Origin of the sequence: Sphingopyxis sp. JAI128 (genome assembly GCF_014207235.1) — a bacterium.
In the GTDB taxonomy this organism is placed as follows: domain Bacteria; phylum Pseudomonadota; class Alphaproteobacteria; order Sphingomonadales; family Sphingomonadaceae; genus Sphingopyxis.
This window is the reverse complement of sequence record NZ_JACHDA010000003.1, coordinates 1-57,544: the sequence shown is the minus strand read 5'-3', so window position 1 is coordinate 57,544 and position 57,544 is coordinate 1. Positions and strand designations below refer to the sequence as shown.

At 64.1% G+C, this 57,544-nt stretch carries 53 protein-coding genes (1 of these 53 cut by a window edge); 29 read left to right on the top strand and 24 right to left on the bottom strand.

Going from position 1 to position 57,544, the window contains the following annotated elements:
• Positions 1-553, bottom strand: partial view of a TlpA disulfide reductase family protein gene (locus HDC35_RS07665; RefSeq protein ID WP_184645376.1) — the 5' portion only. Its footprint begins 71 nt before the window's first position; 553 of the gene's 624 nt are visible here — the first part of the coding sequence; the start codon lies at positions 551-553; its stop codon lies off the left edge, out of view.
• Here HDC35_RS07665 and argH point away from each other — a divergent pair.
• From argH to HDC35_RS07615, 10 genes are all read left to right on the top strand, one after another.
• Positions 552-1,928, top strand: coding sequence for an argininosuccinate lyase (argH, locus tag HDC35_RS07660; protein WP_184646461.1), 1,377 nt, complete (start codon positions 552-554; stop codon positions 1,926-1,928). The two genes, HDC35_RS07665 and argH, sit on opposite strands and share 2 nt — an antisense overlap.
• Complete coding sequence (locus HDC35_RS07655) at positions 1,928-2,179, top strand: hypothetical protein (protein ID WP_184645374.1); 252 nt, start codon at positions 1,928-1,930, stop codon at positions 2,177-2,179. Before argH ends, HDC35_RS07655 begins: the two co-directional genes overlap by 1 nt.
• 127 nt (positions 2,180-2,306) lie before the next feature.
• Positions 2,307-3,566, top strand: coding sequence for a diaminopimelate decarboxylase (gene lysA, locus HDC35_RS07650; RefSeq protein ID WP_184645372.1), 1,260 nt, complete (start codon positions 2,307-2,309; stop codon positions 3,564-3,566).
• Between the two features lie 2 nt (positions 3,567-3,568).
• Entirely contained in the window at positions 3,569-4,348 is a 780-nt protein-coding gene (locus tag HDC35_RS07645; RefSeq protein WP_184645370.1) for a siroheme synthase, read from the top strand.
• A gap of 258 nt (positions 4,349-4,606) precedes the next feature.
• Entirely contained in the window at positions 4,607-4,753 is a 147-nt protein-coding gene (locus HDC35_RS07640) for a hypothetical protein (RefSeq protein ID WP_184645368.1), read from the top strand.
• Between the two features lie 65 nt (positions 4,754-4,818).
• A complete protein-coding gene (locus HDC35_RS07635) occupies positions 4,819-5,892 on the top strand; it encodes a hypothetical protein (protein WP_184645366.1) in 1,074 nt (357 codons plus the stop codon).
• Positions 5,880-6,779, top strand: coding sequence for a transposase (locus tag HDC35_RS07630; protein ID WP_184645364.1), 900 nt, complete (start codon positions 5,880-5,882; stop codon positions 6,777-6,779). The genes HDC35_RS07635 and HDC35_RS07630 overlap by 13 nt, the downstream gene beginning before the upstream one ends.
• Before the next feature lie 175 nt (positions 6,780-6,954).
• Entirely contained in the window at positions 6,955-9,804 is a 2,850-nt protein-coding gene (locus HDC35_RS07625) for a DNA methyltransferase (RefSeq protein ID WP_260397620.1), read from the top strand.
• A 517-nt stretch (positions 9,805-10,321) separates the two neighbouring features.
• Complete coding sequence (gene lepA, locus HDC35_RS07620) at positions 10,322-12,145, top strand: translation elongation factor 4 (RefSeq protein ID WP_184645362.1); 1,824 nt, start codon at positions 10,322-10,324, stop codon at positions 12,143-12,145.
• 83 nt (positions 12,146-12,228) lie between these two features.
• Positions 12,229-12,885 carry a GNAT family N-acetyltransferase gene (locus HDC35_RS07615; protein ID WP_184645360.1) on the top strand — a complete coding sequence of 219 codons (657 nt, stop codon included), beginning with the start codon at positions 12,229-12,231 and terminating at the stop codon, positions 12,883-12,885.
• Between the two features lie 208 nt (positions 12,886-13,093).
• Here the strand turns inward: HDC35_RS07615 and HDC35_RS07610 are convergent, their stop codons facing one another.
• From HDC35_RS07610 to HDC35_RS07600, 3 genes are all read right to left on the bottom strand, one after another.
• The gene (locus tag HDC35_RS07610) at positions 13,094-13,369 is read right to left on the bottom strand and encodes a hypothetical protein (RefSeq protein WP_184645359.1); all 276 of its coding nucleotides are present in this window, start codon (positions 13,367-13,369) and stop codon (positions 13,094-13,096) included.
• Between the two features lie 183 nt (positions 13,370-13,552).
• Complete coding sequence (locus HDC35_RS07605) at positions 13,553-13,852, bottom strand: DUF1153 domain-containing protein (protein WP_184645357.1); 300 nt, start codon at positions 13,850-13,852, stop codon at positions 13,553-13,555.
• Between the two features lie 2 nt (positions 13,853-13,854).
• On the bottom strand, positions 13,855-14,235 hold the full coding sequence (locus tag HDC35_RS07600; protein ID WP_184645355.1) for a hypothetical protein: 381 nt from the start codon (positions 14,233-14,235) through the stop codon (positions 13,855-13,857).
• Positions 14,236-14,367: 132 nt separating this feature from the next.
• Here HDC35_RS07600 and mnmA point away from each other — a divergent pair, with 132 nt between their 5' ends.
• From mnmA to HDC35_RS07575, 5 genes are all read left to right on the top strand, one after another.
• Positions 14,368-15,522, top strand: coding sequence for a tRNA 2-thiouridine(34) synthase MnmA (mnmA, locus tag HDC35_RS07595; RefSeq protein WP_184645352.1), 1,155 nt, complete (start codon positions 14,368-14,370; stop codon positions 15,520-15,522).
• Positions 15,523-15,581: 59 nt separating this feature from the next.
• Entirely contained in the window at positions 15,582-16,010 is a 429-nt protein-coding gene (locus HDC35_RS07590; protein WP_260397619.1) for a hypothetical protein, read from the top strand.
• Between the two features lie 342 nt (positions 16,011-16,352).
• Positions 16,353-17,045: a DsbA family oxidoreductase gene (locus HDC35_RS07585; RefSeq protein WP_184645350.1), complete on the top strand. Its 693-nt coding sequence runs from the start codon at positions 16,353-16,355 to the stop codon at positions 17,043-17,045.
• Between the two features lie 55 nt (positions 17,046-17,100).
• A complete protein-coding gene (locus HDC35_RS07580; protein WP_184645348.1) occupies positions 17,101-17,415 on the top strand; it encodes a hypothetical protein in 315 nt (104 codons plus the stop codon).
• Between the two features lie 221 nt (positions 17,416-17,636).
• Positions 17,637-18,131 carry a thermonuclease family protein gene (locus HDC35_RS07575; RefSeq protein WP_184645346.1) on the top strand — a complete coding sequence of 165 codons (495 nt, stop codon included), beginning with the start codon at positions 17,637-17,639 and terminating at the stop codon, positions 18,129-18,131.
• Here the strand turns inward: HDC35_RS07575 and HDC35_RS07570 are convergent.
• A complete protein-coding gene (locus tag HDC35_RS07570) occupies positions 18,128-18,922 on the bottom strand; it encodes a hypothetical protein (protein WP_184645344.1) in 795 nt (264 codons plus the stop codon). The genes HDC35_RS07575 and HDC35_RS07570 overlap by 4 nt on opposite strands.
• Before the next feature lie 139 nt (positions 18,923-19,061).
• Between HDC35_RS07570 and HDC35_RS07565 the strand changes: the two genes are divergently transcribed.
• On the top strand, positions 19,062-19,301 hold the full coding sequence (locus HDC35_RS07565) for a DUF2171 domain-containing protein (RefSeq protein WP_184645342.1): 240 nt from the start codon (positions 19,062-19,064) through the stop codon (positions 19,299-19,301).
• Positions 19,302-19,519: 218 nt separating this feature from the next.
• On the opposite strand, the gene HDC35_RS07560 is transcribed toward HDC35_RS07565, so the two are convergent.
• From HDC35_RS07560 to HDC35_RS07545, 4 genes are all read right to left on the bottom strand, one after another.
• Positions 19,520-19,882, bottom strand: a complete 363-nt coding sequence (locus HDC35_RS07560; protein ID WP_184645340.1) for a hypothetical protein — start codon at positions 19,880-19,882, stop codon at positions 19,520-19,522.
• A 131-nt stretch (positions 19,883-20,013) separates the two neighbouring features.
• Positions 20,014-20,169: a hypothetical protein gene (locus tag HDC35_RS07555; RefSeq protein WP_184645338.1), complete on the bottom strand. Its 156-nt coding sequence runs from the start codon at positions 20,167-20,169 to the stop codon at positions 20,014-20,016.
• Positions 20,170-20,244: 75 nt separating this feature from the next.
• A complete protein-coding gene (locus HDC35_RS07550; protein WP_184645336.1) occupies positions 20,245-20,847 on the bottom strand; it encodes a hypothetical protein in 603 nt (200 codons plus the stop codon).
• 34 nt (positions 20,848-20,881) lie between these two features.
• A complete protein-coding gene (locus tag HDC35_RS07545) occupies positions 20,882-21,667 on the bottom strand; it encodes a hypothetical protein (protein WP_184645334.1) in 786 nt (261 codons plus the stop codon).
• A 140-nt stretch (positions 21,668-21,807) separates the two neighbouring features.
• Here HDC35_RS07545 and HDC35_RS07540 point away from each other — a divergent pair, with 140 nt between their 5' ends.
• Positions 21,808-22,314, top strand: coding sequence for a hypothetical protein (locus HDC35_RS07540; protein ID WP_221438175.1), 507 nt, complete (start codon positions 21,808-21,810; stop codon positions 22,312-22,314).
• A 118-nt stretch (positions 22,315-22,432) separates the two neighbouring features.
• Here the strand turns inward: HDC35_RS07540 and HDC35_RS07535 are convergent, their stop codons facing one another.
• The 8 genes from HDC35_RS07535 to HDC35_RS07500 form a co-directional block, all read right to left on the bottom strand.
• Positions 22,433-23,176, bottom strand: coding sequence for a hypothetical protein (locus tag HDC35_RS07535; RefSeq protein WP_184645332.1), 744 nt, complete (start codon positions 23,174-23,176; stop codon positions 22,433-22,435).
• A 139-nt stretch (positions 23,177-23,315) separates the two neighbouring features.
• Positions 23,316-24,191, bottom strand: a complete 876-nt coding sequence (locus HDC35_RS07530) for an HNH endonuclease (RefSeq protein WP_184645330.1) — start codon at positions 24,189-24,191, stop codon at positions 23,316-23,318.
• A 50-nt stretch (positions 24,192-24,241) separates the two neighbouring features.
• Positions 24,242-25,708: a hypothetical protein gene (locus tag HDC35_RS07525; protein ID WP_184645328.1), complete on the bottom strand. Its 1,467-nt coding sequence runs from the start codon at positions 25,706-25,708 to the stop codon at positions 24,242-24,244.
• Positions 25,709-25,778: 70 nt separating this feature from the next.
• Positions 25,779-26,009, bottom strand: a complete 231-nt coding sequence (locus HDC35_RS07520) for a hypothetical protein (RefSeq protein WP_184645326.1) — start codon at positions 26,007-26,009, stop codon at positions 25,779-25,781.
• A 144-nt stretch (positions 26,010-26,153) separates the two neighbouring features.
• Positions 26,154-27,218: a ribonucleotide-diphosphate reductase subunit beta gene (locus HDC35_RS07515; protein WP_184645324.1), complete on the bottom strand. Its 1,065-nt coding sequence runs from the start codon at positions 27,216-27,218 to the stop codon at positions 26,154-26,156.
• Positions 27,219-27,581: a hypothetical protein gene (locus tag HDC35_RS07510; protein WP_184645322.1), complete on the bottom strand. Its 363-nt coding sequence runs from the start codon at positions 27,579-27,581 to the stop codon at positions 27,219-27,221.
• Positions 27,572-29,524, bottom strand: coding sequence for a ribonucleoside-diphosphate reductase subunit alpha (locus tag HDC35_RS07505; protein ID WP_184645319.1), 1,953 nt, complete (start codon positions 29,522-29,524; stop codon positions 27,572-27,574). The genes HDC35_RS07510 and HDC35_RS07505 overlap by 10 nt, the downstream gene beginning before the upstream one ends.
• A gap of 719 nt (positions 29,525-30,243) precedes the next feature.
• The gene (locus HDC35_RS07500) at positions 30,244-32,418 is read right to left on the bottom strand and encodes an EAL domain-containing protein (protein WP_260397618.1); all 2,175 of its coding nucleotides are present in this window, start codon (positions 32,416-32,418) and stop codon (positions 30,244-30,246) included.
• On the opposite strand from HDC35_RS07500, the gene HDC35_RS19510 reads away from it, so the two are divergent.
• Complete coding sequence (locus HDC35_RS19510; protein ID WP_221438226.1) at positions 32,402-32,569, top strand: hypothetical protein; 168 nt, start codon at positions 32,402-32,404, stop codon at positions 32,567-32,569. The genes HDC35_RS07500 and HDC35_RS19510 overlap by 17 nt on opposite strands.
• Before the next feature lie 82 nt (positions 32,570-32,651).
• On the opposite strand, the gene HDC35_RS07495 is transcribed toward HDC35_RS19510, so the two are convergent.
• Entirely contained in the window at positions 32,652-34,394 is a 1,743-nt protein-coding gene (locus tag HDC35_RS07495; RefSeq protein WP_184645315.1) for an acyl-CoA dehydrogenase, read from the bottom strand.
• A 51-nt stretch (positions 34,395-34,445) separates the two neighbouring features.
• Here HDC35_RS07495 and HDC35_RS07490 point away from each other — a divergent pair, with 51 nt between their 5' ends.
• Entirely contained in the window at positions 34,446-35,393 is a 948-nt protein-coding gene (locus HDC35_RS07490; RefSeq protein WP_184645313.1) for an L-threonylcarbamoyladenylate synthase, read from the top strand.
• Here the strand turns inward: HDC35_RS07490 and HDC35_RS07485 are convergent.
• From HDC35_RS07485 to HDC35_RS07475, 3 genes are read right to left on the bottom strand one after another with little or no spacing between them, the layout of a single operon-like run.
• Positions 35,390-36,292 carry a DMT family transporter gene (locus HDC35_RS07485; RefSeq protein ID WP_184645311.1) on the bottom strand — a complete coding sequence of 301 codons (903 nt, stop codon included), beginning with the start codon at positions 36,290-36,292 and terminating at the stop codon, positions 35,390-35,392. The genes HDC35_RS07490 and HDC35_RS07485 overlap by 4 nt on opposite strands.
• 9 nt (positions 36,293-36,301) lie before the next feature.
• Complete coding sequence (locus tag HDC35_RS07480; RefSeq protein WP_184645309.1) at positions 36,302-37,081, bottom strand: SDR family NAD(P)-dependent oxidoreductase; 780 nt, start codon at positions 37,079-37,081, stop codon at positions 36,302-36,304.
• A 10-nt stretch (positions 37,082-37,091) separates the two neighbouring features.
• Positions 37,092-37,586 carry a thioredoxin family protein gene (locus tag HDC35_RS07475; protein ID WP_184645307.1) on the bottom strand — a complete coding sequence of 165 codons (495 nt, stop codon included), beginning with the start codon at positions 37,584-37,586 and terminating at the stop codon, positions 37,092-37,094.
• 56 nt (positions 37,587-37,642) lie between these two features.
• On the opposite strand from HDC35_RS07475, the gene HDC35_RS07470 reads away from it, so the two are divergent.
• The 4 genes from HDC35_RS07470 (at position 37,643) to HDC35_RS07455 (ending at position 41,832) form a co-directional block, all read left to right on the top strand.
• Entirely contained in the window at positions 37,643-39,160 is a 1,518-nt protein-coding gene (locus HDC35_RS07470; protein ID WP_184645305.1) for an acyl-CoA carboxylase subunit beta, read from the top strand.
• Between the two features lie 116 nt (positions 39,161-39,276).
• Positions 39,277-40,446, top strand: coding sequence for an acyltransferase (locus HDC35_RS07465; RefSeq protein ID WP_184645303.1), 1,170 nt, complete (start codon positions 39,277-39,279; stop codon positions 40,444-40,446).
• The gene (locus tag HDC35_RS07460; RefSeq protein ID WP_058801694.1) at positions 40,434-40,631 is read left to right on the top strand and encodes a hypothetical protein; all 198 of its coding nucleotides are present in this window, start codon (positions 40,434-40,436) and stop codon (positions 40,629-40,631) included. The genes HDC35_RS07465 and HDC35_RS07460 overlap by 13 nt, the downstream gene beginning before the upstream one ends.
• 79 nt (positions 40,632-40,710) lie before the next feature.
• A complete protein-coding gene (locus HDC35_RS07455; protein ID WP_184645301.1) occupies positions 40,711-41,832 on the top strand; it encodes a S41 family peptidase in 1,122 nt (373 codons plus the stop codon).
• On the opposite strand, the gene HDC35_RS07450 is transcribed toward HDC35_RS07455, so the two are convergent.
• The 3 genes from HDC35_RS07450 to HDC35_RS07440 all read right to left on the bottom strand — a co-directional run bounded on the left by HDC35_RS07450 (position 41,821) and on the right by HDC35_RS07440 (position 44,691).
• Positions 41,821-42,306: a GNAT family N-acetyltransferase gene (locus HDC35_RS07450; RefSeq protein WP_184645299.1), complete on the bottom strand. Its 486-nt coding sequence runs from the start codon at positions 42,304-42,306 to the stop codon at positions 41,821-41,823. The two genes, HDC35_RS07455 and HDC35_RS07450, sit on opposite strands and share 12 nt — an antisense overlap.
• A gap of 458 nt (positions 42,307-42,764) precedes the next feature.
• Positions 42,765-43,907: a PAS domain-containing sensor histidine kinase gene (locus HDC35_RS07445; RefSeq protein WP_311770735.1), complete on the bottom strand. Its 1,143-nt coding sequence runs from the start codon at positions 43,905-43,907 to the stop codon at positions 42,765-42,767.
• Positions 43,882-44,691: an alpha/beta fold hydrolase gene (locus tag HDC35_RS07440; RefSeq protein ID WP_184645297.1), complete on the bottom strand. Its 810-nt coding sequence runs from the start codon at positions 44,689-44,691 to the stop codon at positions 43,882-43,884. Before HDC35_RS07440 ends, HDC35_RS07445 begins: the two co-directional genes overlap by 26 nt.
• A gap of 495 nt (positions 44,692-45,186) precedes the next feature.
• Here HDC35_RS07440 and HDC35_RS07435 point away from each other — a divergent pair, with 495 nt between their 5' ends.
• The 6 genes from HDC35_RS07435 to HDC35_RS07410 all read left to right on the top strand — a co-directional run.
• A complete protein-coding gene (locus HDC35_RS07435; protein WP_184645295.1) occupies positions 45,187-47,409 on the top strand; it encodes a TonB-dependent receptor in 2,223 nt (740 codons plus the stop codon).
• A gap of 10 nt (positions 47,410-47,419) precedes the next feature.
• Entirely contained in the window at positions 47,420-48,769 is a 1,350-nt protein-coding gene (locus tag HDC35_RS07430) for an MFS transporter (protein WP_184645293.1), read from the top strand.
• Positions 48,766-49,479, top strand: coding sequence for an SDR family oxidoreductase (locus HDC35_RS07425; protein ID WP_184645291.1), 714 nt, complete (start codon positions 48,766-48,768; stop codon positions 49,477-49,479). The genes HDC35_RS07430 and HDC35_RS07425 overlap by 4 nt, the downstream gene beginning before the upstream one ends.
• A 30-nt stretch (positions 49,480-49,509) precedes the next feature.
• Complete coding sequence (locus tag HDC35_RS07420) at positions 49,510-50,271, top strand: SDR family oxidoreductase (protein ID WP_184645289.1); 762 nt, start codon at positions 49,510-49,512, stop codon at positions 50,269-50,271.
• A gap of 177 nt (positions 50,272-50,448) precedes the next feature.
• Positions 50,449-50,793, top strand: coding sequence for a hypothetical protein (locus tag HDC35_RS07415; RefSeq protein ID WP_184645287.1), 345 nt, complete (start codon positions 50,449-50,451; stop codon positions 50,791-50,793).
• Positions 50,794-50,822: 29 nt separating this feature from the next.
• Positions 50,823-57,544 (top strand): autotransporter-associated beta strand repeat-containing protein (locus HDC35_RS07410; protein WP_184645285.1); only part of this gene is annotated, 6,722 nt, incomplete at its 3' end.

Sequence of the window (57,544 nt, the reverse complement as noted above, 5' to 3'; positions counted from 1 at the left end):
AGATCTCGCGCCCCTCGGCGTCGTAATAGATGCTCGTCGGCAGCGCGCTGTTCGCGGCGTCGAGCAGGCCGTTCTCGGGGTCGAGATAGGGTTGCAGCGCGGTCAGCCCGGCCTTCTGGAACCAGGGGTCGACGACTTCGGCGCCCTGCAAATCCTGTGCGACCGCGATCACCGTCATCCGGTCCTTGCTGCTCGCCGCGAGCGCATCGAGCGTCGGCATTTCAGCGACGCACGGCGCGCACCAGGTCGCCCACAGATTGACGAGCAGCGGCTTGCCGCGGAAGGCGGCGAGCGACACCGCTGCGTCGTCGGGACCGCTGAAGGCGGCCTGGGGCGCGGCTTCGCCCTTGTGGCTGCGGTCGATCATATATTCGAACGCGCCGACGCCCTTCGCTTGGCCCGCCGAAACATTTGCTTGGCCTTGCGCGGCTTGCTCGCTGCCTGCCTTTTGCCTATCGCAGCCCGCGACCGATCCGGCCAGAGCTAGGGCGAGGATCAACAGCGACGGATTTGGAACGCGGCGAATGGCGAATACTCCGAACAGCAACAGCATGTGGGGCGGCCGCTTCGGTGGCGGACCCGCCGCGATCATGCAAGAGATTAACGCGTCGATCCCCGTCGACAAGCGCCTGTGGGAAGAAGATGTCGCCGCCAGCCGCGCGCACGCCGCGATGCTCGGCGCGACCGGAATCATCGACGCCGGAGACGCCGTGGTCATCGACCGCGGCCTCGCGCAGATCGCGGAGGAATTCGCGCGCGATGGCGTGCCGGTCGACCTCAGCCTCGAAGACATCCACATGACCGTCGAATCGCGGCTGAAGGAACTCGTCGGCGAAGCCGCCGGGCGGCTCCACACCGCGCGCTCGCGCAACGATCAGGTCGCGACCGACTTCCGCCTGTGGACGCGCACCGCCTGCGAACGGATCGACGCGGGGCTTGCGGCGATCCAGGCGGCGCTGCTGACGCGCGCCGAAGACCATGCGGGCAGCATCATGCCCGGTTTCACCCATTTGCAGGTCGCGCAGCCGGTCACGCTCGGCCATCACCTCCTCGCCTATGTCGAAATGTTCGGCCGCGACCGCTCGCGCTTTGCCGACGCGCGCCGCCGCCTCAACGAATCGCCGCTCGGCGCGGCGGCGCTTGCCGGCACCAGCTTCCCGCTCGACCGCGCCGCGACCGCGTCGGCGCTCGGTTTCGACCGCCCCATGGCCAACAGCATCGATGCGGTGTCCGACCGCGACTTCGCGCTCGAATTTTGCGCGTCGGCGTCGATCGCCGCGATTCACCTGTCGCGCCTCGCCGAGGAAATCGTGATCTGGGCGAGCCAACCCTTCGGGTTTATCAGCCTGCCCGATGCCTGGTCGACGGGCAGTTCGATCATGCCGCAGAAGCGCAATCCCGACGCCGCCGAACTGGTGCGCGGGCGCGCGGGGATGCTGCTTGGCGCGTTCCAGCGGCTCGCGGTGATCGTGAAGGGGCTGCCGCTCACTTATTCGAAGGATTTGCAGGACGACAAGGAAACGGTCTTCGGCGCCTTCGACGCGCTCGCGCTGTCGCTCGCCGCGATGACCGGCATGGTCGAAACGCTGGCTTTCCGCACCGACCGGATGCGCGCGCTCGCCGCGTCGGGTTATTCGACTGCGACCGATCTTGCCGACTGGCTGGTACGCGAAAACGGCCTGCCGTTCCGCGAGGCGCATCATGTCGTCGGCGCCTGCGTCAAGCGCGCCGAGGAACTGGGCGTCGAACTGTCGGCGCTGCCGGCGGAGGATGCCGCCGCGATCCATGCTGCGGTCACGCCCGATGTCCTCGCCGCGCTGACCGTCGAGGCATCGGTCGCCAGCCGCACCAGCTATGGCGGAACCGCGCCCGAACGGGTAAGACAGGCGATCGCCGCGGCGCGCGCCGCGCTGGAAGGACAGGATTGATGTCGACCAAGCGCCTCGTCATACCCGGCCTTGCCGTCGTCGCCCTGCTCGGGGCGTGCGGCAGCAAGGTAGATTTGAAGCCCGTTGCAGGCCAGCCTGCGGCTGCCATTCCCGTCGGCGCGACCCGCGCCCCGACCACGGAGGAGCTCACGACGCCTGACGCGCAGGCCCGGCCCGCGCGCAGCGACGAACTTCTCAAACGGTCCGAACGCCGCGAAGCCGACGATTTTGACTTGCCGCCTCCGGGCTGAGTCAACCGAATTTATCTGATCCGTTCGTGTCGAGCGAAGTCGAGACACCCATCGCTGTAGCTCCGTTCACAGGGGCATCTCGACTTCGCTCGATGCGAACGGGACCATAGGACTAGGATTTCCTTGAATGGACCATTTTGACTATCGTGACGGCGTTCTCCACGCCGAAGACATCCCCTTGCCGCGCATTGCCGAAGAAATCGGCACCCCCGTCTATGTCTATTCGCGCGCAACGCTCGAACGCCATGCGCAGGTGTTCCGCGACGCACTGAAGGACATTCCCAGAAAGCACATCGCTTTCGCGATCAAGTGCAACCCCAACCTTGGCGTGCTGCGCGTGCTGGCACGGCAGGGCTATGGCGCAGATGTCGTCTCGGGCGGCGAGCTCGAACGCGCGCTTGCGGCGGGCATGGCGCCCGAAGACATCGTCTTTTCGGGCGTCGGCAAGACGCGCGCCGAACTGGCGCTGGGGCTCGACCGCGGGATCGGCCAGTTCAACATCGAGCATGAGCCCGAGGGCGTGGCGCTTGCCGAAATCGCTGCGCGCAAGGAAATGACGGCGCGCGCGGTGCTGCGCGTCAATCCCGACGTCGATGCGGGCACCCACGCCAAGATCTCGACCGGCAAGGCCGAAAACAAGTTCGGCGTCGGCATCGACGTCGCGCCCGAAATCTTCGGCCGGCTCGCGGGGCTGCCGGGGCTCCAGATGCGCGGCATCGCGCTGCACATCGGCAGCCAGCTGACCAGTCTCGATCCGCTTGAGGCCGCATTCGAACGCGTCGGCCGCCTCGTCGCCGACCTCCGCGCCGCGGGGCACAGCATCACCCATGTCGACCTCGGCGGCGGTCTCGGCGTCCCGTACAAGCCCGACGACAATCCGCCGAGCCCGGCCGAATATGGCGCGATGGTCGCGCGCGTGACCAAGGATTGGGACGTCACCTTGATGTTCGAACCGGGCCGCGTGATCGCGGGCAATACCGGCGTGCTGCTGACCGAGGTCCTGTGGGTCAAGCCCGGCGCGACCAACCCCTTCGTCATCGTCGATGCGGCGATGAACGACCTCGCGCGCCCGGCGCTCTACGATGCATATCACGACTTCGTCGCGGTCCGGCCCACGGGCGAAAAAATGACCGCCTCGATCGTCGGCCCGGTGTGCGAAACCGGCGACACCTTCGCGCGCGACCGCACGACCGACAAGGTCGAGGCGGGCGACCTTGCAGTGTTCCGCACCGCGGGCGCCTATGGCGCGACGATGGCGTCGACCTACAACAGCCGCAGCCTGGTGCCCGAGGTGCTCGTCGATGGCGAGCGCTATATCGTCGTCGCCGACCGCATCGCCGCGGGAACGATCATGGCCGCCGAGCGCGTCCCCGACTGGATCGACTGAGCATGGAACAGCTCCCCGTCTTCCTGAACCTCCGCGGCCGCACGGTCGTGCTGGTCGGGGAGGGGGAGGCTGCCGATGCGAAGGCGCGGCTCATTGCGCGCGCCGGCGGGCGGATCGTGTCGGCATGGGAAAAGGGCGCGACGCTGGCCTTCGTTGCGCTCGACGAAGACGCCGCGGCGCGCGCCGCCGCCGCCGATCTTCGTGCGCGCGGCCTGCTCGTCAACGTCGTCGACCGCCCCGACCTCTGCGATTTCACCACCCCCGCGATCGTCGACCGCGCGCCCGTCACCATCGCCATCGGCACCGGCGGCGCGTCGGCGGGGCTTGCGAAAGCCGTCCGCCAGCGTATCGAGGCGCTGCTTCCTGCGACGCTCGGCGATCTTGCCAGCGCACTTTACGCTGCGCGCGCCGCGATGAAGGCGCGCTGGCCCGCCGCCGCCGACCGCCGCCGCGCGATCGACGCCGCGCTGGCAAAGGGCGGCGCGCTCGATCCGCTGGCCGATGCCGCGGCGGACCGCGTGGAGGAATGGCTCGCCGCTTCCGCGCCGCCGTCGCCCTCGCGCCTCGAAACCATCTCTTTGACCAGCGCCGACCCCGACGAACTCACCCTCCGCGCCGCGCGCCTTCTGGGCGAAGCCGACCATATCTTTCACACGCCGGCCATCCCCGCCGCGATCCTCGGCCGCGCCCGCGCCGACGCGGTGCGGCACGTCGCCGACGAGCCGCCCGCAGACACGCCCGCCGGCCTCTCGCTCTGGCTCGACATAGAGCGCGGCGGCTAGCGACCGGAAGCGGGCGCTATTCCTCCCCATGCCTCCGGCACAGGGAGGACCTTTCTTTTCTCGTCACCCCGGACTTGATCCGGGGTCCATGACTTCGGCGCTGCGATGGATCCCGGATCAGGTCCGCGATGACGAGGTCGCCGGCCCACAACTCGCAGTCGCCCGGCGCGATTACGATAAGTTAATTCGGCGATCGCGGCGCGCCCTCTTACGCCCGGGCTGCGGCCCCGTTGCCGTGGACTGACAGAGGAGGGTAATATGGATCTGCCGTCGATCGATATCGACAGCGTGCCGCTGCTGGAAACCGCAGTCGGCCTGTTCGGGTCGCTGCTCGGCGAGAGCGCGTCGTCCGGACCCTCGGTGTTCGAGATCGCGGTCACCATCGCGCTCATCGTCAACGACTGACCCGTTGCGGCGGCGGGGTGGCGGCGTCCGACCGGCGCCGGCCCGTCTTCCGTCCGGCTTGCATCATGCCTCGCGCGCCATCCCGCCACGACCATTTCCCGCGCTTCGATGCAGAGCGCCGCGCCGGTCTGCGCCGCGCGGCCGCCGATGCGGCGGCGGTCTGGCGCGCCGCCGACAGCGCGCCGGGCGGGCTGGTCGCCGCGATGGATGCGCTTGCGGACGCCCCAGCCGATGTCGCGGTCGAACGCCTGCTGCCCTGGCTGGATGATATCGGCTGGCTTCGCGCGCGCCTCGACGCCGCACTCGCCTTGCTCGCCGCCGATCCCTTTGCGCGGCCGCCGCTGCGCCCTGTCGGCCAGGGCGGCGGGGCGGGCGGGCTGATCCTCGCCGAACGCGGCGCGATCCGCCTGACGCTCCAGCTGACGCCTTTCGCGCCCGCCAAGTCTCCGCCCGCGCCCGCCGCCTCGCTCGTCTTCGTCCCCGGCCGCGCCACATACCGCGTCCTCGCCGCCGGCGGCGCGCTTCTTTGCCCCTATCGCGTCGCGGTCGGCGCGGGCGAAGCGGCGGGGGGCTTTACCGCCGCCGCCGCCGCAACTTGCCGCGCCGGGCCGCCGCGACCGCTGGTGGAGGGCGCGATCCTGCACCTCGACACCGCGCGGCAGGGCTTCACCCTCGCCGCTGCGCGCGGCGACGTGCTGCTGCTCGAACTCGCGGTCCAGCCGCCGTCCCCGCTGCCGGTCCGCAGCTATGACGTCGCGAGCGGCCGCCTCGTCCATGTCAGCGCGTCGCGCCGCGGCGCCAGCTTTCGCGGCGTCGCGCTGACGCTGCTCCGCCAGCTTGGCCGCACCGACGCCGCGCCGCTGTTCGCGGCCGAGACGCAGGCCGGCGATTTCGCCGCGCGCTGGCACGCGATGCGCGAGTTGGTCGCGCTCAATCCCGCCGCGGCGCATCCCCTGCTCGCGGCGATGGCCGCGCGCGACCCGCATGCCGAGGTGCGCCGCGCGGCGGCGGCGACGCTGGCGCTCTTTCCGCCTTCCGGTGAGACGGGGCGGAAGGGGGGCGGAGGGCCGGGGCCTTGCACAAGCCCGGCGCCCTCCGCCCCTTATCGCCGCGACGACGCGCCGCCGTGCCGCGCCTGATCGATCCGCCAGGCACCCCCGCGCTCGACCTTGCCGAAGTCGCCGCGCGCCTCGATGAAAGCGGCGTCGACCTCGCGGGCGAAGACAGCATCGCGCAATGCGCCGCGCTCCTCGCCGGGCTTCAGCGCAACCGCCATTTTCTTGCCGACCGCGTCATCGCGGCGCTCAAGGCGAGCTATGCCGAGCAACTCGAAATCAACCGTTATTCGGCGCAGGTCTTCCTCCTGCACCGCAGCCCGCGCGGCTATTACCTCCGCGCCAACCTCTGGCCCGCCGCGCGCGACGCGGTCTATGCCGCCAGCGGCCCCGCCGCCTTCTCCTACGGCGTGCCGCACGACCATAATTTCCATTTCCTCACCGCCGGCTATTTCGGCCCCGGCTATGTCAGCGACTATTATGAGTATGATGCGGAGCAGGTCGACGGCCGCCTCGACGAGCCGCTGAACCTGCAATTCGTCGAACGCAGCCAGCTCAGCGAAGGCCGGATGCTCCTCTACCGCGCCCACCGCGACATCCACAGCCAGCTCCCGCCGGCAAGCCTCTCGGTCAGCCTCAACATCATGGACGAGGGCGAACATATCCCCTGGCGCGACCAATATATCGTCGATCTGGGCCAAGAAGCGGACAAAGGCGGCACGATCGCGAAGCGCCCGACGCTGACCAGCGGCGAAATGCTGCTTCGCTGCGCGGTCCACCTGACCGACAATGCCAGCGACATCGCCGACCATTTCGCACGGGCGCACCCCGTCCCCCGCGTCCGCGCAAACGCCATCGCCGCGCTCGCGGCGGTGGAGGCGGGCGCGGGCCGGGCGACGGTGCTGGAACGCGGGATGCGCGATGTGCACGCGCGGGTCAGGGACGATTGCCGACGGTGGCTGGCAGAATGATCCTCCCTGTGGCAAAGCCATGGGGAGGTGGCAGCGCGAAGCGCTGACGGAGGGGCTTTGGAGCACCGTCGCCGCCCCGCCGCCATGCGTTTCAGGGTCCCCTCCCCATGCTTGCGGCGCAGGGAGGATTTCTGGTTCACACCAGCTTTCGTTCAATTGTTGAAACGCTTGCCCCTTGGCGCTCGAATCCGCTTCGTCTAGCGTTGCTGCCGAAAGGACGGGGGCGGCCATGCGACTGAGTTGGGACGAGATCAAACGCCGCGCCAAGGCGTTTAGCGAAGAATGGCACGACGCCCATTATGAAAAGGGCGAGACGCAAAGCTTCTACAACGACTTTTTCGACATTTTCGGCATCAAGCGCCGCACCGTCGCCGTCTATGAACAGCGCGTCAAACTGCTCGACAACAAACATGGCTTCATGGACCTGTTCTGGCCGCGCACGCTGCTCATCGAACAGAAATCGAGTCGCCTCGACCTCGGCAGGGCGCAGGGACAGGCGCTGACCTATATCGACGGCATCCACCCGACCGAACAGCCGCGCTGGGTGCTGGCCTGCGATTTTCAGAACTGGAACCTGCTCGACCTCGAAAGCGGAACCGAGCTGAAATTCCATCTCAAAGACCTGCACAAGCATATCACCGCCTTCGACTTCATGCTCGGGCGGCGCGTCAGTTTCGAAAATCAGGCGGGGGTGACGATCAAGGCGGCGGAGCTGATGGGCAAGCTCCACGACGCGCTGGAGGATGCGGGCTATACCGGCCACGACCTCGAACAATTTCTTGTCCGAATCCTCTTCTGTCTCTTCGCCGACGACACCGGCATTTTTCAGCCGAAGGATATTTTCCTTCAGCTGATCGACAACGACACGCGCCCCGACGGCAGCGACACCGGGCTGGTGCTCAGCCAGCTGTTCGACGTGCTCGACACGCCAGAGGGTCAGCGACAAAAGGGGCTGTCGGGCGAACTCGACGCCTTTCCCTATGTGAACGGTCAGCTCTTTGCCGGTCGCCTGCGGATTCCACAATTCGACCAAAAGATGCGCGATCATCTGCTCGATGCGGCGCGCCACGACTGGTCGGGGGTTTCGCCCGCCATTTTCGGTTCGCTCTTTCAATCGGTGATGGACGCAAAGGAGCGCCGGGCAAAAGGCGCGCACTACACCACCGAAGCGAACATATTGAAGGTCATCGGCCCGCTCTTCCTCGACGATCTGAAGGACGAGCTGGAAAAGCTGAAGGCGCGGCGTACCGGCAAGGAAAAGGCGCTGATCGAATTTCAGCACAAGCTGACGCGCCTGACCTTCCTCGACCCGGCCTGCGGTTGCGGCAATTTTCTCGTCATCGCCTATCGCGAGTTGCGCCGTCTCGAACTCGACTGCCTGAAATCCCTCTACGGCGATCAGAATATCGACGCCGCGCTTTTAAGCCGCGTCACCGTCGATCAATTTTACGGCATCGAATATGAAGAATTTCCCGCGCGTATCGCCGAAGTTGCGATGTGGATGATGGATCATATCGCCAACAACGAACTCAACGAGGCGTTCCGTACCAACTATGCCCGCATCCCCCTGACCGGCGGCGCGACAATCCTCCACGGCGACGCGCTCGAGGTTGATTGGGCCGACCTGCTGCCGCCCGAAAGATGCAGCTACATCATGGGCAACCCGCCTTTTGTCGGGCAGAGCTACCAGACGCCATTCCAACGCGGGCAGATGGCGCGGATAATCAATGCGCCATCGGGACGCGCTGGCTCACTCGATTATGTCACGGCTTGGTTTATCAAGGCCGGGCAGTATATTCAGTCGAACAAGCGCATCCGGTTTGCGTTCGTTTCGACCAATTCGATCACCCAAGGTGAACAGGTCGCACAGTTATGGCCGATCCTCTTCGACCGATACGGTCTAGAAATCACATTTGCTCATCGCACCTTTAACTGGGGGAGCGAAGCGCGGGGCAAGGCACATGTCCATGTCGTCATCATTGGGCTGGTGCACCGCGACCATGAACCTGTCGAAAAGCGGCTGTTCAGCTATCCCAACATCAACGGTGATCCCCTTGAGAGTCGGCATGGCGCTCTCACGGCATATCTATTCGACGGCAAAGGCGTCGCTAACACGCACTTGGTCGTACGCGATCAGAGAAAGCCTCTGTGCGATGTTACGCCGATGCGTATGGGCAGTAAGATAGTTGACAATGGAATATACCTGTTCAGCCCGAGCGAACGTGATCGTTTCCTAGAAGCGGAGCCGGGGGCGGCTCATCTTATGATTCCGATAGTAGGGTCTCAGGAATACATAAGGGGAGAAAGCCGGTGGATATTGATGCCTAGCTATGCTTCTCCGGCCGACCTTAAGCGGCTGCCTATGGTTTTGGAGCGTGTGAAGGCGGTTCGAGAATACCGCGCAGCTAGCAGAAAGGAGGCCACGAGGAAATTGGCGGCGTTTCCGATGGAATTTGAAGTTACGACTATCCCGAACAGTCCATATCTCGCTATCCCAAAAGTAAGCGGCGAACGAAGAGATTATATTCCAATCGGTTGGCTTGAACCTCCTACGCTGCCAAGTCAGTTGCTACAGGTGGTGTTGGATGCCGATCAGTGGACATTTGGAGTCTTAACTTCCAAGATGCACATGGCCTGGATGGCTCACGTTGGTGGGCGGCTTAAGAGTGACTATCAATATAGCATCGGCGTAGTTTACAACACCTTCCCTTGGCCCGACCCCACCCCCGCGCAGCGCACCAAGATTAAAGCGCTCGCGCAGGCAGTGCTCGACGCGCGCGCCGCGCATCCAACGTCCAGCCTCGCCGACCTTTACGATCCCGACACCATGCCGGGCAATTTGCGTAAAGCCCATGCCGCGCTCGATCTGGCGGTCGATAAACTCTATCGGTCCGCGCCCTTCGCCTCCGACCGCGACCGCGTCGAACATCTGTTCGGCCGCTACGAAGCGCTGGTAAACCCGCTCGAACGCGAGGCGGCGAAACAGAATAAGCGCGTGGCGCGCAAGGCCGCGAAACAGGGCTGACGCCGCGCTGTGCACGCCCGCCTACCTTCCTCGTCATGCTGAACTTGTTTCAGCAGCCATGGTCGGCCCGGTCCTTCAGCGGGTCGTTTGACGAGAGCGCGACCCATGGACCCTGAAACAATTTCGGGGTGACGTTAGAGCAGGGCGACCGGCGCCGCGCGGCCCACCGGCGCTTCTCCGCGCGCGCCCGCACCTCCACGAAAAACCGCTTTCCTACATTATCCCGCCATGCCAGCGTCGCGGCCTTCGCTCTTTGACTCGTCCGATTCCGCTCCCGCCGCGACGCCTGCGCGCGCCGCCGCACCGGACGGGCGCGGCGATGCGATGCGCACAGGGCTGACTTTCCCTGACCTTTGGATCGACGCCGCGCCGCCTTTCGTGGCCGACCTCGCGCCGCTCTTGCCTATCCCTCGCCGCTTAAAGCCACAAAGGACACAATCCCGGCCCGCGCATGCGGGGCTTTTGTGGCTTTAAGACCCTGCTGACAGCGCCGCAAACCCCTGCTAGTGCGCCGCGCATGACCACGCCCTTGTCCCATATCCGCAATTTTTCGATCATCGCGCACATCGACCATGGCAAGTCGACGCTCGCCGACCGGCTGATCCAGTTCACCGGGGGGCTCACCGCGCGCGAAATGTCGGCGCAAGTCCTTGATAATATGGATATCGAGAAGGAGCGCGGCATCACGATCAAGGCGCAGACGGTGCGCCTGAAGTACACCGCGAAGGACGGCGAAACCTACGAGCTCAACCTGATGGACACGCCGGGGCACGTCGACTTCGCTTATGAAGTGTCGCGCTCGCTCGCGGCGTGCGAGGGCGCGCTGCTCGTCGTCGACGCGGCGCAGGGGGTGGAGGCGCAGACGCTCGCCAACGTCTATCAGTCGATCGAGCATGATCATGAAATCGTGCCGGTCATCAACAAGATCGACCTGCCCGCCGCCGACGTCGACAAGGTGAAGGCCGAGATCGAGGATATCATCGGGCTGCCCGCCGACGACGCGGTGCTCGCCAGCGCGAAGTCGGGGATCGGCATCGAGGAATGCCTCGAAGCGATCGTGACGAAGATCCCGCCGCCGAAGGGCGACGCCGCGGCGCCGCTCGTCGCGATGCTCGTCGACAGCTGGTACGATCCCTATCTCGGTGTCGTCATCCTCGTCCGCGTGATCGACGGGGTGCTCAAAAAAGGCCAGCAGATCAAGTTCATGCAGGCGGGCACCACCCATTTGATCGACCGGGTCGGCTGTTTCACGCCGAAGCGCGAGGAACTGACCGAGATCGGTCCGGGCGAGATCGGCTTTATCACCGCGCAGATCAAGGACGTCGCGCAGGCGCGCGTCGGCGACACGGTGACCGACGCGAAAAAGCCCGCCGCGGCGCCGCTGCCGGGGTTCAAGGAAGTCCAGCCGGTCGTCTTTTGCGGCCTCTTCCCGACCGACGCCAACGACTTTGAAAAGCTGCGCGAAAGCATCCAGAAGCTCCGCCTCAACGACGCGAGCTTCTCGTTCGAAATGGAAAGCTCGGCCGCGCTCGGTTTCGGCTTCCGCTGCGGCTTCCTGGGGCTCCTCCACCTCGAAATCATCCAGGAGCGGCTGACGCGCGAGTACGACCTCGACCTGATCACCACCGCGCCGTCGGTGGTCTACAAGCTGAAGCTCGGCCACACCAAGAACGAGGCGGCGAAGGAGATCGAGCTCCACAACCCCGCCGACATGCCCGACCCGAACCGCATCGACGAGATCGAGGAGCCGTGGATCGAGGCGGTGATCTACGTTCCCGACGATTATCTCGGCCCGATCCTGAAGCTGTGCCAGGACCGCCGCGGGGTGCAGAAGAACCTGACCTATGTCGGCGGCCGCGCGCAGATCACCTATGAACTGCCGCTCAACGAAGTGGTGTTCGACTTCTACGACCGGCTGAAGAGCATTTCGCGCGGCTATGCCTCGTTCGACTATCACCAGATCGGCCACCGCCCCGGCGACCTCGTCAAGATGAGCATCCTCGTCAACAACGAGCCGGTCGATGCGCTGAGCATGATCGTCCATCGCGGCAGCGCCGAAAGCCGCGGCCGCGGCATGTGCGAGCGGCTGAAGGACCTGATCCCGCGCCACATGTTCAAGATCCCGATCCAGGCGGCCATCGGCGGCAAGGTGATCGCCCGCGAGACCATCGCCGCGCTGCGCAAGGATGTGACCGCGAAATGCTATGGCGGCGACGCCACCCGCAAGAAAAAGCTCCTCGAAAAGCAGAAAGAGGGCAAGAAGCGGATGCGCGAATATGGCAATGTGAACATTCCGCAGGAAGCCTTCATCGCTGCGCTCCGCATGGGCGACGACGCCTGACCGGCTTGATGCTCTAGGCCGGCGGCGGCGCGAATTGCCAGCGTCGCCGGTCTTGCCTATCCTGCGTGCCGCAGGAGGCCGCGATGACCGGGACGACGGACAGGCAAGCGGGAGCGCCCGCGCAGGCAGCGGCCGGGCGGCTGGGCGATATCGCGGTGCACAGCGTGCTGAATGACGGGACGCAGGTGTGTCTGCGCACGATCACCCCCGACGACGAGGCGCTGCTGCGCGAAGGGGTCGCAAAGCTGTCCTCCGAGTCGCGCTACCTGCGCTTTTTCTCGCCGGCGCCGATGTTGCCCGACGCGGTGATCGAACGGCTGGTCGATGTCGACGGGCACGATCATATCGCCTGGGGCGCGATCTGCAGCGAATGTCCGGGCTGGCCCGCGATCGGCGCGGTGCATGCGGTGCGCCATCGCGGCGGCCCGAACGGCGAGAGCCGCGTAGGGGAATATTCGGTCGCGGTGCTGGACGCCTTCCACGGCAAGGGACTGGCGCGGATGATGACCGCAGCGCTGTTCGTCCAGTGCCTCGCCGAGGGACTGACCGAACTCGACGTTCACACCCTGTCCGAAAATCGCGCCGCGATCGCGCTCGTCCACGCGCTCGGTGCCAAATGGACGGGCGAGAGCGCGGGCGTGGCCGAATATACGGTCGACGTTGCCGGGGCGCTCGAGGCATTGCGCGCCGATCGCGCCCAGCGCGGTATCCAGGACGTACTGGCGCAGCTCGGCGCCTGACGAATGGCTGGTCCTCCCCGCCGCCGCGGGTCGCAGACGGCGGCAGGGAGGTGAGGGGGCAAGGGTGACCTCGCCGCCCCGAAATTGGGATTAGCGCGCGCGGCGCGGCGCAGCGGTGACGCGGGTCACAGCGTGGCGACCGTTCCGGGCATGCAAAAAGGGCGCCGGAGCTTGGCTCCGGCGCCCTTTGGCGATCCCGGAAGAGGGATTATTTGGTTTGCGTGTCGCCGACGCCGGTTTCGGACGGGGCGATCTCGCCATTGTCGTCCATCGCGTTGGCCTTTTCCTCGCCCATTTCCTCGACCTTGTCGGCCTTCTCTTCCATTGCTTCCTTGGCGGGGCCTTCGGGCATGGTGTCAGCCTGATCGTCGATCGCGTCGGCTTGGGCTTCGGCCTGGTCCTCGACCTTGTCGGCGGCCGGGCTCTGGCAGGCGCCGAGCGAGAGGGCCGAGGCGGCGGTGAGGGCGATAATCATCTTGCGCATGTCGAGTTCTCTCCAAAAATTGACTCAGCCGCTTAACGCGGGATGAACGGGAGAGTTGCAAAGAAAACGTCATCCTATTGAAAACAGCAGCGCTTTCTTCGGGTTTCGGACGCTGTCCGCTGTTCGAAGACAAAAAAGAGGGCGCCCGAAGCGCCCTCTCTCGTCCTGGTCCGGTCCCGCGGCTCAGAAGCGCTGTTGGCGCTCGTAGAGGTCGCGATAATGCTGGATGCGCGTTACACGCAGTCCGGGCATGCCGCTGCGGTCGATCGACCGCTGCCAGCTGGCAAATTCCTCGAGGGTCAGCCCGTAGCGTTCGCACGCCTCGTCGACGGACAGCAGTCCGCCGTTGACGGCCGCAACAACCTCCGCTTTGCGGCGAACGACCCAGCGGGTCGTCGATGCGGGCGGCAAGGTGTCCAGCGTCAGCGGTTCGCCCAAGGGGCCGATGACCTGTGCGGGCCGGATTTTCTGATTCTCGATCATAGTCATTCCATATTTGCATCGTCGGAGGGGGGTGGTTCCGACGATTTTTGATCTAGGCCAGAGGGATTCAACATCGACTGAAGCCCTCTGGTAAACAGGTCATTCATAGTTTCCGGCAGGGCGTTCACCTCGTCCGACAGATCGAGGAAGCGAACGACGCGTGGCGCCGTTTGTTCCGTCGTCCGGCGCGCGCCGCCCAGAATTCGACGCAGGGCGTTAAGCGTTGCAGCGTGCGATTCGCGCACCGCCTGCGCTCGCACCAGCCGCGCCGTCGGCAGCATCGCCTGACGCGCCCCGGACACGGCCATGATGATGTCGAAGGCGGGCTTCGACATTCTCGTGGCACCGGGCAGGCGCGGAAATTCTGACGGGGCGACGTTCATGATGCCGGTTTAGCGCAGAGGACCTAAAGTCCCGTAAATGCCCGTTTCAGTCCCTGTTAGCGAAGCTTAACCCCCGTCAATATCTTGACGTGCATGGCGGAAAAGCTGGTATTTCGAGGCCCGAATCCCTAGATGGCGCCGATCATGATCGATATGATTTCCTCCCCCGCCGGACTTGCCCGGGCCGATTTTCAGCTGCCCATGCCGCTGAAAGACAGGCGAATCGTCGTCGCGATGTCGGGCGGAGTCGACTCGAGCGTCGTTGCCGCGCTCGCGGCGCGGTCGGGCGCCGAGGTCATTGGCGTGACGCTGCAACTCTACGATCATGGAGCGAAGGCGAAGCGCATCGGCGCCTGCTGTGCCGGTCAAGATATTCGCGACGCGCGCGCGGTCGCCGACCGGCTGGGCTTCGCGCACCATGTCTATGACCATGAAAGCCGTTTCCGCGACACGGTGATCGACCAGTTCGCCGACGAATATCTGAGCGGACGGACACCGATCCCCTGCGTGCGCTGTAATATGGGGGTGAAATTCACCGACCTGTTCCGCCTTGCGAAAGAGCTTGGCGCCGATTGCCTTGCGACCGGCCATTATGTCCGGCGCGTGATGGGGCCCGCGGGCTCCGAACTGCACCGCGCGATCGACCCGGCGCGGGACCAGAGCTATTTCCTGTTCGCGACGACGCAGGACCAGCTCGATTTTCTGCGCTTTCCATTGGGAGGCCTCGAAAAGAGCGTGGTGCGCGAGATCGCGCGCGACCTGGGGCTTGGCGTCGCGAGCAAGCCCGACAGCCAGGACATTTGTTTCGTTCCCGACGGCGATTATGCCACGCTGGTCAGGAAGCTGCGCCCCGAAGCCGACGACCGGGGCGCGATCGTCCATGTCGACGGCAGCGTGCTCGGGGCGCACAAGGGGCTAATCCATTATACGGTCGGCCAGCGCCGCGGGATCGAGATCGGCGGTCGGGCCGAACCGCTTTACGTGGTGCGGCTCGATGCGGAAAAGAAGGAAGTGATCGTCGGGCCGCGGCGCGCGCTTGCCGTGTCAGGGGCGCGGCTGGGCGAGGCAAACTGGCTAGCGGCGGTCGAGGGGCGCGACGTGCTGGCGAAGGTGCGCAGCATGGCGAAGCCGGTACCGGCGACGATCGCGGGCGACCGGCTGATCTTTGCCGAAGCCGAATATGGCGTCGCGCCGGGACAGGCGGCGGTGCTCTACGATACCGCCGACAATTCACGCGTGCTCGGCGGCGGCTGGATCGAAGAGACGTTCGCTTCCTCCGGTCTTTGAAGCGGAAGAGATTGAACTTTCTCCCCCGATGGCGCAGCTTGCGGCAAACCGGGAGAAAAATGATGGTCGATATGGTCTTGCGCGGCGCCGTCCTGCTGTGGGCGGCATTTTTTGGCATCGTGGGCGCGCGCGGGTTGATCGATCCAGCGAGCTATACCGAGACTTTCGGCTTTACGATCAGCGGGGTCGCGATCAACACCCTGCGCGCCGATCTGTCGTCCTTCTTTCTTGTATCGGCGGGCGCGGCGGCGCTCGGCGCATTGGTCCCGGCGTGGGTACGCGCGTTGCTGGTGCCCGCGGCGCTTTACGGCACCGCGCTGGCCGGGCGGCTGTTCGGAGCCGCGAGCGGTGATCCGGTCAATTCGGGGATCGTGCAGGGCATGATCGTCGAGGCCTTGTCGGTGCTGCTGATGATCGGCGGTTGGTGGGTGCTGTCGCGGCCGGCGCCGGTGGCTCCGGTCGATGGAACGGCCAATGCAGGTCATTAACTCGGCAGATCGTCGATTTTCGGCCGGACGTGGCCGATAGAGATATGAACCCCGGCGAAAGCCGGGGCCAACAAGCGGCGGATCCGGACCGTTGCTTGTCTTTTTTAGCATTATATGAGTTACTGAGTGCCGGGTCGCTTCCATTTTCCTTTGGGCGGGGAGGAAGCCTGTGGCAGACGGTGACGATAAGAGGGTGCGTTCGGACCGGCGTGCGGGCGACCGACGCAAGGCCGAAGATCCCGGTTACAATGGGCCGGATCGCCGCAAGGGCGACCGGCGAACGGGCAAGGATCGCCGTGCAGCCGATTGAGCACGGCGCGCCGCGCCGGCAGGAGATCGGCTTTGACTGAACCGCGGGTTCCGCGCCTGAGCGTCGATATCGTATCCGACGTGATGTGCCCGTGGTGCATCATCGGCTGGCTGAAATTCCGTCAGGTCATGGATTATTTCGCCGGACGACTGGATTTTCGCATTCAGTGGCATCCCTTCGAGCTCAATCCCGACATGCCGCCGGAGGGCGAGGATGCGGGCAGCCATGTCATGCGCAAATATGGCATTGGCCCCGAGCAGAGCCGCGCCAATACGGGGCGGCTCGCCAGTCTCGCCGGCGAGCTGGGCTTTGCCTTCAACCGCGGTCCCGATTTCCGCATGCGCAACAGTTTCGACGCGCACCGCCTGCTGACGTGGGCCGGCGCGATAGAGGAGCCCGAGCAGGAGGGGCCTACCGGGGTGCAGACGGCATTGAAGCTGGCGCTATTCGCCGCGCATTTTACCGACAATCGCGATGTCAGCGACCATGGCGTATTGGCGGATGTCGCAGCATCGGTCGGGCTCGACCGCGACCGCGCGGTGGGGATCCTTGCGTCGGGCGAGTTCGGCGACATGGTGCGCACCGAGGAAGCCTATTGGGCCGACCAGAATATCACCGGCGTGCCCGCCTTCATTCTGGGCGGTCGGATGCTGATTCCTGGCGCGCAAGATCCGGAGGCGTTCATCCGCGTAATCGAGAATAAGGTGCTCGCCGCGACCGTCTGAGGAACGGCACGACGAAGCTGTGCGTTTTCCGGCCATCCCCTGAAAGGAGCTGGCCATGATCGACGATCCCCGCATACCCCCCGCAGCAGATGCCCCAGAAGCCCGCAACCGCGAGCAGGATGACGAGAGCGCGCAGGCACAAAGCGTCGCCGAGGCGGCGCGGCGCGAGACGCGCCTGGAGGATAGTGCCAAGAAGCCGAGCGGCGACGCGAGCGACGATGTGCAGGATCTGGTCGATCATATGCGCCAGATGGAACGATCGGGCCGGATCGACATGGACGCTTATCGCGGCGAGCGCAGCGACGATGACGAGGATGACGAATTGGGGCCAGGCGGAGTGGACGACGACGAGCCGCGCGGCGCGCCCTGATCGATCGACATAGGGTCTGAAACGGTGCCGGAGCGAATGCGATTGCCGAGCCTTGGCTGCCATTGCGGAGATGCCTCGTTGGGATTTTGCTAAGCCCTAAACGCTAGGGTCGGGATATGTCCGGCCCCGATTTCCACCATAAGCCGCGGCGTGCAGCGCGCCGCCGCAAGCCCATCCAGCGTCGCCGGCCCGTGCGATCCAACCTGTGGCTGGCGCCGGCCATGATGGTCGCGTTCGTCGCTGCGCTTTCGACTTTCCTGCGGTTTCCGGAGGAGACCGACGCCGTCGTTGCTCCCGTCGCGGCGCTCTTCGCGTCAGAGGATGGCGCGGCGCCCCATGGGCCGATTCGCGATGGATTGTCGGCCCATTTCACCTTTTGCCACAGCGGCGGCGGCAGCAATTGCGTCGTCGATGGCGACACCTTCTGGTTCGCGGACGAAAAATACCGGATCGCGGACATCGACACCCCCGAAACCCATCCCGCGCGCTGCGCCGAAGAGGCGGCGCTGGGCGGCGCGGCAACCGAGCGCCTGCAGCAATGGCTGAACGCCGGTGCCTTCAGCCTCGAAAGCGCCGGGCGCGACAGCGACCGTTACGGGCGCAAATTGCGGATCGTCACGCGCGGCGGCGACAGCGTCGGATCGCTGCTCATCGGCGAAGGGCTGGCGCGGCCGTGGGAGGGCCGACGGCGCCCTTGGTGCACTGGCGCTTCCTAGTCGCGCGGTTCGCCGTCCTCGCGTTCGATATCCGTCTCTTCGCGTTCGCTTTCGGTGTCCGTTCCATCGGCGACCGCGGCGGCGGCGTCGGCGGCTTCGATCATCTCTTCGGCGCTCTCGGCGTCCGCCGGGTCGGGCGCGGGGGGCAGTTCGCCGCGCAGCGGCGGGTTCGGCCCCGCAAGCTGGCGGTCGATGTCCGCGGCGACCAGCTGTGCGACGGGATCGTCGCCCAGCGCGGCGAGTTCGTCGCGGCGCTCGACCAGCGCGTCGGCGCGTTCCGCTTCGGGCAGTTTGGCGATGTCGATGTAAAAGCGTACGAGCTGCAACCAGGGCGCGTCGTCGGTCAGCACGTCTTCGGCCCAGCGGCTGAATGCGCCGCCCGCCGCGCGCCAGCCGCCATCCTGCCGGTCGAGGAAGAAGAGGACGCGCGACCCGCGCGGGAAGACATAGCGGATGCACGCCCCGGCGAAGCTCTGCGGATGCGCTTCGCCGAGTTCATAGGGATTGCTGAGTGGCGTTCCGGTCCCCGTCGCGATCATCCCGGGCAATGCCACCGGCCCCGTCGGCATCGCGCCCTTGAGCGTCTCGGCCGGTTCGACCGTGACCATCTGCTCTTCGCTGCTGCCGGGCGCGAAATCGCCGTCGGTCACGGTGCCGAGCAGGATCAGGCCCGCGCTCTCGACGAGTGCGAGGTTCGTCGGCACCCGATAGTCCGGCGCGACCGAGCAGGCGAAAGCCGGAAAGGGCGCAGCGACAAGCAGGGGCGCGGCGAGCAGGGCAAAATAACGCATTGGCGAAGTCTATCGCCGCGTCGCACGCTTGGAAAGCGGGCGCAGCTTTGGGGCGGCCCGTCTCGACCTATGGAGCCGACTCGCTTTCGATGCGTATGATGGCGAGGCTCCCCTTTTCCGGAGCGCAAGGAGACTTACGATGGCAGGGCATGACCATAGCGCGATCAAGGAACACATGAATGTCATCGGCGCCGACGGCGTCCATATCGGCACCGTCGACCATCTCGACGGCGAGCGCATCAAGCTGACCAAGGCCGACAGCGTCGATGGCAAGCATCACTATCTACCCGCCGGCCTTGTAGCAGCGGTCGAGGGCGACACCGTCCGCCTTTCGGCCAATGCGGCCAATGCGATCGACCTGTTCGAAGAGGCTGAATAGCGAACAATAGAGGACCGGCGACGTCATCCGGCGCGCCGGCACCGAAACTGGTCCGCTCCCCCTCCGGGGCGGGCCATTTTCTTGGCCTCGGCACCCTCGGCAGAACGGCGAAAGGGAGCCGGCATCCCGGCTCCCTCCCCGATCGCTGGTGCGATGCGGTCTGCTGAGCGGAGACCTCCCTTGCTGCAAGGGGCGGTCACCGCTGTTCATACCCGGCGCTATTCGGCCGCCGCCGTCGTCCGCGCCTCGATCTCCGCGCGCGACAATTTGGTGACGAGGCCATGCGACGACCCGACCGCCCCATGATAGATGGCGGCGAGCGGGATATTATAGAGCGCGCCGTCGCGCACGACGATGGCGGTATCGCCATCGATGCCCTGAACGGTGCCGATGCTCTGACCGTCGGTCGAATGGATTTGGACGCCAGGGCGGACCTGTTCGCGGGTGGCGAGGGTGAGGTTGGCGGCATCGGCCGCTTTGCCGTCGACGGTGTCCGCAGGCGGCGCGGGACCGGCGGCGGGTTGCGCCAGCGCGGGCGCTGCGACTAGGGCGAGCGCGATAAGGGCGGGTACTTTGCGCATGTCGGTCTCCATCGTCGGGCATCAATCCGATGCATCGAGGGAGAAACCGGCGGCGCGCCCGCGCGTTTCCGGTCTCCCGCGTGATTGCGGCGGACGGCGGCGTGCGCGCGACGAGTGGCCGGTCCTTGACCCTAGTGCGGGTCTTGACGCGACGACGTGGCGATCAGCTTGTTGAGCGTCGCGAGGCGCTGGCGCGCCGCGGTCCAGTCGCGTTCGGGATGCGCCTGGATCTGTTCGAGGAGGTGGCGCACCTCCTTGCGGCGGTCGCCTTCGGTTACGGCCTGCATGGGCTTTCTCCTTTCGCGTGCACTATAGCAAGGATGAAGCAGGTGCGGCACCGGCTTGCCGCGCGTACGGCCCGGTTAGTCCTTTCGGGGTACGGTGACGGCGACGGGCCCCTCGGGGTCGACGGCGCCCCGGCAGTCGGTCGCCTTGCCCGGCCGCGTCATATAGAGTTCGCCCGCTTCGCGCAGGCTGACGACCTGGTTGCCGCTGAAGACGACTATCCAGAAGCCCGGCGCGGTGTCATAATGCGGGTCGGGTTTATAGACCGGCATCAGCATGCCGTCGTCGCCTGCATAGCGATGCAGCTCCCAACGTTCGCGCTCGACCATCGCCACGTAAAGTGCGGCGTTCTTGCGGTCGCGGTCGTCGATGCGGTGCAGCGCGGTCAGCCGCATCGGCCACTTGTCCGGCTTGCCATTGTGCGTGCGCAGCTCCGCGAGCAGCGCGTCCCACTCGGCCCCCTGAACGCGCCCGAGCGCGTCGGTCGTCACCTGCATGCCGAGCAGGAGGTCGGTGAGTTCGCGGCGTTCGGCGGTCGCGAGCCGCGCGAGCACCCCCGCGAGCACCCCGCACGCACGCTCGGCCTTGTGCGGCGGCGGGGTGTAGATCGAGGTCGCGGCGGCAGGCGGCGCAAGCGCGGCGAGGACGAGCGCGGCGGCGGTGATGCGAGGGCTGGACATGCGGCGGCTCTCCCCTGGTGACATTCGCGCCCGGTCAGTCGGGCAGGCGGAAGTCGAGTTCGAAACGCGCGCGCGCACCGGCGCTGGCGCGGCCGTCGGCGAGCGTCGCGGGCGCGCGCCGCGCGATATATTGATATTCGCCGGCGTCCGAAAAATGGGACATATTCTCGGCCGGTACGACGTCGAGCGTGCGGCAGACGATCGATCGGTCGTCCTGCACCTGGCATTCGACGAGGACCTTTGCCTCCTTGCGCGCCGCCATCGCGCGGATCGGATATTCAACCCAGTCGGTGCGCGCGAGCGGAGCGATTTGCTGCCGGTCGACGAGTGGCCCGCGGTCCCAGTCGATGGGCGCAAGCGGCGCGCCGTCGTAATGGTAGCGATATTCGACGCGGCGGGGTCGGGGCCGGCGGTCGGTCAGTTCGGGAAAGACCGGAAACACCGGCCGGGGCACGCGGGCGAAATCGAGCGCGAACACGTCGAATTGGGAATAGGCGTGCAGATTGTCCGGCGCGCAATTGTCGGCGACCTCGCCCGATGGTTTGATCCAGCAGGCGACGACGACGTCGAGCGGCTTGCCCGCCTGCTTGCCCAGCCGGTGCGCAAGGTAGCGGCGCTGCGCGACCGTCGGCGACGGAACCGGCGCGGTCGCGGGATCGAGCCGATAGGTTTCGATCGAAATCCGGCCCGCGGGGCTGAAATGCCGTTCGGTCACGGGGTCGGGCAGCGGGGGCGGAGCGGAGGGCGCCTGAGTCGCACCGGCCGACGCGGCGAAAGCGGCGCCGATCGCCGCGACGATGGTGCAATGGCGCGACATCATGCGGTTATTCTCCCCTGTCCGATGGGTGCGCGCTGCGGCGCGGCGTGTCAAGGCGGGGTCGGCGGCAAAGGGCGGGGCGAGCAGGTCGGTCAGCGCCGCGGACTGGCGCGGGGCGGGCGCGCTTCCTATGTAGGCGCGCGATGACAGGCGGGTTTAGCAGACAGATCGTGATCGGCCGGCTGAAGGCGAAGCCGCTGCTGGCGGGGCAATTGCTGTGTGCGCTCGCCGCGACGGCGCTGATCGTGCGGCAGGCGAGCATGGCATGGGGCGACGGCGCGGACGCGGTGCTGCGCATGCTGCTGTTCGGCAATCTGCTCGCCACCGCCGCGATCGCCGCGGCGCTGCTTGGCTTTGCGGCTTTCTTTCGCGCGTGGCGGCGGCGCGATGCCTTTATCTGGCACGACGGCGCGCGGCTGTATCGCGGCGCATCGGACAGTTGGCCGCTGCCGCTGATCCGCGACGTCGTGATGGCGAAGAACGACCTTGGCATCGCGTCGCTGCGGCTGGTCGTCGACGACGACAGCGAGGTGACGCGCGAACTGGTCAAGCTCTATCTGCTCGCCGATTCGCCCGAGGCGGTGCGCGGCGGGGTGATGTTCGCGGTCGCGGGGCTGCGCGGGTTTCCGGCGGGTTCGGCGATGAATTGAGGGGGTGGCCCCCCACGCGCAGCGCCGCCAAAGGTCAGTAAAGGTCAGCCCAACGGCGCCGCCGCGCCGCCAAAGGTCAGTAAAGGTCAGCCCAATGGCGCGGCGGCGCGGCCAAAGGTCAGTAAAGGTCAGCCCCGTCATCTGCCGCGTCGCCCGCCGCTGCGACGGGGGCCGGGGCGGCCGGCACTGCCAGCAACTCCTCACGATCCTCGCGATACCAGGGCGGTAATTGGCCGTCGCACTGATCGGCGATGTCGAGCGCCATCGCAAGGTCATCGGGCGCCATCAGCGCTTCGGGCGCGGCGGGCGGCGCGGGATGGAGGTGGACCAAAGCCTCGGCCACCGGGGTGGACACGGGCGTGCGCCCGGACGCGCTCGCGCCGCGCGCCGCGGCATCGCGGAAACAATCGGGGCCATAGGCGCGCAGCAGGAACATCAGCAGCCGGTCGCTCTGGCGGAGGCGGCGGCCGACGCGGTGGCCGTCGCGGTCGAACACCGGCTCGTCGGTACCGACGAGCGCGCGTTCGAAGGCGGCGTCGAGCAATTTCTTCGACGCCGCGTCGATCGCCGCCGACCAGGCGCGGTCGAACGCTTCGGCGCCCGGAGACCGGCGCAGGCGATAGGCGGTCGATTCGGACATGCCGACAGCCCGCGCGGCGGATGCGACCGAGCCGCAATCGGCGAGCGCCTCGATAAAGGCGCGCTGCTTGTCGGGCGACCAGCCGTCCTTGCGGCGCTTTTTCAGCACCGGCACCCAGTCGTAGTCGGCGGGGTCATGGCCGTGCGCATCGAGCGCGGGGGTGGGGTCGGGGGCGGGGGCGAGGTCCGCGCCGGGCGCGGGGATGGGGGCGATGTGGCTCATCTGCCAGTTTGGAGCATAGGCGGATAATGTAGGAAAGGGGTTTTTGGGGTGGGGTGTGCGAAATAGGATTTTGGGGGGTGCGGGCGGCGGCGATGGAAGGCGTCTTTTGCGACGGTGCGCGGAAGGCGACTAACGATCCCTACAACTTAAAGACGTTTTCCCGATGCCACGCGAGGAAGCTCGGATGTGGACGGAGCGCCGGATCGAGCGGTTCGATCGCCTTCCGGTCGGACCGGAGCAGCCGTTTGAGACTATCGATATCGTTGACGTGGCGTGAGACGAGGACCGAGAGGTCGTCGTCCAAGGAAATCAAGCCGCGGTCGAACATCCAGTGTGCGGTGCCTGATAGGGCGAGGCCGTTGTTAACACTGTCAGGACCATTGGCGGCCACAGGACGAATATGCGCGGCGGCGACTTCGGCGCGTCCGCCGCCGTTAATGAATTTAAGGCCGGTCATTGCGCAGCGCTTGTCGTAGGCGGCGAGCACGGCGGTACGGAAGACGCGGTCGCGAACGATGCGCGAGGTCAGGCTTTCGGTGCGAACACGCTCCTGCTCGAAGCGGAATGGGCGCGGGTTGTCGCGAAGCGAGGGCGGGAATGGAGTGGCCGGATCGCCAATGCGGGGCAGGGTGTTTTCATCGTCGCCGAGGCCAAGGTCGATGATGCGAACAAAGTCGCGCTGGCTAAGCGGGCGGACGGCCGCTTGAGCATTGGCCAAATCTCTTTCGACAAGTTCGCCATCGATCGTTCGCGGAACATTGTGCGCAAAGTCGAGATAGGTGTCGGGTTTGATCAGCGCGAGATAATGGCCGTCGCGCGTCGGATCGGGGACGATGCGTTCGACCCAGGCAACGGCATAGAAGCCCCGGCCGCCAGCCTTGACCGGCTCATAATAGACGGCCCAATCGCCTTCAAACTGGCTGGCGCGCGACAGATAGACTTTGGGGAATTGATATTGCCCATAGGGTTCGTCGGCATAATGCGTATCGCGGCGATGGACGAAAACCCCGGGCATTGAGATGTGGTTAGCCGATGGGCCTTGGCTAGGCGACGACTAATTGGGGATTATTGCACCTTGCTTGCTGATTGGCGAGGCAAGCCATCAACAACGATTAACTCGGGTGCGGATCCTTTGGCACTAATCTGCTTATCTCTAAGGGCGTTGAGCTTTTTAAGCTTGCCGCCAAGATGCCCGACGTTCACGACCACGTAGTAGCTTGCTATGGGATTTTCGGCATCATTATAAATATTAAGTTGCTTTTCGAAGCCTTTTACGACCTGAGTGTTCGAGGATAACTTAATTTCTATGAGAATTCTGGTTCTTATCCCCGAAGAAAATTTGAAATCAACAGGGCCTCTACCTGTATCCGCTTCCGGTGTTACGTCCAAATTGTAAGCCTTGCAGTAGGAGAGCGCCATTGCATAGAATAGTCTCTGACAAGACTTTTCTATTCGTGGTTGAAGGCAATGTTGATCTGCGTACAATTCTCTCCATAAGTCTCTTTTTTCGACTAGGAATATAAACTGATCAAGAATGTCCTTAACAAGAGAAACGGCCGATTTTTCATCTATTTTCTTGGGACTATCTATATCAAATGGATATTTTTTTGAAATTTCTTCGCCGATTTTTCGCCATACGATTTCACCAAGGGGATCGGCGGCAAAATCATATGGTTTACCATCATGGCCGTGAAGCATGTCTAGCAAGGACCCGAACGCACTTGGGGTGGATAAGGCCCAATTTTTTAAGATGCTTTTGCTTTCTAGCGTCTTCTTCGACCACAAATGTGCCACAGCCGTGTTGAGCGTATCTCTGAATTCTTCATTTTCAGAAGCGACATTTTGAACTTCAGCCCAGCATGTCGCGATCGGTAGATCTCTCAGAATGTCTTTTGGTAAGAGGATGACAGGGACGTCATCGTCAGGCTGGAGCATGTTCAAAGCGAATTTTGCTGAATGCTTCGTTCCGTTGGCCAGTTTGATACTGAAATCTTGAGCGGGTATCCCGAGCTTTTGGATAATTCTCTGGTTGAAGTCAGCAATATGGCTAAACGCAATATTGGTGAACATGTCTCCAATCAAATCTGGTCCAAAATTCTCTTCGAATAATCCCATAGCCATAAACAGATCGGGATCGTCGATCCCCATTCGGACGACATCTCGGCCCGTACGTACCAATTGTTCGGTCATTTTAGGTCCTGTACCTCGACCGGATATCGAGGCGGCGCCATAGCCCAAGCAAGTCCCCTTGATTTCGGGGAAAGATAGTTGCTTAAATGCCGTTCGCCATACCATGTCGCCTTCTTCTCTTATGCCGTGAAGAAGAGTCATCACCCTTTCGAAATATCGATCAAAAGATGCTCTGGCATCCCGCATCTCCTTGTATTCGCTGCGTTCAAGCAGAAGCGGATCCGGGAACAGCAAGGTGTCGACATTGAGCGTTGGGTCAAATACTCCAAGGCGAGAAAGTTCGCTCTCAGGTATGTTGAACCGTTTTGAGAATAGCTCGGGATGGACCGAAGATTTGCTCATTTGCGGTGCCTATCGTTTTAAAGCTAGCACTCGCTTTTTGAAATGTTCAATTGTCGAGAAAGTCAATACTTTAAACCGAAAATCCGCCCGCGTTGCGCCGGTTCGAGCTCGCCGCCAGCACCTTCTTGCCCTGCGGGGTCAGCGCCCATTTGGCGCCCTGTTTCACCACCAGTCCCAGCGCGGTGAGTTCGTCGCGCACGGGATCGCTGGGGAGTTGGGGGCGGCGGTTTGACAGGCCTTCGAGCGTGGCGCGCTGCGGCTGGCTGAGGATGATGAGTTTGGGTTTTTTCTCTTCGGTCATTTTGGCCTCTGACTTCTTGTTATCGGTTGTGGGGTGGCGCCTGTGCCCTCCCCGCGGCGACTAGGGAGCAAGCTCCCAAGTCTCGTGGTCGGAGCCACGGGTCTCCGACCACCCCTCCCGCAAGCGGGAGGGGTTTGGCATCGCTTACTCGGCGGCAATCCCTGCCTTGGCGAACATGTCTTCGCCGTCATTTTCGGCGTCGCCGGCGGGGGCCGCGTCGTCGCCGGTCTTGGCCTTTTTGCGGTTGTCGAAGCTCGACCAGACGGTGTTCCAGTCGCCGCGCGTCGCGCCCTTGCTGTACTCGGTCGCGCGCGTTTCGAAGAAATTGGCGTGCTCGACGCCGTTCAGCAGCGGGGCGAGCCAGGGGAGCGGGTGTTCGTCGATCATGTAGATCGGCTGGAAGCCCAGCTGGCCGAGGCGCCAGTCGGCGATGTAGCGGATATAGCGCTTGATCTCCTTCGGCGTCATGCCGGGGACGGGGCCTTGTTCGAAGGCGAGGTCGATGAACGCATCCTCGAGCCGCACCGTTTTCTGGCAGGTGTCGATGATGTCTTCCTTCACCGCCTTGGTCAGGCAGCCGCGTTCCTTGGTGAAGGTGTGGAACAGCTTGATGATGCCTTCGCAGTGGAGGCTTTCGTCGCGGATCGACCAGCTGACGATCTGGCCCATGCCCTTCATCTTGTTGAAGCGCGGGAAGTTCATCAGCATCGCGAAGCTGGCGAAGAGCTGGAGGCCCTCGGTAAAGCCGCCGAACATCGCGAGCGTGCGCGCGATATCCTCGTCATTTTCGACCCCGAAGGTGCCCATATAGTCGTGCTTGGCGCGCATCTCGTCATATTCGAGGAACATGCCATATTCGCTTTCGGGCATGCCGATGGTGTCGAGCAAATGGCTGTACGCCGCGATATGCACCGTTTCCATGTTGCTGAACGCGGTCAGCATCATCTTGATCTCGGTCGGCTTGAACACGCTGCCATATTTTTCGTGGTAGCAATCCTGCACCTCGATATCGGCCTGGGTGAAGAAGCGGAAAATCTGCGTGAGCAAATTGCGTTCGTGGTCGCTGATCTTTTGCGCCCAGTCGCGGCAATCCTCGCCCAGCGGCACTTCCTCGGGAACCCAGTGGATCTGCTGCTGGCGCTTCCAGAAATCGAACGCCCAGGGATATTCGAAGGGCTTGTAGGTCTTGCGGGCTTCTAGAAGGGGCATCTACTTACTCCACTGCGTCGTTCGAGCGCGCTTGCGCCGGAAATGATTGATCCAGGACCATGCCACCGCGACGATACCAATCGTCGGAAGAGACCAAAGCCAGATAAACAAACCTATTTCGACTGCGCCCCCGGAAAGCAGGTCGGGACTGCAGTTGAACTGCTTAAAGAAACCTATGGGCCGTCGACCCTCGTGATCACAATTTCCAGGCCAAACCGCCATTATGCTCAGCGTAGAACCAATGGCGATATAGGCCAGTGTGGCACCCATCAGGGTCCAGAATTTTCGCCCGCCGAGCGTTTCGTGGCTTTCACGCAGCTGCGTGATGCCAAAAGCGTCGGCGAGGAAACTCTTTACTGACAAGCCAGACACTCGTCGTAATCGGTGCTGCCCGCGAGTTCGAACTTCGCCGCCTCGGGGGTGTTGTCGGCCTCGACCCCGCCCGCGAAGCCGGCGCGCTGCACCGATTTCGAGCGGAGATAGTAAAGCGATTTGATGCCGAGTTCCCACGCGCGATAGTGGAGCATGAGCAGGTCCCATTTCTCGACGTCCGCCGGGATGAACAGGTTCAGCGAGGCGGCCTGGTCGATGTACGGCGTGCGGTCGGCGGCGAGTTCGAGCAGCCAGCGCTGGTCGATCTCGAAGCTCGTCTTGTAGCAGTCCTTTTCATCCTGCGTCAGGAAGTCGAGGTGCTGGACGCTGCCGCCGCGTTCGAGGATCGAGTTCCAGATCGCGTCGCTGTTCTTCGCCTTGTCGACCAGAAGCGCTTCGAGATGCGGGTTCTTGATCGAGAAGCTGCCCGAGAGCGTCTTGTGCGTGTAGATGTTCGCGGGGATCGGCTCGATGCACGCGCTGGTGCCGCCGCAGATGATGCTGATCGACGCGGTCGGCGCGATCGCCATCTTGCAGCTGAAACGCTCCATCACCCCCTGATCGGCGGCGTCGGGGCAGGGGCCGCGCTCATTGGCGAGCAGCATCGAGGCGGCGTCGACCTGCGCGCGGATATGTTTGAAGACGCGCAGGTTCGACGATTTCGCCATCGCGCCCTCGAAGGGAAGCCCGCGGGCCTGAAGGAAGCTGTGGAAGCCCATGACGCCGAGGCCGACCGAGCGTTCGCGGCTGGCGCTATATTTGGCGCGCGCCATTTCGGGCGGGGCGCGGTCGATATAATCCTGCAGGACATTGTCGAGCATGCGCATGACATCCTCGATGAAGCGCTTGTCGCCGTTCCATTCGTCCCAGGTTTCAAGGTTGAGCGACGAGAGGCAGCAGACCGCGGTGCGATCGTTGCCGAGATGGTCGCGGCCGGTGGGCAGGGTGATTTCGGAGCAGAGGTTCGAGGTGGTGACCTTGAGCCCGAGATCGCGATGATGCTTGGGCATCATGCGGTTCACCTGGTCGATGAAGATGATGTAGGGCTCGCCGGTCGCGAGGCGCGTTTCGACGAGCTTCTGGAACAGGCTGCGCGCGTCGACGGTGGCGCGGACGCTCTGATCCTTGGGGCTGCGCAGGTTGAATTCGGTGCCGTCGCGGACGGCCTCCATGAATTCGTCGGTGATGAGGACGCCGTGGTGGAGGTTCAATGCCTTGCGGTTGAAATCGCCCGAGGGTTTGCGGACCTCGAGAAACTCTTCGATCTCGGGGTGCGAGATGTCGAGGTAGCAGGCGGCCGAACCGCGGCGGAGCGAGCCCTGCGAAATCGCGAGAGTGAGCGAGTCCATCACGCGGACGAAGGGGATGATGCCGCTGGTCTTGCCGTTGAGGCCCACGGGTTCGCCGATGCCGCGCACCGCGCCCCAATAGGTGCCGATGCCGCCGCCGCGGCTCGCGAGCCAGACATTCTCGTTCCACGTGCCGACGATGCCTTCGAGGCTGTCGTCGACCGAGTTCAGATAGCAGCTGATCGGCAGGCCGCGGCCGGTGCCGCCGTTCGAGAGAACGGGGGTAGCGGGCATGAACCAGAGCTTCGAGATATAATCGTAGAGGCGCTGGGCATGATCCTGATCGTCGGCATAGGCGTCGGCGACGCGCGCGAAGAGGTCCTGATAGGATTCGCCGGGGAGGAGATAGCGGTCCTGCAGCGTTTCCTTGCCGAAATCGGTGAGAAGGGCGTCGCGGCTGGCGTCGGTTACGATCGCAAAGCGGCGCGCGTGGACCTTCGGCTCGCTTGCGTCGTTGAGCTTCGCGGGCGCCGAATCACCCTTCGCTTCGCCCTTCGATTCGGGGGTCGCCGGAGCGTCATTCTTCGTCAGTTCCACCGTCGCCACGTCGCTCGTCTCCACCCGTTCGCTTTCCCGAAAATCCATCTTATTCGCCCCCGATCTGAACGCGCACATGGTGCGCTTTGTTCCTGTCTTGTTCGACTCAGGGCGAAGCCCCGGTCTTAGCATCTAAACCTGTCCGCGTGGGCACTTTTTTTGGCCGCAAAAAGGGTTTTCCCGTGCCCATATGCGATGGACGACGGAAATCCGCCACTTACAGCCTGATACAATTTATTGGGGTGCCCCCGTGGTTGACCCACCACCTATAGTGCCACGTCGGCGCGACGATGCAAGACGGTAAATGACAGTTCGGGGACTCGACTCGTCGATATTTTGATTCGCCTCGTCGCGGCGAATTCCCGCTTGGGGGAGAAGGAGCAAGGCATTCCGCGGGTTTTGCGCGAAGAATGGCGCGAAGGGCAAAGGCTCCCGTTCCGCGACCACGAGGCGCGGGCGCGGCGGTGGCCTCGACAGCCTTCCCCCGAGCGGCCGCTATCGACGCGGAGACGATCATCGCGAGCCGGTACCGGCAAAAAGAAAGGGCCCCGGCAATGCCGGAGCCCTATTCTTCATTTTGTTTCGGATTAAGCCTGACCGCCGCCGTTGCCGGAGCCGCCGCCGCCCATCCACCTGTAGAACCAACCCATTGGATGTCTCCTAAGATGCACTGCATGCACTGCCCACGAAGAACAGTTAATGAGCCGTATACCTTAATTAGTAAGGTAAATCGAGTCTTAACTATAAGGATTGCTGCCAATCTGGCACTATGCGGTGCGGTTCTGGGGGGACGCTGAAAGAGTTGCGGCCAGTTCCGAAAACAACTGTGGTTTTCCAAGATGATAGCCTTGGCCCACATCGCAGCCGAGCTGGCCGAGCAGCGTCATGGTTTCGGCATCCTCGATGCCTTCGGCGACCGCGACGGCGCCGAGGCGGTGCGCCAGATCGATCGTCGATTTGACGACTTCGAGGTTCCGCTGCGAATCGCGCATCGTCATCACGAATCGCTTGTCGATCTTGATTTCGTCGGCCTCGACCTCGGTCAGATATTCGAGGTTGGACTGGCCGGTGCCATAATCGTCGATCGACAGGCGGATGCCCGTCCGGCGCAGCTGCGCGAGCGTCTGGCGCGCCTGGCGGCTGTTTTCGATCTGCGCGGTTTCGGTGATCTCGATCGTCAGCGCCTCGGGCGGCAGGTGATGCGCGGTCAGCATGACGCGGATCGTGCCGACAAGGTCGCTGTGATCGAGCAGGGTCGCCGACAGGTTGACCGACATGTTGATCGGCATGCCGCGGTCGCGCAGCTGCGCCGCCGAACGGATCGCCTGGTCCATCACGAAGAGGGTGAGGCGATAGATGTCCTGGCTCTTTTCGGCCTGCACGATGAATTCGTCGGGCGGGATCGGCCCGCGCGTCGGGTGCGTCCAGCGCGCGAGTGCCTCGACCCCGACGAGCTGCCGCGTCGCGATCTGATATTGCGGCTGGAAGGCGACCCAGATGTCGCCGCCGGTCAGCGCATCTTCGAGCTGCGAGTGGAAGGAGAGCTGCCAGCCGGCGTCCTCCTTCTGGCGCGAGGTATATTTGGTCCACAGCGACCGCGTGCGAATCGCGCGTTCGGCGGCGACGAGCGCGGCGGCGAGGCGCTGCGCGTTCGATCCTTCGAACTCGTCGTTGACCCCGAAAGCGATCGCGACGTCGACGCGCAGCTCGCCGATCGTCAGCGGCGCGTTGAACAGCGCGGCGAGGCCCGCGAGCTGCCCCTCGATCTGGCTGTGCTGATAATAGGGTACGAGCCAGGCGAAAGTGCCGTCGAGATCGTGGTGAAGCGTCGTTCCCTGCGACGCGAGCTGGAGGCGGCGCGTGACCTGTTCGACGAGCTTGCCGATGCCGTCGCCGGGAATGAAGGCGGCCAGATCCTCGAAATTGACGACCTTTGCCGCGATCACGGTCGCGCTGCCGAACGACGCCTGCGAACGCAGCGCTTCGAAATTGGGCAGGCCCGACACGGGATTTTCCCGCTGGGCCGAAGAGCGGCGGCGGTTGCGCGACACGTTGGCGGTGATCGCGGCGATCAGGAAACAGGCGGCCCCGACCTGAATGGTGACCAGCGACAGGCTGCTCACGAGTTTCGCCGTGATCAGCGCAAAGGTGAGGCCGATGGCGACCAGCCCGTAGCGTCGGCCATTTTGCCAAGCGAGCGCCGCCAGCGAGGCGACAAAGGCCAGGGCGAGCGCCGGAAGCCAGCCGATATCGACCGGCTCGCCTCGCTTGAGCGCTTCGCTGGCGATCAAGTGGATATAGGCGCCATGGACCTTGTCGTGGCCCGGCAGATAATGCTGGTCGGGCGATGCGGCCGATGTGGGCGCGAAAATCACGTCCTTGCCGCGGAGCAGGTTCGGGTCGAGCTTGCCCGACATGATGTCGATCGCGCTATATTGCGTGATCGTATCGGGGTCGTACGAGAGGTCGAGCGCGAAATTGGCCGGGTGGTCAATCGGCCGATTGGCAAGGATCGACGCAAAGCTGGGAAGGAGCCGACCGTCGGCCCGCACCGCGAGCGGGACCTTCCACACCTGCCAGAATTCATATTCCCAACCGATGAAACCCTGAACGGCCTGCCGGCCGAAGCCGCGATCGGGCCACAGCGGCATGTTCGCGGTGTTTCCCGCAAAGCTGGCCGACGGCACGGCCAGTACGATACGCGGGCCCATATGGCGCACGGCGGCGGCAAATTGGGGAAAATCGCGATCCCGCACCCGTCGTTCATAGGAAAAGTCGATGAACAGCCGCCGGGCCGGCGACGCATCAATCGCACGGACGAGGCGTCGGTGGTGATTGATGTCGAAATCGCGGCCGCCGATCGCCTGCAGCGTCTTGTCGTCGAGCGCCACGATCACAGTATCGCCCGAAACCGGTCGCGCGGCGATGCGACTGATCGCCATCGAAATCACCCTGTCCGGCAATTCGCCCGCGCCGCTGATGCCGACAATCACGCTGAGAATCAGCGAGAGCGAGATTGTCCGCCAGCTGATAATCCTCCTGTTGTCCACTAACGGCACGCGCACGTCTCCAGCAATTGCCGGTCGCGTCTAATCCCGGATGGTTATCATCGCGTTAATTATGAACGAAAGCCTACGCCGCGCGAACGGGCACACGGCGCAGGATTCGAGTCGATTCAGGCGATCGCGGGCAGCGGTTCGAGCGCCGCGTCGCCGGCGAGCGCCGATGCCGCGAGCCCCGTCGCTGCGGGCACGATCTGTTGCAGGTAAAAGCGCGTCGAGGCGATTTTCGCTTCGAGAAAGGCGGCGTCGTCCTTCCCCTCGTCGAGCGCGGTCTTCGCCGCCTTGTGCTGGAGCGCCATCAGCCAGCCGCAGGTCGCCGTCGCAAGCATGGTAAGATAGGGGTAGCTGCCCGCGAGCCGGTCGGCCGTGTTGGCGCCGACCATCCAGTCGGTGACCGCGCGGCACGCATCGACGAGCTGCTGCAACTCGGGATAATCGGCCGCGCCGTGCGCGATATCGTCTATCAGGGAGCGGATGAGGTCGCCGCCCGCCATGCCGAGCTTGCGCCCGACCAGGTCGGCGGCCTGGATGCCGTTGGTACCTTCGTAGATCGGCGCGATGCGCGCGTCGCGATAATGCTGCGCGGCGCCGGTTTCCTCGATGAAGCCCATGCCGCCATGCACCTGCACGCCAAGGCTCGCGACCTCGCAGCCGATGTCGGTCGCATGCGCCTTGACGAGCGGGATCAGTACCTCGGCGCGCATTGCGGCCGCTTCGTCGCCCAGCTTGCCGAAATCGATCTGCGCCGCGGCATAATAGGTCAGCGCGCGCGCGGCCTCGGTCTGCGCGCGCATCCGCCACAGCATGCGGCGAACATCGGGGTGCTGGTCGATCGTCACCGGGGTGCGGTCGGGCGAGCCCGCGAGCGCCGACTGGACGCGCTCGGCGGCGAAGCGCTGCGCCTGCTGCGTCGCGCGCTCGCCGATCTGGATGCCCTGACAGCCGATCATCAGCCGCGCATTGTTCATCATCACGAACATCGCGCGCATCCCGCCCATTTCGTCGCCGACGATCTCGCCGAGACAATCTTCGTCTTCGCCATAGACCATCACCGCGGTCGGCGACCCGTGAATGCCGAGCTTATGCTCGATCGAGGCACAGTGGACGCCATTGCTGATCGTCGGATTGCCCGCTTCGTCGAGGCGATATTTGGGGACGAGGAAGAGCGAGATACCGCGCGTCCCCTCGGGCGCGCCGGGGGTGCGGGCGAGGACGAGGTGGACGATATTGTCGGTGAGGTCGTGCTCGCCGAAGGTAATGAAGATCTTTTGCCCCCTGATCTTGTAGAGGCCGGCGTTCGGTCCATCGGTAACCTTTTCCGCTGTCGAGCGCAGCGCGCCGACGTCGCTGCCGGCGGCGGGCTCGGTCAGGTTCATCGTGCCGTTCCATTCGCCGGTGACGAGCTTGGGCAGCCAGGTTTGGCGCTGTTCCTCGGTGCCATAGGCCATCAGCGCGTGGATCGCACCGGGGGTGAGGATGCTGCATAGCGAAAAGCCCATGTTCGCGCTGCCGAGCGCCTCGATCACCACGGTCGCGAGGGTGAAGGGCAGGTCCTGCCCGCCATAGGCGCCGGGGCCGTCGATGCTGCCCCAGCCCGCTTCGACGAACTGCCTGTACGCCTGTTTGAAGCCGGGCGGCATCGTGACGTTGCCATCCTGCCATTTGGGGTTCTGGACGTCGCCGACGCGGTTGAGCGGCGCATAGACCTCGGCGGCGAACTCGCCGATTCCGGTGACGATCGCCTCGACCATGTCGGGGGTCGCGGCAGCAAAGCGGTCATGCTGCGCCATAGCGTCGATGCGCGCGATATGGTCGAGAACGAAGAGCTGTTCGGTCGTAGGCGGCGTATAGGTCATGGTTGCGGTTCTTTGCTGGTGAATATCGTTGCGCGGGCGCTATAGCGCGGCATGGCCCAAGGCTCAAAGTCCACACTTGTTCGCGCGTTCGATAATGCTTCCATCGCCGACGCGGCCGCGGCGATCGCGGCGGGGCAGCCGGTCGCGGTTCCGACCGAGACGGTCTATGGCCTAGCCGCCGATGCGAGGAACCCGCAAGCGGTCGCGCGCATCTATGCCGCGAAGGGCAGGCCCGACTTCAACCCCCTGATCGTGCATGTGCCGACGCTCGCCATGGCCGAGACGTTGGGCCAGTTCGGAACCGCCGAGCGCGCGCTTGCGACACGCTTCTGGCCGGGACCGCTGACGCTGGTGGTGCCGCGCACGCCGGGCTGTCCGGTCGCGAGCGTGGCGACCGCGGGGCTCGATACGATTGCGCTCCGCGTGCCGGGGCATCGCGCGATGCAGGCGTTGCTCGCCGCGTCGGGCGCGCCGCTCGCGGCGCCGAGCGCCAATGCGAGCGGGCGGGTGAGCCCGACGAAGGCAAGCCATGTGATCGCGAGCCTTGACGGGCGGATTGCGCTGGTAATTGACGACGGGCCGACGAGCGCGGGGGTAGAGTCGACCATCGCCCGCGTAGAGGACGGCGCGGTCGAGGTGCTGCGGCCGGGGCCGGTGACCGCGGCGATGCTGGCGGAGGCGAGCGGGCTGGCCGTGACGGGCGTGAAAGGGGCGGAGATCGTCGCGCCGGGGATGCTCGCGAGCCATTATGCGCCGGGCAAGCCGGTGCGGCTCGGCGCGCGCGATTTCGCGGCGGACGAATATGGCATCGGCTTCGGAGCGGTTCGGGGCGATTACGACCTCAGCGCGCGCGGCGACCTGACCGAGGCGGCGGCGCGCCTGTTCGATGCGCTGCACGCGGGGGCAGCAAGCACGAAGGCAAAGATCGCGGTGGCGGCGATCCCGGCCGAAGGGCTGGGCGCGGCGATCAACGACCGGCTGGCGCGCGCGGCGGTCTAGGCCGCTGCCGGTTCGATCGGGTCGCCATGGGGTGCCTTGCGCGCGACGATCAGGCAGGCGGCGACGATCAGACAGGCGCCGGCGACGGTCGGCAGCGTGACCGCCTCGTCATAGAAATACCAGCCGAACAGCATCGCCCAGAGAAAGCCGGTATATTCGGTCGTCGCGAGGATCTGCGTCTCGGCGCGGGCATAGGCCCAGCTCAAGAGCAGCAGCGAGGTCGTCGCTAGGATCGCGGCGCCGACGATGTTCGGCGCTTGTGCGGTGTCGGGGACGGCGAGGAACCAGGGCGCGCCGAGCGCAAGAATCGCCGCGACGAAGAAATTCTGGAAGAAGGCGATTTCCATCGGTTCGGCCATCTTCGCCTGCCGCCGCGCGAGGATGAGATTGTAGGCGTAGAAGATGGCGGAGAGGAACACCGCGCCGACCGCGAGGAGCGCCTCGTCCGAATAGTCGCTGCCGCCGAGCTTGCCCGCGACGATCACAAGCACCCCGCACAGGCCGAGCGCCGAGGCGGCGACCGAGCGGGGGCCGATTTTCTCGCCCAGAAAGATCGCTGCCATATAGAGCGCCATGAGCGGCGCGACGAAGGCGAGCGCGATGGCTTCGGCCATCGGCAGGCGCGCGAGGGCCCAGAAGAAGCTGAGCGCCATGCCCGCGACGAACAGCGAGCGCCATGCGTGGATCTGCATCGTCGCCTTGCCCGGCCATCGGGGACGGCTCGCGAAATAGAGGAGTCCGCTCAGCAGCGCGCCGGTGCCAGTGCGCCAGAGAACGGCGTTATAGGCGCCGAGCTCGATCGACAGCCCCTTCATCAGCACGTCCATCGCCGAAAAGGTCGCGATGCCAGCGCACGCGATCAGGAAGGGGATGCCGGGAGAGGCCGAATCGGGACGCATGGAGGCGCCTTAGCGGAAGGTCGCCTGTCCCGCGCCGTCAATGTTCAGCTTCTGGCCCGAGCAATAGCTGTTCGCGCCCGAGACGAACCAGACCACCGCCGCCGCCACATCGGCGGGGACGGCGACGCGGCCGAAGGGCATTTTGGTGTCGAGGTGGTGGATGTCGGCGTTGCCGGTGATCGCGCGCGACAGTTTTTCGCCCATGTCGCTGACGGTGAGCGCGGGGGCGACGATGTTGACGCGTACGCCGTTCGCCAGTTCCTCCTTCGCGAGCGTCAGCGCCAAGGCCTCCCCTGCTGCCTTCGCCATCGTATAGGGCGCCCCGTTCGGCGAGTTCACATAGGTCGCGATGCTCGAAATGACGATGATGTCGCTGCGCTTGTGCTGGCGGAGCTGCGGCAGCGCGAGACGCGACAGGCGGTGCGGGCCGGCGGCGTGGACGGCGAAGAGCTTGTCGACCTCGGCGGGGTCGGTGTCGGCGACCGCGAGCCCGCGGCTCGCGATGCCGGCGTTGTTGACGAGGATCGACAGGGGGCCGAAATCGGCCTCGACCGCGGCGATCATCGCGGCGCAGGCGGCCTCGTCGGTGACCGATGCCTGATAAGCCTTCGCCCTGCGGCCGAGCGCCTCAATCGCGGCGACGGTTTCGGCGGCGGCTTCTTCGCCGCGGGTGTAGTTCACCGCGACGTCGGCGCCCGCTTCGGCAAGCCCGATCGCGATGCCGCGGCCGATGCCGCGCGAAGCGCCGGTGACGAGCGCGACGCGCCCCGCAAGGTTCATCTCGGCCATATCGCTCTCCCTAGTCGATCAGTTCGTTATAGATGTCGTCATCGCTGCGGCTCGCGGCGTTGCGCCATTTGGGCGCGGCCTTGCGATTGAGCACGCTGCCGTTTGCGTCGAGGATCGCGACCGTCGGCGTGCCCTTGATCCGGAAATCGAAGCGTTCGGGAACGTCGGGGTTGCGCCCCTGGCCGCGCACATGCGGCATGCCGATGTCCGCATAGACGATCTCGTAGCGGGCGCGGACGGGCGCGAAGCGGTCGGTCGCGAGCAGGTTCGCGAGCCAGGCGCTGTCGTGGCAGCCGTTCGTTCCCATGACGAGCAGGACGCGCTTGCCCGAATTGCGCGCCGCTGCGAGCGCGGCGTCGACCTGCGCGACCGGATCGGCGGCGGGATCGAAGGCGTCGGTCTTGTAGGGATCGGCGACACCGGGAATCATGCGCGTTTCGCTGGCCGCAACGGGCGCGGGGGAGAGCAGTGCTGCGGCGAGAGCAAGGGCGACCGTGCGGTTCATGCACCGACGATAGGTTTTGCATGACGTTTCCGTCAACGTAAGATAGCCTGATCCCCATGAGCTGGAAAAAAGAAGTGGATGAACTCGCCGCGCGCCGCGCGATGGCCGAGAAGATGGGCGGCGAGGAAAAGGTCGCGCGCCAGCACGGGCGCGGCAAGATGGACGCGCGGGCGCGGCTCGCGGGGATCGTCGACGAAGGCAGCTTTCGCGAGATCGGCAAGATTGCGGGACGCGGAAAATATGGCGCCGATGGCGAACTCGAGGACCTCGCCGCGTCCAATTTCATCTTCGGGCGCGCGAATATCGACGGGCGGCCGGTCGTCGCCTCGGCCGACGATTTCACCGTGCGCGGCGGCGCGGCCGATGCGGCGCTGCACAGGAAGTTCGTCCTGTGCGAGGCAATGGCGCACGAATATCGCCTGCCGCTGATCCGCATGATCGACGGCACCGGCGGCGGCGGGTCGGTCAAGACGCTGGAGGATATGGGCTATACCTATATCCCGCACGTTCCCGGCTGGGACGAGATCATCGCGAATCTCGACACGGTGCCGGTGGTCGCGCTGGCGCTGGGGCCGACCGCGGGGCTGGGCGCGGCGCGGGTGGTCGCGAGCCATTACAGCGTGATGGTGCGCGGGCTGTCGCAGCTCTTTGCGGCGGGCCCGGCAGTCGCAGCGGCGATCGGCGATACATTGGACCGCGAGGAACTGGGCGGGGTCGATGTCCATACGCGCAACGGCGTGGTCGATGACGAGGTGGCGTCGGAGGCCGCGGCGTTCGCGGCGGCGCGGCGCTTCCTGTCGTACCTGCCCTCGTCGATCCACGACCGCGCGCTCAGGATTGAATGCAGCGATCCGGCGGGGCGCCGCGACGAGGCCTTGCTGTCGGTCGTGCCGCGCGAGGCGAAGCAGGTCTATTCGATGCGTCGCATCGCGAATGCGGTGTTCGATGCGGGCAGCGTCTTCGAAATGGGCGCGCGCTGGGGCCGCGCGGTTATCACGGCGTTCGCGCGGCTCGACGGCTATCCGGTCGCGGTGCTGGCGAGCGATCCCTCCTACCTCGGCGGATCGTGGGACGCGAAGACGAGCGAGAAGGCCGAGCGCTTCGTCAAGATGGCCGACCAGTTCCGGCTGCCGATCGTCCACCTCGTCGACAATCCGGGGTTCATGATCGGCGGCGAGGCCGAGCGCACGGGGACGATCCGCTATGGCGTGCAGGCGATGAACGCGATCTATCGGGCGACCGTACCGCTGGCGTCGGTGGTGGTGCGGCGCGCTTACGGGATCGCGGGGAGCGCGATGTCGAACGCCGAGCGTTTCCAATATCGCTTTGCCTGGCCATCGGGCGATTGGGGCAGCCTGCCGATCGAGGGCGGGGTCGAAGTCGCCTACAAGAGCGAGCTGGAGGCCGCCGAGGACCCCGTCGCGCATTTGGCGGCGATCCGCGAGCGGTTGAACCGCGTGCGCTCCCCGTTCCGCACAGCGGAAAAATTCGGGGTCGAGGATATTATCGACCCGCGCGATACGCGGCCTTTGCTTTGCGAATTTGCCGAGCTCGCCTGGCGGGTATTGAAATAGTCCACCCCCGTCGTCATCCCGGACCCGTCGACTGGCTCAGGACAAGCTTGATCCGGGATCCATTTGGGCGATGGTGTATGGATGCCGGATCAAGTCCCGGACGACGAGGGGGCGGGATGAGCACAGGCACGACTACCGCACGCCATCTCGGCATGGATTGGCTCAGGATCGGCGCCTTCGCGCTGTTGATCCTCTACCATATCGGCATGTATTTCGTGCCGTGGGGCTGGCACGTGAAGATTGCGCAGCCGATCGATTGGGTGCAACTGCCGATGCTCGCGACGAACGGCTGGCGACTGCCCTTGCTGTTCCTCGTCTCGGGTTATGCGAGCGCGGCGCTGTTTGCGAAACTCGGCGCGAGCGGAGCCTTTATCCGCTCGCGTAGCGCGCGGCTGCTGATCCCCCTCGCTTTCGGCATTCTTGTTGTGATCCCGCCGCAGCCATGGATCGAGCTGGTCACGCAGCATGGCTATGCGAAGAGCCTTGGGACCTTCTGGGTCGGCGACTATTTCCGCTTCGGTACATTGGATGGCATCGTGCTGCCGACCTGGCAGCATTTGTGGTTCGTCGTCTATCTATGGATTTATACCATGATCGCGGGGGCGATCCTCGCGTGGGTGCCGGCGATGGCGCGCGCGCAGATCGCCGACGGCGTCGCGCGGTTGCTCGGCGGCTGGCGGCTGCTCGCCCTGCCGCTCCTCTGGTGGCTACTCCTGCTCGCGCTGTTTCCGGACCATGACGAAACACACGCGCTGTTCGACGACGGGCCGTCGCACCTCCACTATCTGATGCCCTTTTTCATCGGCTGGTTGCTCCGCGTCAGGCCGGCGATGTTCGACGCGGTGGCGCGTTGGTGGCGCGCCGCGCTGGTGGTGTCGGTCGCCGCCTTCGCGGTCGTCGGGGCGATATTGTGCCAGTGGCTCAGCGGTGCGCAGCCGACCGAATGGGGCCGGGCGGCCTTCGACATCGCGCATCAGGCGCAGGGCTGGACGACTATCGTCGCGCTCGTCGGGATCGCCGACCGCTACTGGAACCGCGATCATCCGAAGCGCGCGATGCTCGCCGAGGCGGTCTTCCCCTTTTACATCGTCCACCAGACGATCATCGTCGTCATAGGCTGGTGGCTGTTGCGTGCGGAGATCGCGGCGCTGCCGTCTTTCCTGATCCTGATTGCGGCGACGGCGACCGGATGCTGGCTTTTCTATGCGATGGGGCGCAGCATCGGCTGGCTGCGGCCGCTGATTGGATTGCAGCGCAATAGGGGAGAGCGGGAATGGGTGCGTTGAAAGGCATAATGGCGATCGTCGGCGTGGCGATGATCCTCGTCGGAGGGCTATGGGCGTTGCAGGGGCTCGATATCGTGCGCTGGCCGGCGAGCAGCTTCATGCTGGGCGACACGGTATGGACGCGCAACGGCGTCGTGACGATGGTGGTCGGGGCGGTGCTGGTCTGGTTTGCGCGCAAGACGTGATTTTCGACTACATATGTAGTTGATCTGTATTGCTGAAGTGATACACTTCGATCCGCCGGGAGCTGGATTGGAGACTGGAATGATTCGTTCATCGCATATTTTGCCCGCCTTGTTGCTCGCCGCCGGAATGGCCGCGGCCTCCTTGCTCGCGCCGCCGCCCGCGCTCGCGGCCGAAGAGGCGGGTGCCGACGCGATTGCCGATAAATATGCCGCGTTGCTCGAGCGCGACTATCTCTATCCCGAAACGGGCAAGCGCTATGCCGATGCGATCCGCGCCGCGATCGTTGCGGGCCGCTACAGGGGGCTCTCGGGCGAGGCACTCGGCACCGCGATCGACAGCGACGTAAATGCGGTGTCGCCCGACGGGCATTTGCGGCTGCGCGTTCCCGAAGCGGCGGCGGACGCGGCGGCGCTCACACCCGGCGCCGCCGCGCCGGTACGCCGCCCGCCCAAGGTGCCGGTCGAGCAGGCGGGATGGATCGCGCCGGGAATCGCCTTCGTGCGCTTCAACGTCTTTCCGATGGACGACGCAGTGACGGCACAGGCGGCGAAATTCATGGCCGACCACGCCGATGCCAACGCGATCATCTTCGACATCCGCACACACAATGGCGGCGGGCTCGACCAGATGGACGTCATCTTTCCCTGGTTGTTCGGCAAGGAAACGCGGCTCGTCACGATGGCGACGCGGGCGTCGGTCGATGCCGAGGGCGGATCGCCGATTGCGGGTATCGCCTCGATGCGGATGGTCAAGGGCGACGCGGGCATGGTCGCGCGCGAGCATTGGGCGACGCCGAACGCCGACAAACGGCTGCGCGATGCCAAGGTCTATGTGCTGACATCGGGCGCGAGCGCGTCGGCGGCCGAGCATTTCGCGCTCGCGATGAAGCATACGGGACGCGGCACGCTGATCGGTGCGCCGACGGCGGGCGCCAACCATTTCGGGCGCGGCGAGGATCTGGGCGGGGGCTATGGCGCCTTCATTCCGGTCGGGCGCACCTATGACCCGGTGACGGGCAAGGATTGGGAGGGCGAGGGGGTCCTGCCCGACATCGCGGTGGCGCCGGCCGACGCGCTGGTGCGCGCGCTCACCGAACTCGGCGTCGCGCCCGCCGAGGCGAAGACGCTGTCGGATGCACATATGCCGAGCTGGCCGATGGAACGGCGCAAGCCGCGCGGGGCGAAGGCTTCAGGCGGCTGAGTCGGCGAGGCTGGCGAGCGCCTCGCCGTCCACCCGCATCACCGTCCATTCGTCCATCAACCTGGCACCGAGGCTCCGGTAGAAACCGATCGAGGGCGTGTTCCAGTCGAGCACCGACCATTCGAGGCGGGCGCAGTCACGTTCCACGCAAAGCCTGGCGAGATGCGAGAGCAACGCCTTGCCCAGCCCCGACCCGCGCGCTTCGGGGCGCACGAACAGATCTTCGAGATAGATGCCGGGGCGTCCCTCGAAGGTCGAGAAATTGTGGAAGAAGAGCGCGAACCCCTGCGGGTTCCCGTCGATCTCGCCGATCACGACTTCGGCATAGGGGCGCGGGCCGAACAGATTGGCGGCGAGCTTCGCCTCGTCGAAACGAACCTCGTGCGACAGCTTTTCATAGTCGGCGAGGTCGCGGATGAACTGTGCGATCGACGGCAGGTCGGCGGGCGCGGCGGGGGGGATCTTGAGAGTCATGGCCGCGCTCTGTCGGGTCGGGCGTGCGCTGTCAATTTTTGGGCGGTTGCTTCCGTTCCCCCTGCTCCGTTATCCCCGCGAAAGCGGGGCCCCGGGACCCGCGCAGGCTTGATCCTGCATTGGGGTCCCGCTTTCCCCGGCATACCATTGTTATAGCTCGCTGGAATTGGCCATTTGAAGTTCTTGCGAGGATAAAGAGCGGCCTTCTCGTCCAAAGGGTCGCGAACATCATCGGCAAGCTCGTCATTCGCGCACGCGCGATCGTCTCGGCCGACGGTCGCGCCCGATTCACGTTCGGCGCACTCGCGACTTTGCGCGCGCAGGCACCAAATATCGGCAATAATTTCGATTGGACGAACGGACGATCCAGAGCTGTTCAATCGGGCGCGTCACTCGCAGGAGCCTATCATCAGCACGACGATAAATGCGAGGCCGGCTTGCGCACCGGCCGCTGATGGTCAGTTTACTGCCATGGAGCAGGCTGCGTCCGGTTTTTTGACCGGCATTGTGAGAGTGAATCGCGTTTCCTCGTCGCTGGACGACACACTCATCTTGCCGCCGTGCGCTATGGCAATTTCATTGACGATGAAGAGCCCGAGGCCCAAGCCCTTCGCTCCGCCCGTGACCAGCCCCCTCTCGAAGGGCTGAAACAGCTTTATGTGCATGTGCTCGGGGATGGGGTTGCCATGATTGGCGACGGACAGCTGTAAAAGCTCGCCTTCAATTCGGGATTCGAGTTTGATCGGCCTTTCGCGATCTCCATATTTGACGGCGTTGGACAGCAGATTCGAAGCCAGCTGACCTATCCGGTCGGGATCACATTCCACCTCGTCGAGATCGTCGAGAGCGCAGACAATCTTGTGCGCGGGTGCAATTGTCTGAATTTCGTGGAGAACCTGACGCAGCATCGCTTCCAGCTTTGGCTGATCAGGGTAATCGAGTTGAATACCCGTCCCCAGCCTGCCCATCGCAAAGTCCAGTACATCGTCGATCAAGTCGTTGGCCCTCGAAATGCTCGCCTGCATTTCGTTGAGGATCAACTCGCGTCTTTCGGCGGGCGGCTGTTTACCGAGCAGCCGAATGCCCGCTCCGACCGCCGCCAGCGGATTGCGCAGGTCATGTCCGAGCACTGCGATGAACTGGTCCCGCAATTCGAGCTGGTCATGCTCGGTCTTGAATCGCTCTTCAGCCCTTATCTTTGCCTCGATCAACGAGCGCTCGAACGTCCTGCGCTCGACTGCCTTGAACAAGGTCAGCCGCGTGAACAGGTGCTCGCCGCTCGGACCACGCTTTTCTCGTGCATTGCCGATAACCGGAATCTTCTCTCCGTGCGCGTTCTGAAGGTCGAGGGCAATTTCGTGCACCTCATTCTGAAGTCGCAGCATGGGGGCGAGATGGGTCTCGAAAGCAATCTTGCCGCCAAAGGAAAGGATGTCATGTATGGATTCGCCCACAAGCTCGTCGGGCGAGCGCAGCACCCAGTCCGCCAGCGTCCGATTGATCTTGGCAATGCACGCGCGCGGCGTGATGGAAACATATCCACACGGGGCCGCGTCGTAGAGGTCCAGTAAATCTTCAGCGGGAAGGGGCGAGGAAGTCACGTATCGCTCTCGTTACTTCTTCGGGGGCGCTGAGGTTCGGGCAATGGCCGGTCGCATCGAGCAAGATATATTCGCTGTGGGGGACTTTGGCGTGCACATATTCGCCCACCGCCTCGGGTGCGATGATGTCCTGTTGGCATTGCAGAACCAGGGTTCTTACAGGGATTTTGGGAAGGTCTTCGCGATTGTCGGAATAGAATGTGACCCCGGCAAACTCGCGAGCGATCTCGGGGTCGGTCGCGCAAAAGGACTTTGTGAGCCGATCGCCCAGCTCGGGCCTGTCAGCATTCCCCATAATCTGGGGGGCAAGAGCGGCAGACCAGCCAAGATGATTTTCCTCGAGAAAAATCAGAAGCTCGTCAATCTGCTCGCGTGTAAATCCTCCAGTGTAATCCCCATCGTCGATGTATCGCGGCGAAGGTCCGACCATGACAAGCTCGCTGAACATTTGCGGACGGGCGATCGCTGCTAGGGCGCCGATCATGGAACTGACCGAGTGCCCGACTATCACGGCGTCGCTTAGGTCCAGCGCTTCGCCAATTTCGACAAGATCCTGTGCATAGCCAGCCAGCGAGGCGTATTTTCGGGAGTCGTAGGCCGTGAGATCGGATTCACCCGCCCCGACATGGTCGAACAATATGGTACGATAATCTTCCTCGAACTGGGTGGAGACATCGGTCCACATATGCTTGTCGCATCCGAAACCGTGGGCAAAGACAAGCGCTCGGCTCCCCTTGCCATGCAGCGTCACATTGTTGCGGACTAAGACATCCTGTTTTTCCATATGGTCCGGCTCTATCGTTGATCGCGAGGCTTGCCAAATTGTATTAGCCGGGGAAGCTGTTTGACCTCCTCAATAACGAGATCAGAGGTTGCCGCGCTCAAATATCTGATCCTAGATCATTTTCGTCTGATATCGGCCGCTCTGACCGCGCAGCCATATTTCGCTTTCAAACAGCCAGTCCGAGCGGGAGCCGCGCGGCTCGTCCGGTACATGTGGCTCGGTCGTAGGCTAGGGTCCTGACCTAAGGCTCTTGGTTCTCTTGCGGCCGCTCCATCCACGCGGACATCAAATGGCGCCTCACGGTGCATCAATAGATCACATTCGGAGCCTCCCGCATATGCATGTTCCACGAGCAGGGTTTTTGCGGAGGAAATAATTTAGCTATAAATATCAATAAGATAGAAAATCCATATCGCCATCTTGACAAAGCGAAAAAATACTTCGAATACTAACTATTATCAACGAACAGCCAGTCTATGGCGTTGGGGGGGGCATATGTTGCGAAAAGAGGTTTCCACGCTTGCGATCGCAGGCGCGATGCTGATGATGGCCGGTACTGCGCAGGCTCAATCGACGGACTCCACCTCCCATACGAACGATCCGGCCGCCGACTCGGAGGGCCGAGACAGCGGGGGCGATATCGTCGTGACCGCAATGCGCCGAGAAACCTCGCTTCAAGATGTCCCGGCCGCAATTGCGGCCTTGTCATCAGCTCAGATGGAAAAATCGGGCATCACCGACAGCGGCGGTTTGCAATATCAGGTGCCCGGCCTGATGATTGCCAAGGATGCGGGCCAGCAAGCGCAGATCTACATCCGGGGCGTCGGCAACAATCTGCAGGGCATCTCCGCCGGGAACAGCGTCGCGACCTATGTTGACGGGGTCTATATTCCGAACAGCATCCAGGTATTCCAGGAGTTCAACGACGTTGATCGTGTCGAAGTGCTCAAGGGTCCGCAGGCGACGCTTTACGGCCGCAACGCGACTGGCGGTGCGATCAACATCATTTCGTCGGACCCGAGCTTCACGCCAAGCGGCAAGGGCGACATCTCGTTCGGCAATTTCAATGCCTTCACCGCGCGCGCATCAATAAACGCGCCCTTGATCGACGACACCTTGGCGCTTCGCGTCTCGGTCCAGTCGGCCTATCACAAAGGCTATAATGAGAATGTCTATCTTGGCCAGCGTATGCAGGGCCAGAGTTCGACGGGTGCCCGCGCGGCGTTGCGTTGGAAGGTTACGCCCGATTTCGAGGCGATCCTTCGCGCCGACTACAGCAATTCGAACAACACCGACTATCTGAAAATCCGCAACCCCAAATCATGGTGGTATCTGATCTCGCCGGTGGATCAATATGTCGATGACCCGCGCAAGGTGATGGGCGACGTCGGAGCATCGCAACCCATCGAGAATGACGGCCAGTCGCTCCATCTTCGGTGGGACACGGGCCTCGGTACGGTCAAGTCGGTGACCAGCCGCCGCCATTTCGATTCCGGCCCGACTTCTCTCGATCTCGACCAGGTCGCCTTGCCTCCTGGAATCGTGAACGGCCGTCCTTATCAGGGGTCCTATCTGGCTGACGTCACTACCTCGACTTCCTATTATCATGAGACTTATCTGGCGACCGACACGTCGAAGCCGTTGCGAGCGATCGTGGGATTCAATTATTTCCACGAGGATGCCCGGGAGTTTCAATATCAATATGCGGGCAGCCTCTCGTCCTACGACAGATACGGAAAAACCGACGCCTATTCGGCGTTCATCGATGCTAGTTTGGACGTAACGCCACGGTTCACGATCAGCGCGGGCCTGCGCTATTCAGATGAAAAGCGCGACTATCGCCAGCTCCGCATCATCCCGGCAGTGCCCTGGGTAGCCAATAAGGCAAGCTGGGACAGTTTTTCGCCGCGCGTCGGTGTCGAGTTTCGTCCGGCGGATGATGTGCTGCTTTACGCAAACGCGACCAGCGGCTTCAAAAGCGGAGGCTTTAATCTCCAAAATCCGCTGAACCCTTTCAAGCCGGAGAAAATCTGGTCTTACGAAGGAGGTGTCAAGGCGAGCCTGTTCGATCGCAAGCTGCGGACCAGCTTGTCGGGGTTCTACTACAGCTACAAGGACATTCAGGTTTCGCAGACGCTGTCCAATCTCCAGCGCGTCGTTACCAACGCGGGAACGGCTAAAATCTGGGGTTTCGATGCCGAAGGAAGCTTGGCGGCCACGCCGAACCTGCGACTGACATTCGGCCTGTCGCTGCTCCACAGCGAATATGGTTCGGCGATCCTTTGCGATTCGGTGATCGGCCCGTGTAATTCGCCGAACGCGCCTGCGTTAGTCAACGTGAAGGGCAACCGATTGCCGCGCGCGCCGGGAACAACCGGCAGTATCGCTGTGGATTACACGGTCCCGAACGAAGTGGCGGGCGGCGAAGTGTCGCTGCACCTGGACGCCGCTTATCGGTCGCGCACTTATTGGACGCCTTTTGAATTCAAAGTGCATTCGGTCGACCCGCAATGGATGACCAACGCGCAGATCCGCTATGACCGCAATAGCTGGTATGTCGCCGGTTTCGTCCACAATATCTTTGACGTACTTTATGTTTCCAACGGCATCGGTACGGGCAAATTGTCGACCCCGGGCGGGCTGATCGGCGAACCGGCGGTGTTCGATCGCTATGCTGCGCCTCGAACGTACGGGATCCGGGTCGGTTTCAGCTACTAGGGGCGGCGGAATGGACGCTCAGCCGCAGCCGCCTCGCGCCGCGCCCGCGACCAGGGAGGAATATCCCTCCCCCCTGGTCGCTTGGAGTGCCGTCGCCGTGCTGTTCATCCTCGGTGCGGTCGCGTTCCTCGACCGCCAGATCATCTCGCTGATGGTTGATGACATCCGCAGCGACCTCGCGATTTCGGATTTCCAGATCAGCCTCCTGCAAGGCTTCTCCTTTGCTTTATGCTATGCGGTGATGGGGCTGCCGCTGGGTTGGCTGGTCGATCGCTTTCCGCGCCGCCAGATTATTTTCGTCGGGGTGATCGCCTGGGCAATCGCTGCCGCCGCTTGCGGCCTCGCGCGCAATTTCTGGCAGCTTCTGTTCGCACGCTTCGGCGTGGGGCTGGGGGAGGCGGCCTTGGCACCCGCCGCCTATTCGATGATGAGCGACCTATTTCCGCGCGAGCGATTGACCACCGCCATGTCGGTTTTCGCCATCGGCTCGATCTTCGGGCAGGCGATCGCTTTCGCGATCGGCGGGCTGGTCATCGGAATGGCGCTCAGCGCAGAGGGCAACCTGTCCTTGCCGCTGATCGGCGACGTCAGGCCCTGGCAATTTGTATTCATCGTCACCGGCTTGCCCGGCGTTGCTTTCGCCCTGCTTGTTTTCCTGTTTCCCGAACCGGCGCGGCGCGGACTACGGGGCACCGGCAAGGCGGGCTTCGGCGAGGCGTTTCGCTTCATCGCCGAGCGCGGCCGTTTCTTTACCTGCCATTTTTTGGGATATGGGGCGATTGCAGCAATAGCTTATGGCACCATCGCTTGGGTTCCCGCACATCTGATGCGCGGTTTTGGCTGGTCGGTGACGCAAACCGGGTTCACCATGGCTGCGTTGACAGCGATTGCCGGCTCATCGGGCCTGCTCGGCATGGGCATGTTTGTTGATAGCCAGATGGCGCGCGGGGTGCGCGATGCCCATTTCCGTTTCGCGGTATGGCTGTCGCTGATCATCGCAGTTTGCGGCGCGATCGGTTTTGCGGCTTCCAGCGTCGCGCTGTTCTTCCTTTTTTATACGGTGTTCAAGCTGCTCGTTCCGATCGGCGGCATGGCGTCGGCATCGGTCCAGATCGTCACTCCCAACGAACTGCGCGGCACTGTTTCGGCTATCTATCTGTTCGTGGTCACGCTGCTCGGAGCGGGGACCGGCCCTACCGTGGTCGCGACCTTTACCGAGCTGGTCTTTCAGGATTCCGCGAAAGTGGGGCTGGCCATGGCGCTAACCTGCGTCATCCTTGGCCTGTTCGCCGCAGCCTGCTTCGCGCTCGGCCGCCGGCAAATGCGTGAAGCGGTGGAGATGGCGGAAAGCTGGGCGTGAACAAAGCTCCCAGCTTTGCGGCGTTCGCATCCTCCCGACTGCTCGTCGTCGGCGGCAGCTCGGGTATCGGTCTCGCGACCGCGCGGATCGCCGCGGCGCACGGCGCGTTTGTGACCGTTACCGGACGCTCCCCTGATCGCGTCAAGGCGGCGGTGGCAAGCATCTCCGCAGATACGGCGAGCGCTTCCTTTGACATGACCGACGAAGCGGAGGTGGAGGCATTTTTCGCGACCCACCCCCCTTTCGATCATATCGTCGTCACCGCCGCTGCGATCCGGTCCGCCCCAGTGCGCGCTCTGTCCCTCGACACGGCGCGTTCTACCTTTGCATCGAAATTCTGGGGCCCTTATTTGATTGCCCGTTTCGCGCGGCTGACGGATGGTGGGTCGCTGAGTTTGATCTCGGGCGCAGCTGCGCGGCGACCACGTGCAGGTCGTGGACCCGTTGCGGCGGCCTGCGCGGCGGTCGAGGCGTTGACCAAGGTGCTTGCGGTCGAACTGGCTCCGGTGCGTGTCAATTGCATTGCGCCCGGCCTGGTCGATACGCCGATGCTGCGCGCCGCGTACGACCCGAACACGCCCATACCTCCGCAACCTGTCCGGCGCGCGGCGCTTCCCGAAGGGATAGCATTCCAGATTCTCGCCTGTGCGGCCAACCCATATATGACCGGGTCAATCATAGACCTGGATGGCGGCCTGTCGGTGATGTGAATTCCTGCAGCGATACGAAAAGGACGATGAATGACATTCAAGGGCAAGGTCGCGCTAATAACCGGAGCCGCATCGGGGATCGGCCGGGCGACGGCAATCGCCTTCGCCGATGCCGGGGCCGCCGTCGCGCTGCTTGATCGGGACGAAACAGGGCTCGGTGCGGTCGAACGGTCGATCCAGAATTTGGGGGGCGAGGCGCTGGCCTTCGCATGCGATTTGACGGACCCTGGCACCGCGAAAGCGGCGGTCGACGCTGTCGAAAAGCGATGGTCGCGCCTCGATTGCGCGGTCAATGCGGCGGGTGTCGAAGGAAGAACCTGCGAATTGCTCGAAGAGGACGATGCTCTCTACGATCATACCATGGACATTAATCTGCGCGCGATGTGGCATTGCATGCGAGCGCAGATTCCCCCGATGCTGGCCAATCCAAATGGAGGCAGCATCGTCAACATCTCCTCGGGCGCTGGTCTTGTCGGCTCCAAGCGTTCGGCGGTGTATAGCATGTCCAAACACGCAGTCATCGGCCTCACCCGGAGCGCCGCTTTGCAATATGCCAAGCGGGGCGTCCGCATCAATGCGGTGTGCCCCGCCGGAGTGCAAACGCCGATGGCGGAACGCATAATCGCTACCTATGACGGAAGTGCTCCCTCGGGAGGCGGGGCTTTCTATCCCTTAGGCAGATCCAGCACGGCTGAAGAAATCGCGTCGGGAATATTGTGGCTAAGTTCGCCGGGAGCCGCATCGGCCGTCGGGACCGCGTTGACCATAGATGCCGGGTTCACCGCGGCCTGAGACAAAGGCAATCGTGGCGGTCCGAATAAGGCCAGCGGTCGTACCGAACGCCCGCGAACTGCAATGTCCAGAGTGGGAGGGGCATTCCGTGAGTGTTTCGCGACCGTCACTGTCACGATGGGATCGGTGCTGCGCATCGCTGAAGAGGCGCAACGAGGTCGAGCAATGCGCGTGGGCATGACTTTCCCACCCCCTCAAGCCATCCTTCTCATCGCCATGGTTAACCGCCCCACCTCCCAGATTAAAAAGTATTCCTTAACCATTCCTGCTTTTACTCGTTTGAAATTATTTGATTTATATGCGGCTTGCAGGCAGGAGAAAGTCCGTGACGATCGTATCGATTTCTCCGCCTCGCACTCTTCGGCCACACTGCCGTTTGGTCAGTCGCAGGCAGGGAGCAAATCGAGTGGGCATGTCCCGAGACTTGAAGCCAGCCGGGCGGCAAACACGGGCGTCGTGCCGCCAGCGTATCGAGCGTCTTTTTCCAAAATTATGCGGGCACGGCTGACACCGGCCAGATGAACGCGATAATCCTGTAATCGGAGGTCAATGTGAGCGAGCGTACCGGGAAAATCGAAAAGCGCCGCTCCAAAGACACCGCGATTCGTCTATTGTGTGGCGCTTCACTTTCCGCGCTTGTCGCGCTTGGCATTCCATCGATCGCGCGCGCGCAGAATCAGGATCGTTATTGGGATCCCAACAAGACATCGGTCGGGACCGGCGGCAGCGACAGCTGGGACATTACCAATTCCATCTGGAGTTCCAGTAGCGACGGCGTCAGCGGCCCCTATGGCGCCTGGGACAATGCCGCGCTGGACAACGCCATCTTCGCCGGCACCGCAGGAACGGTCACCCTGAGCGGGCCGATTACCGTGCACAATCTCACATTTCAGACCAACGGCTATTCGCTCACCGGTGGCAGCCTCACGCTCGGCGGCACGGCCCCGATCATTTCGGTGACGACCGGCACGACGACGATCGGAACCTCCATTACTAGCGCCGGCGGCTGGACCAAGGCGGGAGGCGGTAATTTGACGCTGAACGGCGCCAACAGCTTTGGCGGCGGTATCGACATCACCGGCGGCGGATGGTTGTCGCTGAATGCGGCCAACAGCTTCACCGGGACGATCAACGCCACTGGCGGCCACCTGGGCATCGGCGCGATCGGCGATGCGGCGTTGGGCAGTGCCGCCAACCAGATCAATCTTGGCAGCGGTCGCACCTTCTCGGCGAGCGGTACGATATCGGCGAGTCGCACGATTAATCTGACAGGCGGCATCGCCAGTATCAGCGGCGGCGGACTGGGGGCCGCGTTCTACACGGGCGCGGGCGGCCTGAATGTGGCGAACGGCATCGCGCTAACCAACAACGCCAACAATTATCAGGGGCAAACTCAATTCACGGGCGTGCCGGGTTGGGGCGGCAACAACAATTATTTCAGTTCGATCGGTAATTTGGGCGAGGCAAGCGCGCTGGGTGCGCCCACCACTGTGGCGAATGGTACCATCTTGCTGGGGCCGGGCTGTTGCCAGGCATTGGGCAGTTCGAACCTCATCTATACCGGCACTGGCAACAGCTCCGACCGCAACTGGAACTTGCGGCCCGGAAATTATGCGGGCGGAGCGTTTCTGTACAATAATGGCAGCGGGGCGCTAACCCTGACGGGCGACATCTCGGTCACAGGCGGCTCACGTTCCTTTGGCTTCGGCGCCAATTCGGCCGACCTGAATCTGCTGGGGGTCATCAGCAGCAATTCGGGTCGCAGCGCTTCGTTCAGTGCCGGCGGCGGCCAGACGCTCCGATTGGGGATCGCCAACACCTTCTCGGGCACCGCGAGCATCAGCGGGGCCGGCATGGTCGAGGCCGCGCTGCTCTCTAACGCAGGCGTCGCCGGCTCGCTCGGTACCGGCGCAATCGCCATTAGTGGCGGCAATCTTTCCTATGTCGGTGCAGGCGAAGCGACCAGCAAGAGCTTTACCATCTCCAATGGTTCGCTCAACAACAACGGCGCGGGGGCGCTGACGCTAAGCGGGACGATGGGCATCGGCGGCACGGCGACCCTGGGAGGCAGCTTCACTGGGGCCGACAACATCGTCTCTGGCGTGATTTCGGGCAGTGGAAATCTGCGCAGCAACGGCGCGGGAACCTGGGTGATTTCGGGCGTCAACACCTACACCGGACAGACCATCGTCGATTCCGGCATTTTGCGCGCGGGCACCGCCAATGCTTTTGGCGCGTCCACGACGGCGCAGGTCAATGGCGGCACGCTGGACCTCAACGATTTCGACAAGAGCTTCAACACGCTGACCGGCACCGGGGGCACGGTTGACCTAGGCAGCGCCAACCTGACGCTGCAGGCGGCGGCGGGCACCACGGCGACCTACGCCGGCAACATTACCGGCAGTGGCGGGCTGACCAAGCTCGGCGCGAGCACGCAGACGCTGACCGGCGCCAACAGCTACACCGGCGCCACGATGATCGGCGGCGGCACGCTGGCGCTCGACTTCCGTCCCGCGGGCGGACCGGCGAGCGACATCATTTCCGGCGCGTCCACGCTCAACATGGCGGGCGGCGTGCTCAACATCTTCGGCGCGGCGAGTGAGAATAATACGCAGACCTTCAACGGCCTGAACATCACCGGAAGCAACAACAGCATCACCGCCACATCCGGCAGTGGGGGCAGCTTGACCGTCAATCTGGGCGCGATCAACCGCACCGGCGGGCTGATGAACTTCAACCTGCCCGCGGGCGGAAACATTACCACAACCAACACATCGCTCGGGGGCTGGGCCACGGTCAATGGCACCGATTATGCCAAGGTGGTGGGCGGCAATATCCTAGCCTTCACCGACGCCGACTATACCGACAAAGATAATGCCGCCAACTGGCTGGATAATGAGTATATCACCGATGTCGCCGGTTTCTTCGGCACGGTGACCGGCACGAAGCAACTGGCCGGCCTGCGCTATACGCGGCCGGTGTCCTCCACGGTGAACGTCGATACCGGCGAGACGCTGGGCGTGGACGGCGCCATCATTGTCGCGCCGACGGTTGCGGGCGGGAACCAGTTGATCACCGGCGGCAGGCTGACCGGCGCCAACGGCGGCGACCTCGGCGTGCAGCAGAACAGCACCGGCAATTTCACCATCGCATCGCAGATCGTCGATAACGGAACGCCAATGGGCTTCGTCAAGGCCGGCACCGGCCTGGTGACGCTGTCCAACAGCAACAACAGCTACACCGGCGCCACCCGCGTTGCACAGGGCACGCTGTCGGTGGTGAGCATCGGCAATGGAGGGGCGGCGAGCAGCATCGGCGCGTCCTCGTCTGCGTCGTCCAATCTGTCGCTGGAAGGCGCAACGCTGACCTACACCGGCGCGGGGGACATCAGCGACCGAGGTTTCACCTTCGCCAAATCCGGCGCGATCCTGAGCAGCGGCGTCCAAGTGACCAACGCCAACGCCAACCTCGTCTTGAGCGGCCTCGTCACCAGTCCCGACGGCGCGGATTTCATCAAAAGCGGAGCCGGGACGCTGACGCTGGCCAACGGGGCAAACGACTTCACCGGGGTCGTGACGGTCAACGGCGGTCTGTTGGGCGCGACCACGCTGGCCGATGGCGGGCAGGCGAGCAGCATCGGCGCGGGCAGCAGCGCGTCGAGCAGCCTCGTTCTCAACGGTGGCGGGCTGCAATATACGGGCGGCACGACCACGACCAACCGCGGCTTCACCCTGGGCGCAAGTGGCGGCATCGTCGATGTGTCCACGGCAACCACGACTCTGACGAACAGCGGCATTTTGGCCGGCACCGGTCGCTTGACGAAAAACGGTGCCGGCACGCTGGTGCTGAGCGGCGCCAATACCTACACCGGCGGCAATACAGTCAACAGCGGCGTCCTGCGCGCGGGAGCGGCAAATGCACTGGGCGGCGGTGGGCCAATGACGCTTGCCGATACGGCCGGCGTACTGCTTGACCTCAACAATTACGACACAATCGTCGGCGCGCTCAATGGTGGCGGCGCGAATGGCGGCAATATTACGCTCGGTTCGGCAACGTTGCGGATCAACGGCGGCAACGGCGTTTATTCGGGCGTGATCAGCGGCAGCGGCGGCATCTGGCGAACCGGCGGCGGCACGCAGACTTTCAACGGCTGTAACCACAGCTATACCGGCGCCACCACCCTGCAGGGCGCCACCATCACGACCGACTGCCTGGCCAACGGCGGGCAAGCCAGCGGTATCGGCGCTTCCAGCAGTGCGTCGGCCAACCTCGTATTCAATAGCGGCGCCTTGAACTACACCGGTGGGACCATCGACATCGACCGCGGGTTCAATCTTGTGGGCTACGGTGTCATCAATGTGGTCAACGGCACCACGCTCGGCTTCAGCGGTCAGGTCATCGGCGGCGGCGAGTTGTACAAGGACAACGCCGGCACGATGGTTTTGTCCGGCAACAACAGCTACACCAATAACACCCGCGTAAGAGGCGGCATCTTGCGCGCCGGATCGGCCACGGCCTTCGGCACCACCAATTCCTTCTGGCTGGACAATACCGCCGGGGTATTGCTGGACATGAACAACTTCGACGCCAATGCGGGCGCCCTGATCGGTGGGGGAAGCCTGGGCGGCAACATCGCGATGGGCACGGGCACGCTGACAATCAGGAATGGCCTGGGTCAGACATACGCCGGTGCGATCAGTGGCTCCGGCAGCTTGATCAAGAATGGAACTGGCACTCAAATCTTGTCCGGCTGCAATAGCAGTTACACGGGCGCGACGGCAATCAATGCCGGCGTATTGACGGTCAGCTGCCTTGAAAATGGAGGCGTGAACAGCGCGATCGGCGCATCCGACGCCGCGCCGGCCAATCTGACCATCAACGGCACGTTGCGGTATGTCGGCGGCGGCAGTAGCACCGACCGCCAGTTCACTCTGGGCACCAGCGGCGGCACGCTGGATGCGTCGGGCACCGGCATCGTCGAATTCACCAATACCGCTCCGGTGACGCTGGCCGGGACGAATATTGCCCGCACGCTGACGCTGACCGGCACCAACACGGGCGCCAATCTGTTGGCCGCGCGGCTGGACAACAACGGCAGCGGTGTCTCCCGGCTCACCAAGACCGGCACGGGCACGTGGCGCCTGACGAACCAGGCAAGCAGCTATACCGGCGCAACCACGATCAGCGGCGGCATATTGATCGTCGACAAGCTGAGCGATGGCGGCATCGCGAGCAGCATCGGCGCGTCGAGCGACGCGGCCAATAATCTGGTGATCGGCAACGGATCCACGCTGCGCTATGTCGGCACCGGCGACAGCACCGACCGCCGGTTCACGCTCGATACCGGCGTCACCTATATCCAGTCGTCGGGAACCGGTGCGCTTGTTTTCCGAAACACCGGCACGGTCGGTCTCACCGGCACCAACGCGGCGCGCACGATCGCGCTGGGCGGCACCAACACCGACCTTAACACAATGGGCGGCGCAATTGCCGACAACGGCACCGGCAAGACGACGCTGGCCAAGAATGACAGCGGCACCTGGGTACTGACGGGCAATAACAGTTTCACCGGCAACACCGTCATCAACGACGGCAATCTGATGATCGGTAACGGCGGCACGACCGGCAATGCCGGCGCGGGCAACGTCATCGTCGATTCGGCGACATCGACACTGTCGCTCAACCGCAGCGACAGCTTCACGTTCAGCGGCACGTTGAGCGGTCCCGGCACGCTGGCGCAGATTGGCACCGGTACCAGCATCCTGACCTCGCAACTCAACGATATCGGCGCGACCACGATCAGCGCCGGGACGCTGCAGATCGGTGACGGGACGTCGGGTGCGCTGACGACGCCCACGCTGGCGATGACCGGCAATTCAGCGCTCGTCGTCAACGGCACGTTACAGGCCGCCGCCGGGGCACAGACGCTCATTAGCGGCGATACGGGCAGCCAGAACGTGACATTGGGCAATGGCGTCACCATGCGCGCGGCGGGCAACCTGGGCGACGGGGCGGATCGCATCGAATTGTTCGGCACCGTGAACACGGGCGGCGGCACATTGTCGCTGGGTACGGGCGACGATGCGCTGGTCCTGCACGATGGGGCGGGCATTGCCGCGGCCTTCATCGAGGGCGGGGCGGGGTCGGACCTGTTGCAGGTGGTCAACGCCGCCGCGATGACGGTCGACGCCGCCAACGTCAACGGCTTCGAGCGGCTGGAGAAGCAGGCGGCGGGCGTGCTGACGCTCACCGGCAACCATAGCTATAGCGACGGCACGACGATCGCTGCGGGCACGCTGCGCATCGGCAATGGCGGCGCGTCGGGCACGCTGGCGGGCGATGTCGTCAATAACGCCCTGCTGGAGTTCAACCGTTCGGGCACACTTGGCGTCGCGGGTGTGATTTCGGGGACGGGCGCGGTTCGGCAGATCGGTTCGGGCACGACGGTTCTGACGGGCACGAACAGCTATCAGGGCGGGACGAGCATCACGGCGGGCACGCTTCAGGTGTCGAGCGACGCCAATCTGGGCGCGGCGAGCGGGGGGCTGACGCTGAGCGGCGGCCGGCTGAACACGACGGCGAGTTTCACATCGGGCCGGGCGGTCGCTCTGGCGGGCGCGGGCCATTTTGCAACCGACGCTGGAACCACGCTGACCCTGACCGGCGCGGTGTCGGGGCCTGGAACGCTGACCAAGAGCGGCACGGGGACGCTGACGCTGGCAGCGGCCAATGGCTATACGGGGCTGACCACGATCAGCGCGGGAACGCTGCAGATCGGCAATGGCGGCACGACCGGCAGCATCGCGGGCAATGTGCTCAACAACAGCGCGCTGGTGTTCAACCGCTCGGGTACGCTGACGATGGGCGGGGCGATCATCGGCGGCGGGTCGGTGACGCAGGCGGGGCCGGGCACGACGATCCTCACCGGCAACAACAGCTATGCCGGCCCGACGAGCGTGAATTCAGGGACCCTGCTGGTCAATGGCAACCAGTCCGGCGCGACGAACTTGACCAGCGTGGCTTCGGGGGCGACGATAGGCGGCACCGGGACCATCGGCGGCAATGTGACTATCGCCGACGGTGGTACGCTCGCGGCGGGATCGAATGGCGTCGGCGCGCTCACGATCAACGGCAATCTAGCGCTCGGCAATGCCTCGCTGGTCGATTTCGAGTTCGGGCAGGCGAACGTGCCGGGCGGTCCACTCAACGATCTGGTCAATGTCGGCGGCAACCTGACGCTCGACGGCGTGGTCAATGTGACGCAGACGCCGGG

Coding starts and splice junctions, on each gene's coding strand:
- HDC35_RS07550 (WP_184645336.1), bottom strand. CDS start 20,847: ATGTCCAGCCCTCGCATCACCGCCGCCGCGCTCGTCCTCGCCGCGCTT.
- HDC35_RS07485 (WP_184645311.1), bottom strand. CDS start 36,292: ATGCGTCCCGATTCGGCCTCTCCCGGCATCCCCTTCCTGATCGCGTGC.
- HDC35_RS07470 (WP_184645305.1), top strand. CDS start 37,643: ATGAGCTGGAAAAAAGAAGTGGATGAACTCGCCGCGCGCCGCGCGATG.
- HDC35_RS07490 (WP_184645313.1), top strand. CDS start 34,446: ATGGCCCAAGGCTCAAAGTCCACACTTGTTCGCGCGTTCGATAATGCT.
- argH (WP_184646461.1), top strand. CDS start 552: ATGTGGGGCGGCCGCTTCGGTGGCGGACCCGCCGCGATCATGCAAGAG.
- HDC35_RS07560 (WP_184645340.1), bottom strand. CDS start 19,882: ATGCGCAAAGTACCCGCCCTTATCGCGCTCGCCCTAGTCGCAGCGCCC.
- HDC35_RS07420 (WP_184645289.1), top strand. CDS start 49,510: ATGACATTCAAGGGCAAGGTCGCGCTAATAACCGGAGCCGCATCGGGG.
- HDC35_RS07480 (WP_184645309.1), bottom strand. CDS start 37,081: ATGGCCGAGATGAACCTTGCGGGGCGCGTCGCGCTCGTCACCGGCGCT.
- HDC35_RS07605 (WP_184645357.1), bottom strand. CDS start 13,852: ATGATCGAGAATCAGAAAATCCGGCCCGCACAGGTCATCGGCCCCTTG.
- HDC35_RS07570 (WP_184645344.1), bottom strand. CDS start 18,922: ATGCGTTATTTTGCCCTGCTCGCCGCGCCCCTGCTTGTCGCTGCGCCC.
- HDC35_RS07455 (WP_184645301.1), top strand. CDS start 40,711: ATGATTCGTTCATCGCATATTTTGCCCGCCTTGTTGCTCGCCGCCGGA.
- HDC35_RS19510 (WP_221438226.1), top strand. CDS start 32,402: ATGCGACTGATCGCCATCGAAATCACCCTGTCCGGCAATTCGCCCGCG.
- HDC35_RS07520 (WP_184645326.1), bottom strand. CDS start 26,009: ATGACCGAAGAGAAAAAACCCAAACTCATCATCCTCAGCCAGCCGCAG.
- HDC35_RS07500 (WP_260397618.1), bottom strand. CDS start 32,418: ATGGCGATCAGTCGCATCGCCGCGCGACCGGTTTCGGGCGATACTGTG.
- HDC35_RS07545 (WP_184645334.1), bottom strand. CDS start 21,667: ATGATGTCGCGCCATTGCACCATCGTCGCGGCGATCGGCGCCGCTTTC.
- HDC35_RS07495 (WP_184645315.1), bottom strand. CDS start 34,394: ATGACCTATACGCCGCCTACGACCGAACAGCTCTTCGTTCTCGACCAT.
- lepA (WP_184645362.1), top strand. CDS start 10,322: ATGACCACGCCCTTGTCCCATATCCGCAATTTTTCGATCATCGCGCAC.
- HDC35_RS07415 (WP_184645287.1), top strand. CDS start 50,449: ATGACTTTCCCACCCCCTCAAGCCATCCTTCTCATCGCCATGGTTAAC.
- HDC35_RS07600 (WP_184645355.1), bottom strand. CDS start 14,235: ATGAACGTCGCCCCGTCAGAATTTCCGCGCCTGCCCGGTGCCACGAGA.
- HDC35_RS07535 (WP_184645332.1), bottom strand. CDS start 23,176: ATGAGCCACATCGCCCCCATCCCCGCGCCCGGCGCGGACCTCGCCCCC.
- HDC35_RS07505 (WP_184645319.1), bottom strand. CDS start 29,524: ATGGATTTTCGGGAAAGCGAACGGGTGGAGACGAGCGACGTGGCGACG.
- HDC35_RS07450 (WP_184645299.1), bottom strand. CDS start 42,306: ATGACTCTCAAGATCCCCCCCGCCGCGCCCGCCGACCTGCCGTCGATC.
- HDC35_RS07475 (WP_184645307.1), bottom strand. CDS start 37,586: ATGAACCGCACGGTCGCCCTTGCTCTCGCCGCAGCACTGCTCTCCCCC.
- HDC35_RS07525 (WP_184645328.1), bottom strand. CDS start 25,708: ATGAGCAAATCTTCGGTCCATCCCGAGCTATTCTCAAAACGGTTCAAC.
- HDC35_RS07640 (WP_184645368.1), top strand. CDS start 4,607: ATGGATCTGCCGTCGATCGATATCGACAGCGTGCCGCTGCTGGAAACC.
- HDC35_RS07635 (WP_184645366.1), top strand. CDS start 4,819: ATGCCTCGCGCGCCATCCCGCCACGACCATTTCCCGCGCTTCGATGCA.
- HDC35_RS07440 (WP_184645297.1), bottom strand. CDS start 44,691: ATGGAAAAACAGGATGTCTTAGTCCGCAACAATGTGACGCTGCATGGC.
- HDC35_RS07540 (WP_221438175.1), top strand. CDS start 21,808: ATGACAGGCGGGTTTAGCAGACAGATCGTGATCGGCCGGCTGAAGGCG.
- HDC35_RS07580 (WP_184645348.1), top strand. CDS start 17,101: ATGATCGACGATCCCCGCATACCCCCCGCAGCAGATGCCCCAGAAGCC.
- HDC35_RS07565 (WP_184645342.1), top strand. CDS start 19,062: ATGGCAGGGCATGACCATAGCGCGATCAAGGAACACATGAATGTCATC.
- HDC35_RS07555 (WP_184645338.1), bottom strand. CDS start 20,169: ATGCAGGCCGTAACCGAAGGCGACCGCCGCAAGGAGGTGCGCCACCTC.
- mnmA (WP_184645352.1), top strand. CDS start 14,368: ATGGCGCCGATCATGATCGATATGATTTCCTCCCCCGCCGGACTTGCC.
- HDC35_RS07515 (WP_184645324.1), bottom strand. CDS start 27,218: ATGCCCCTTCTAGAAGCCCGCAAGACCTACAAGCCCTTCGAATATCCC.
- HDC35_RS07465 (WP_184645303.1), top strand. CDS start 39,277: ATGAGCACAGGCACGACTACCGCACGCCATCTCGGCATGGATTGGCTC.
- HDC35_RS07575 (WP_184645346.1), top strand. CDS start 17,637: ATGATGGTCGCGTTCGTCGCTGCGCTTTCGACTTTCCTGCGGTTTCCG.
- HDC35_RS07530 (WP_184645330.1), bottom strand. CDS start 24,191: ATGCCCGGGGTTTTCGTCCATCGCCGCGATACGCATTATGCCGACGAA.
- HDC35_RS07590 (WP_260397619.1), top strand. CDS start 15,582: ATGATGGTCGATATGGTCTTGCGCGGCGCCGTCCTGCTGTGGGCGGCA.
- HDC35_RS07460 (WP_058801694.1), top strand. CDS start 40,434: ATGGGTGCGTTGAAAGGCATAATGGCGATCGTCGGCGTGGCGATGATC.
- lysA (WP_184645372.1), top strand. CDS start 2,307: ATGGACCATTTTGACTATCGTGACGGCGTTCTCCACGCCGAAGACATC.
- HDC35_RS07435 (WP_184645295.1), top strand. CDS start 45,187: ATGTTGCGAAAAGAGGTTTCCACGCTTGCGATCGCAGGCGCGATGCTG.
- HDC35_RS07655 (WP_184645374.1), top strand. CDS start 1,928: ATGTCGACCAAGCGCCTCGTCATACCCGGCCTTGCCGTCGTCGCCCTG.
- HDC35_RS07615 (WP_184645360.1), top strand. CDS start 12,229: ATGACCGGGACGACGGACAGGCAAGCGGGAGCGCCCGCGCAGGCAGCG.
- HDC35_RS07430 (WP_184645293.1), top strand. CDS start 47,420: ATGGACGCTCAGCCGCAGCCGCCTCGCGCCGCGCCCGCGACCAGGGAG.
- HDC35_RS07610 (WP_184645359.1), bottom strand. CDS start 13,369: ATGCGCAAGATGATTATCGCCCTCACCGCCGCCTCGGCCCTCTCGCTC.
- HDC35_RS07645 (WP_184645370.1), top strand. CDS start 3,569: ATGGAACAGCTCCCCGTCTTCCTGAACCTCCGCGGCCGCACGGTCGTG.